Here is a 55,157-nt window from a genome sequence, read left to right as displayed (position 1 = left end):
CAGATCGTCGGGCCGCGCGGCGGCGGTCGCGGACGCCGGCCCGTCGTAATGCACGACATGTCCCATGTCGCCGAACTGGTCGGCGACGAGTTGCAGCGTGCTCGCGATGTCGACCAGCGTCACGGCCTCGATCCTGCGGTCGTCGCGCAAGAGCGACAGCACCGATTCCAGCATCGAGCGCATCTGGTCGAGGTCGATCAGCATGCGCCTGCGGTTGCCCTCGTCCTCGATGAACTCGGCACGCAGGCGCAGCCGCGTGATCGGCGTGCGCAGATCGTGGCTGATCGCGGCCAGCATCCGCGTGCGATCCGACATCAGCCGCGCGATCCGCTCGTGCATGCGGTTGAGCGCGCGCGCCACCGCGCGGATTTCCTCCGGGCCGCGCTCGGGCAGCGGCTCGGCCGCCCGATCGAGACTGAAATCCTCGGCGGCCTTGGCGAAGGACGACAGCGGCCGCGTCAGCGCACGCGCCGCCCACAGGCCAAGCACGGTGACGCAGATGAAGGCGGTCATCAGCGCCGTAAGCCAGGGCGCGCCCCAGAACAACGGCCGCGGGCCGCCTTCGACACGAGCCGCGATCATCGTGCCGTCGGGCAATTCGATGCCGACGCGGCGCGTATCCCCATCCGGGGCAAGCTGCATTGCCTTGAAGCGCGGGCCGAGATGGTGGCGCATCCCGTACAGGTGCGGACTGTCGCTCGCCTCGACGGTCGCGGTGCCGGGTGCCAGCATTTCGATGCCGAGCCTGGGGAAGGCGCGCGCCAGATCGGCGACGAGGCGCGGCCGCTCGCCGGGCTCGGCCGCGCCGAGCAGCAATGCGGCATCGGTCAGTCGACGGGCGCCGTCCGGCGGCGGGTCCGGCCGATTGATCAGGAAGGCGGCGGTGACGACGAGATGGAGCGCGACGGTCGACGCCAGCACCAGCGCGGCGATCTGCCCGCCGATCCCGTTGAGGCGAAAGAACCCGGGCGGCTTCATCGACGGCGCGCGCTCAGCTGCCCAGAGGCGTCGCGACCGCTTCCGTCCTCGGCGTGAACAGATAGCCGCCGGAGCGCACCGTCTTGATGAGGGTGGGATCGGCCGGATTGGGCTCGATCTTGCGGCGGATGCGGCTGACCAGCACGTCGATGGAGCGTTCGAACGAGCCGGCGTTGCGCCCTTGCGTGAGGTCGAGCAGGCTGTCGCGCGACAGCACGCGGCCGGGCCGCTCGCAGAACGTCCTGAGCAGATCGAACTCGGCGCTGGTCACCGCGACGCGCGCGCCGTCGGGATTGCGCAATTCGCGCAGGCGCAGATCGATGCGCCAGCCCTCGAAGGCGAGCGTGCTCGCGCCTTCGACCGTGCTCGCCGCCTGCGCTGCGGCCTGGCGGCGCAGCACCGCGTTGATGCGGGCGAGCAGCTCGCGCGGGTTGAACGGCTTCGGCAGATAGTCGTCCGCGCCCATCTCGAGGCCGACGATGCGATCGACGTCCTCGCCGCGCGCGGTCAGCATGATGATCGGCGTCTGCGATTCGGCGCACACCTTGCGACAGAGGCTGAGGCCGTCTTCGCCGGGCAGCATGACGTCGAGAATGATGAGGTCGACGCGGTGGTCGGCCATCGCGCGCGACATCTCGCGGCCGTCGCTCACGGCGGTGACGTTGCAGGAGTTGTTGCGCAGGTACTTCGCAATCAGCGTCCGGGTTTCGCGGTCGTCCTCGACGACAAGGATGTTGGGATTGGGAATGGCCATGCCATTTGTTTGTCCAAGATTCGGGCCAAATGGCGATGATTTTTGTTTCGTATTGTTTCTGACCGGCTACCTGCAACAAGCGGCAATCGACGGGTTGCGGAGCGGCAAGATTGCGTTAAGGCCGTTAACCATACCGTGGCGTGGTCCGCGACGAAACCCCGCACCAACCACGGAGCCATCATGACTTCGATCTCGGCGGCCTCCGCCGGCAGCTATCAATCGCCGCTCCAGCGGCTTCAGCAGGAACTGCAATCGCAAGTTTCCACCGGCACGATCTCGTCGTCGGACGAGTCCGCGCTCTCGACGGCGCTGACGGATATCGACACGGCGCTCCAGCAGAGCCGGTCGAGCGACCAGTCGAGCGGCACGCATCCCTCCAAGGAGGAGATGCAGTCGAAGATCGACGACCTCATCTCGAACGAAGTGTCGAACGGGACGCTGACCTCCGACCAGGCCGAGGAGCTGAAAAGCGTGTTTCAGTCCGCCTTCGCGAGCGGTCCCGGCGGCGCAGGCGGCCCGCCGCCCGGTCCGCCGCCGGACGACAGCTCTTCGGATTCGACGACGACGGACTCGACGAGCAGCAGCTCGACGGACCAGACGACGGCCGAGATCCTCCAGCAGTTCCTGCAGGCGCTGCAACAGTCGCAATCGTCGGCATCGTCCTACGGCGCCAACGGCAGTTCATCAAGCAGCTCGAATTTTTCCGCGCTCCTGATCGACTTCACGAGCTGACCTGATCGAAGTGAGGGTCGGCGCGGTCCTCGCCGCGGTCATGCGTCGCCCAGGGCGCACGATTGTCGGCGGGGAACCGTGCAACGCAAAATGTTCCTGAGTGACGCGGGAACAAGAGTTGTGGCTCCTCCGCTCGCGCATTGCGCGACGAAATTGCGGCGCGCACGGAACTGTGCGTGATCAGCGCTGTTTTCCCCACACGAGTTTTCTGTGAAGGAGAGGACAACATGCTGACGAAATCGATCGCCGCCGGCCTTGCCGGTACCGTGCTGCTTGCAACCGCCGCGTTCGCACAATCGCCGACCGCCACCTCCGACAAGGCGCCAACCGCGGCCGCCACCACGATATCCACGACCGCGACGGGCCAATGGCGTACGTCCAAGATGGACGGCCTGAAGGTCTACAACGAAGCCAACGAGAACATCGGCACGATCAATGATCTCCTGATGGACAAGAGCGGCTCCATCAAGATCGCCGTGATCGGCGTCGGCGGCTTCCTCGGCGTGGGCGAGCATCTGGTCGCCGTGCCCTATGAGAAGCTGAAGTTCGTCAACGAGGCCGTCGCCTATACCGGCACGGGCGCCAAGCCGGGCGCGACCACCACCACCGGCGCCGCGACCGGCACCGACAACAGACCCGCTGCGACCACGACGTCGTCCACGTCGAAATGGTATCCGGACCACGCCGTGTTCAACGCGAGCAAGGACGAGCTGAAGAACATGCCCGAGTTCAAGTACGCGGATTAATGCGGCTCGCGTAACTGCCTGATCGAAGCGCGCCCGGTTCTCACTGGGCGCGCTGTCGTATCGTTCTTCTCTTACCTCGCTTCGCTTCCCTTACCCCCCGCAAGCGGGGAGAGTGAGAAGCTGCTCAGTGCGTCACCAGCGGGCAACCGCCCTTGTCGAGCGGACGGAACGCCTCGTCGCCGGGCACGGGGGCGATCAGCTTGTAGAGGTCCCACTCGCCCTTTGACTCCTCGGGCTCCTTCACCTTGAACAGATACATGTCGTGGACCATTCGGCCGTCGATGCGGATCTTGCCGTTCTTCGCAAGGAAGTCGTTGGCCGGCGTCTTGCGCATCTGCTCCATCACCTTCGAGGCCTCGTCGGTCTTGATGGCGTCGATCGCCTTCAGATAGTGCATGGTCGCCGAGCCGCGCAGACCGGGCCTGCAGGTGTTCGCGGCCTTCGCCGCTGTTGGGCTGCGGCCAATGCCGATCAGCGCGCTCGCGCCGCTCAGGCCCGGCAGAGCAGGCCCCGGATGGCCTTCGAGGGGCCGGGGGCCATCGGCGACTTTTTGGCGGTAGCTTCCCCTACCGCTGGCGGTGCTGACTTTCGCGCCTGCACATTGAGAAAGCGCTCGAAGACAAAAGTTCTCCAGCCCAGAAAATATCGAAACTGCAAGGGCTTGGTCGAGGTCTCCGCCTCTCTCCGGCTCTCTCGTATTCTCGCTGTGGAATGAGCGGTCGCAGAAATGCCCAAGCAGGCCGCGAGATGCTGGCGAAGCTGTGGCTCCCAGAACCTGCTAGGGTGGCACCTGACCTACAGCAGCTGAACCGAGCAATGATCACGCCACCCTGCACAATGAGATGGGATACATCCGAACTTTCTGCCGAGCGGCGCTCCTACCTCGATGAAGGTCTCTCGTTTGAGCAGATCGCCGCGCGCTTGGTCGAAAGCGCAACAGTCATCAGCAGTTGTATAGAGCCCTACCGCACTGCGCCTCGCGGCGAGGAAGACGGGCGGCAGATCATCTTCGTCCTTCGCTCAGACCAGCAGACCTGCGATCTATTTTACAACGCGCCTGATGGCTTGCGCGGTCGTTACTGGCAGAGTCCCGACCATGGCTTCGCGGCGACAAGGCAGCTCATTAATGGCCTGCTGCCAAAGCTGACGAGCGAACGGCCGCCTGCACCGCCGGAAAGAGAAAAGTGCGCACCGATGGGCTTTGAGGACATCAGAGCATCCCTCGAAGGCCTGTCCGCAAAGGTCTGGCCGCGCGAAAGGGCCGATAGAGGAGGGCCTCTTTGGGTGGAAGACCATCTCAAGGTGCTGCGCTGGGAGCAGAACGAGCGGGATGGTGTAAAAGGGCGTCAGTGGCGACGATCTTTCACCAGCGGCGATCTTGAGATCAAAGGAGCCCTCATTGGGATCGACGGAACAGAATACATCCCGGACGGGAAGCGCGACCGTTCCTGTCAGATACACAAGTACGGCTTTACCTAGAAATGAGCCATCCAGGAGAACGTTAGGTTTTGGCCAGACGCCAAAATGCGCGGCTAAGGAGCTTGTTCGAGCACAACCGACGGGGTGTGTTTTGAAAGAAAGTATGCATCACAAAATAGCTTGATGAACGACACTTCCTTCAGCGTTACGACAATACCGGTAAGTTGATCGCTGTCGAAGGCACGGCAAAGTTCGGCATAGCGCTCCCTCTCATCCAGCTGTGGAAAGAGGCTGTCGAGCAACTTCAAAATGGCTGGCTCAAACGGCGTGCCCTGTTGCCAGTCCTTGTGCTCTGCCATCATAGCGCGGAGACTTTGGAAAAAATTGCCGAACGACTGCACCTCGCACTGCCAATGCACGTCATTCAAAGAAAGAAACGTCAGGCCGCCGATGTAGAAGTCGAGAGAATTCTGAGCGCCAGATTGCCTTATTTTGGTGAGAGCAGCAAAAGCCATGGCAGCACGGCCCAGATCGTCCTCAGTCAACGCACGGTTCTCGCCCCAGTCTATTTTCAGGCTGGGTTGCCTCTCGAGTCTTAGGTCCTGACCGTTTTCAAGATCGCGGATCGTTTCGTAGTAGCGGTTGATCTGCTCAGGCATTCGCCACCACCAGAAACCCATTGTGCTAATGTTCAAGGCGACAACGAAGCTGCGGGCTATTCCCCAGCCAAAATACCACAGCGCCTGTACCGGAACATTGTCGCCGAGAATGAAGTCAATGAAGATCTGATCTTTCTTACCGCTAACGGCTGAAAATTTTATCCAGCCGGACTTCTTGTTGAAGCTCGACAAGACTTTCGGCCTTATGGAATGCGATGCACAGATGATCCGCACACGCAGCTGCCATTTGTCCTTAGTTCTGTCTGCTGGGGCATTTCTGCTGCGCTCTAATTCCCTCTCTGCCGCGAGCCGACCGTCTGCATCGGCCTTATCAAACTGTTCTTTAAGCCACCGGCCCCATGCGCCAGTGTCCTTTAATTCTGCCAGCTTCTTCAGGGAGGCTTTAGAGAATATTTGCTTGCGCTTCTCAGGATCGTCGGTGGCGTCCAAGAACCAAGCTTGAAGATCAATTTCCTCTTGTGGGATATCCTCTCGCACCTTCTCGGTTTTGGTCAGTGCAATGCTCGCTTCGGCAAGCCGAACGAGGCGTTCAGCGGCCTCTTTTGCTATTGCCTTGCTCGGAAGGACCAGACTTTCTCCGTCGCTATCGACGTATAGGCCCATAAGACGGGTATCATGTATGCGTTGAGCAACGCCAGACATTTCATCGAGGCGAGCCGCAGTGATCTCCTCGGAGAAAAAACCCCCTCCAAAGAAGCACCAGAATAGTTTTTTGACGTGATCTTGCTCATGCTTTTTGGGCCATGAAGATGGGACAGTGGCCATCTTCGATACAGCTTGAACCCCCAACAAGGCTCGACGACCTATTTCTTCTAGGGCCAGTGCAGCAAGGTGATAGGCAATATTAGGATGGCCAGCCAGCATCACGGCTTGGGCAGAGCTCAGAAGATCGCGCGCATGCTCGACGCAAGCATCCATCGCTTTCACCAAGGCCTCATCGCGCTTTAGCTTCGTCATTCGCGCCGCTCCATAGGTCGCGCTAGTCCTACTCGCTTACAAACGCCCGCGACATGCTATCTGGCGGCAGTGCGCAGGGCCTAGTTCTGATCAGGCCAAGCCTATCAAAGCTTCACCTTAGCTACTTTGGTGACATTCGACATATTGACGAAACAGGCCGGACCACCATTTCCCGCGACGTATAGAATACCAGCTGGTGAAGCGTGCAGAAGTCGCACTGAAGACAGTGTCTCCCTTTCAAGGAAAACGTCGTACCTGCGGGTGTCGTTCGTGCAGATCGAATACGCTGTCTTGAAGCCGATCAAACAGCTCAGAAGCGGAAGATAACTAACTGCTATCAGGAAATTCCAGACGGGAAGCGTGCTGCGCGTGGTCACGCTGGCGTAGCAAAAGGCAAGAAGGCCGACCACATTGATGACCATCGAAACCAAGTCGTAGTCTGTTTATTTGCCGAACACCATCAGCAGGAACGACGGCACGTTCGTCACAAGAAACAAACCGCCGATTACAACGAGGTCGTGCTCGACCATCCATCGTGCCAGATCAAAACCCAGCTGGCCCAAGCCTTGGAAAAGGAAACTACATATGGCAAGGCCTGCGAGAGTAGGCAGTGCGTACCGTGCCGCCAAGCCAGCGCTCGTCCACAGATCGAGAGTCGCCCCAAGGCCTGCATATTCGAAACCGACTGGTAGGAAAAACCCGAATTGGTAGGACCACGCCGGCAGCACATCGTAGGCTGCGAGAACAGAAATTCCGAGACCGATATTTGCCGCTGACAGATACGTCGCTGCATCGCCCATGACGCGCCCTGTTTCTCCTCCCAGTATCAGCCTGCGTCCCTATGTCATTTACGATTGCGGGGCGATTGTCCAAGTACTTGCAATTCACATGAATGTGTGTCCTGCTAGGCAGCACAGGGCCGCTGCGGTGATGGCTGGCTGGATGGGAAGCGTTGTTGGCGGTCAGCCAATAAGCCGCCCCAGATCAACCGCGGCAGCTCATTATTTTTGAGATGAGATCAGGCGGCCAGCATCTGCTCCTGATCGGCGGCGGACGTGCTGATGACGCGACTGATCTCATTGGCATATTTGCCTCAGTCCTTCTCTCGCAAGGGGAGAAGGAGAAGCACAGCGCCGGTCACGCGCTGCCGCTGCCCCTGAGCCGTTCGTTGCGCCGGCGCAGGCCTTCCAGGGTGGCGAGGAGGATGACCGAGACCGTCGTCAGAATCACCGCCGCCGCCGTGATGGTCGGGCTGATGTTCTCGCGGATGCCGCTGAACATCTCGCGCGGCAGGGTGCGCTGCTCGGGGCCTGCCATGAACAGCACGATCACCACCTCATCGAAGCTGGTCGCGAATGCGAACAGCGCACCTGACGCCAGGCCCGGCAGGATCAGCGGCAGGATCACGCGGCGGAACGCTTGAAGCGGCGAAGCGCCGAGCGAGGCGGCGGCGCGCGCCAGATTGGTGTCGAAGCTTTGCAGCGTCGCGCCGACCGTGATCACCACGAACGGCGTCGCCAGCGCGGTGTGAGCCAGGATCAGGCCGAGATAACTGCCGGTCAGTCCGATTGGTGCGAAGAAGAAATACAGGCCGACCGCAGTGATGACCCCGGGCACGACGACCGGCGAGAGCACGAACGCCAGCACGAGCGGTTTGAACCGGCTCTTCCACTGCGCCAGTCCCAGCGCGGCCGTCGTGCCGAGGACCATGGACAGCGCCGTCGAGGCGACGCCGATGATCATGCTGTTCTTCAACGAATTCATCCAGCGCGGCGAAGTGATGAAGTCGTCGTACCAGCGCAAGGAAAGGCCCGGCAGCGGATAGGTGAGATACGAGCCCGAGCTGAAGGACAGCGGCATGATCGCAAGGATCGGCGCGATCAGGAAGACGAACACCAGCGTGGAGACAATGATGGTCGCGGTCCACGCGATGCGCTGGCTGGGAGTGCGGAGGGAGGGGCTATCGCTCAATTCTTCATTCCTCCCGTGACGTGCTGTCCCTGCACCAGCTTGCCGTAGACGAGGGCGAGCAGGACGGTGGCCAGCAGCAGCACCGCCCCCAAAGCCGAAGCAAGGCCCCAATTGGCGGTCTCGGTCGTGTAGAGCGCGATGAAGTAGCTGATCATCTGGTCGGCGGCGCCGCCGACCAGTGCCGGCGTGATGTAGTAGCCGAGCGCCAGGATGAAGACGAGCAGGCTTCCGGCGCCAATGCCGGGCAGCGTTTGAGGCAGGTAGATCCGCAGGAAGGCGGTGGCCGGCGGCGCACCGAGCGAGGCGGCGGCACGCATGTAGGCAGGCGAGATCGCCTTCATGCTGCTGTACAGCGGCAGGATCATGAACGGCAACAGAACGTGGGTCATTGCCACGCAGACGCCGAAGCGGTTGTAGATCAGGCGCAACGGCTCGTCGATGATGCCGAGCCACTGAAGGCTGTCGTTCACGACGCCCTTGCTCTGCAACAGGACGATCCAGGCGCAGGTGCGGACCAGAAGCGATGTCCAGAACGGCAGCAGGACGAAGATCATCAAGAGGTTCGACCGGGCCGGCGGCAGCGTCGCCAGGAGGTAAGCGACCGGAAAGCCGAGGATCAGGCAGAGTGCGGTGACGCTCAGGCTGATGATGAAGGTGCGGGCGAACAGGCTGCGATAGATGGCCTGGTCCGGCGGGGCCGCGACGATTGCGCCGTCCACGTTCCGCGTCAGGTCGAGCGCCGCCAGAAGGTAGAAGCCGGTCACTGGGCCGCCGGCGTCCTTGATCGTCGTCCAGGTGGCGCGTTCGCGCCAGGCCGGATTGATCTTGCCCAGCGTCTCCCTGGCCGTCCCTCGCTCCGGCACCACCTTCAGATTGCGGGCCGTGCTGGTCAGGATCGTCCGGAAGCCGTTCAGCGCGTAGTTCAGCCGCTTGGCTGCAATCGCAATTGTGCCGGAGGCGCGCGCCGCCAGGATGTCGCTTGCCAGCGCCGCGTAGGCCTGTTCGTCCGGCAGGTCCTTGCCGTCCCAGTCGGCGAGAGCCGCGATCGTTTGCGGCAGAACCTGACGCACCTCGCGGTCGTCGACCGCGCGCCACAGCATGCCGGCGATCGGGCCTGCGAAGGTGAACAGCAGGAAGACGAGAAGCGGTGCCACCAGCGCCAACGCCTTGACCTGGCGTGTCCGCTCAGCGCGCTTCAGCCGGCGCTTGAGCGGCACCTCGGTCGACGCATTGGCGCCGGTCAAGAGCGCATCCGTCATCGGTCGAGCCTTGCGGGGCGCGCTATTTCGCCGCCCATTTGTTGAAGCGCTCGGTGAGGCGGTCGATGTTCTCGAGCCAGAAGGCAACGTTGATCTCGACCGCGTTCTTGATGTTGTCGGGCGCAGTCGGCAGATCCTTCAGAACGGCGGGCGCCAGCAGCGCGGCTGCGCCCTTGTTCGAAGTGCCGTAAGCAATATTCTCCGACAGTTTTGACTGGTTCTCCGCCTTGCCGACGAAGTCCAGGAACTTGTAGGCCGCGTCCTTGTTGGGGCTCCCCTTCAGGATGACCCAGCTGTCGAGGGTGAAGAGCGCTCCGTCCCACACCATGCCGAAATTCTTCTTCTCGTTCTTGTTCGCGGTGTCGATGCGGCCATTGTAGACCGAGGTCATCGCCACCTCGCCGGAGGCGAGCAATTGCGGCGGCTGGGCGCCGGCCTTCCACCACACGATGTCGCCCTTGATGGTGTCCAGCTTCTTGAACGCGCGATCGACGCCTTCGTCGGTCGCCAGCACCTTGTAGACGTCCTTCGGCGCGACGCCGTCGGCCATGAGGGCGATCTCCAGCGTGGTCTTTGGGCCCTGACGCAGGGCGCGCTTGCCGGGAATCTTCTTGATATCGAAGAAGTCGGCCCAGCCGCCGGGGGCCTGCTTCAGCTTGTCCTTGTCGTAGCCGAGAACGAAATCGTAGAGGATGGCGCCGACGCCGCAGGGATTGACTGACGGCGGGATATAGGCGGCTTCGCCGCCGATTTTGGAATAATCCAGCTTCTCGAACAGGCCCTCCTCGCAGCCGACCGCCAGTTCGTCGCTCTCGACCTGGACGACGTCCCAGGTGGCGGCGCCGCCCTGCACCTTGGCGCGCAACACACCGACGCCGCCGTCCCAGGACTCGTCGTTCATGGGAATCCCGGACGCCTTCTTGAACGGCTCGAAATAGACCTTTTTCTGCGCATCCTGATATGCGCCGCCCCATGACACGACGGTGAGGTCACGCGCTTGCGCGACCGTCGCCAGCGCAGCGCTGGCGCTCAATGCCGCAGCCAAGCCCAGAGCCATCTTGCCAATCTTGCGCTTCAGCATGGTCTTTGTTCCTTCTTCATGTGAGTTGCATTGAGGTTGATCGATGCGGATCCGCTGGCGTGGGATCAGGCGGGATCGAGGGCCAGGCAATCCTCGGGGCGGAACGTGACGAAGACGCCTTCGCCAGGTCTTAGGCTGCCATGTCTCAGGCTGTCATGCGCTCCCGGCTGAAGCTTGACCATGAACTCCCCGTTGCCGGCGACATCGAGCACGGCGAGCGCGTGATCGCCGAGATAGATGGTGTTCTGCACCCTGGCCGGCAGCCGGTTCGGTCCTTCGCCGGAGGTGCCATCCAGGACGATGGCGACGCGCTCCGGCCGCACCGACAGGGAGGTCGATGCGCCCGCGCCTGATACATTGATCGCCCGTGCGGTCACGGCGCCGCCACCAGCTAGCACGACGCGGCAATAGCCCTTGTCGACCGTCTCGACGGTGCCAGGGAGCACATTGTTCTCGCCGATGAAGTGCGCGACGAAGCTGTTCACCGGATGCTCATACAGCGCATCGGGCCTGTCGATCTGCTGCACGATGCCGTCGTTGAACACGGCGATGCGGTCCGACATGGTGAGCGCTTCACTCTGATCGTGGGTGACGTAGACGATCGTGATGCCTGTGGTCTCGTGCAGTTGCTTGATCTCCAGCTGCATCTGCTCACGCAGGCGCTTGTCGAGGGCACCAAGGGGCTCGTCCATCAGCACGAGTTGCGGATTGAAAACCAGCGCGCGAGCCAGCGCCACGCGCTGCTGCTGACCGCCGGACAGCTGCCCGGGTCGCCGATGCGCCAGGGTCTCCATCTTGATCATGCGCAACGCTGCCCCCACGCGCTCCTGCGCTTCCGCCTTGTTCGTCTTGCGAACGGACAGCGGGAAGGCGATGTTCTCCGCGATCGTCAGGTGCGGAAACAGGGCGTAGTTCTGGAACACCATGCCGATGTCGCGCTTGTGCGGCGGCACGTTCTTGATCGGGCGATCCGCGAGATAGATCTCGCCATGGGTCGGCACCTCGAAGCCGGCCAGCATCATCAGCGTGGTCGTCTTGCCCGAGCCCGACGGGCCGAGCAGGGTGATGAACTCGCCCTTCCTGATGTCGAGATCGAGGTTCTTCACCACGAGGTGCTCGCCATCATAGGTCTTCTGAATGCCGGAAAAGCGTACCAGTGCCGGCGCAGGTGTGACCATGCCGGCTTCCATGTCGTCCTCGCGTTATCAGCTACGGTGCTGCCACGACCTCGCCCGAGGTTGCGAGGAACAGCTTAGCATCCTCCGACGAGAATGCCAGCGGCGGAAGTGACGAAGGTGCGTGCGAGCCTGGAGAGTGAAGGCTGGGCTACATCCCCGACAGCTTCGTCACGAACACGTTCAGCGAGCCGCCGGCTTCCGCGACCACGCGCAGGGTCTTGGAATCGAAGGCGATGTCGGCGAGAGTCAGGCTGTCGATCTTGGCCTCGACCTTGAGGCCGTCCTCGCTCTTCTGGTAGTCGGCGATTGCGGCCGCGATCTTCTCGCGGGCGTTCGCAGCGATCGGCTTCAGATCGAGCGTTGCCCTCTGCAGCAGCGCCTGCTGCATCTGCGGCACGACCGCGCGTGCGGCGGCGCCCAGCAGGCCGAAGGCGGCCTCGGATTCCACCGCGAGCTGGATGTCGGCGAGCCGCAGCGTCTGTTGCGCCTGGTCGAGCACCGGGCGGCCCCAGATGTGCACCGTCGCCTCGGCGCCGAGGCCGAACCAGCTCTTCTTCTCCTTGGCGCGCACCAGAAGCGAGATCAGCAGCCGGTCACCCGAAGGGATCACGTTGGCGCTCTTGACGGTGACGTCGACCGGGCCGGAGCCGTCCTCGGGATAGGTACGGCCGACCATCTGCGCTGCGATCAGCTTGTTGATCTCGGTGAAAGGCACGTCGATCGGCACGCCGATGTTCACACCGGTGCCGGTCGGCGGCACGATCGAGATCTTGTCGGGGAACGGACACTCCGGCTTGGTCGGGGTCGAGGTGACGCGTGTCTCGGCTTCGAGGCCGAGCAGCAGCGTCACCGCCTGCGCATCGACGCGCGGCTGCGCCGCGATCGCGCGCACCGGCTTCATCTCGAGCCAGAGCGGCGGCAGCGCGGTCGCGGAGCCTGAGCCTTGCAGCGGAATCGAGCGGCACGCCTTGGCCCATTGCACCCTGGCGTTCTCCCGCAGCGAAGGATCGTTGCGGATGCGTTCTGCGACCGCGTTGATCTGCTCGCCGACCGTCTTGTCGATCAGCGGCTTCACCTGCGCCGGCACGTTGACCTTGGCGCCGGCGACCGAGAGATTGGTGTCGCCGAGATTGACCTGGGCGCCGAGATTGGGCTCCAGATACCAATTGGCCGCGAGCTTCGGCCGCGAGGTGACGACCACGTTGCCCTTGATCTCGGCGCTGGCGTTCAGGTTCTTGATGTTGACCGCGCCGATCCGTTTGGCCGCGTCGCCGCCGAGCACGCTGCCCAGTGCGTCGCCGAGCGCGCCTGTGGCTTTCGACGACAGCGAGCCCGTCACGTTCAGCCTGCCGGTGAGCGGCGTCGAGATCGTCAGCACGTCCTTGTCGCCGACAGCCGCCATCGGGCCGCGCGCGGCGGTCCAGCCGATATCGGCGTTCTCCAGGATCTGCGAGATCGGGTTATCGGCCTTGCCGGCGAAATTGCGCGGCGCGGCCTTCTCGGCCTGCTCGCGGATCGCAGATATCGCGATGGCGACCGGCGCGACGACGATGGAACTCTTCGAGGCCGGCGGCAGCGGCGGCAGTTGCGCGACCGGCGGCGCCGAATTCGTCGCGCGCGGTGACACGAAGTCCATCGCCTTCAGGCTGATGAAGAACGACGCCACGAGCACTGCGAGGCCGATCAGGATGGTCTTCAGATTCAACGTCAGTCGCATCAATCCCCCAAGCAGCCCCGGCGGGGATTTTACAGGGCGGGTGAGGAGGGCGCTAGAGCGCACCGGTGGGTGGAATTGGGGCGAACAGGTTAACGGTTGTGAACGCGCCGTTACCAAGCGTTCAAGCATTGCGGGGCTAAAGCGCGATGCGATTAGGATGAATCGTCATCGCGCTTTAGGCTGTTGTTTAAGCATGATCTTTTCGGAAAACCGCTGCGCACTTTTCCGGATCATGCTTTATCCGCGCCGAGGACGGCGGACCGCTCTCACACTGCCGCGATTGCCGCCGCCGCAGAAGAAGCGGTCGCCGCCGTCGGATTCCAACCCCGACACCACCGTCCCGGCGGGCAGGTCGAGCTGCTCCAGCACCTTGCCCGTATCAGGGTCGATTCGTCGCACATCGCTCTCCTCGCCTTCCCAGGTGCCATGCCAGAGCTCGCCGTCGACCCAGGTCACCCCGGTCACGAAGCGCCTGCTCTCGATGGTGCGGAGGATCTTTCCCGTTTCGGGATCGACCTGATGGATCTTGCGCTCGCGATATTGTCCGACCCAGAGCGAGCCCTCGGCCCAGGCAAGGCCGGAATCGCCGCCGCCGCCGGGTGCCGGAATGGTGCTGAGCACCTTGCCCGAGGCGGCATCAATTTTCTGGATGCGATCCTCGGCGATCTGGAACAGGTGCCGGCCGTCGAACGCCGTTCCCGCATGCGCGGCGACGTCGATGGAGCGCGCGATCTTTCCGCTGGCCGGATCGACAGCGTTCAACTTGTCGCCGGATGCGAACCAGACATGCCTGCCGTCATAGGTGACGCCATGCACGGCCTCGACGCCTGGAAAGGGTCCATACTCGGTGACGATCTCGGCCGCTGAACGTTTCATGTGCTCGATCCCTGTGCTGCGCGCACCCTACGTCTTCAGGAGCGGCGTGGGGAGTAACAAGCCTGTCGGGAAACCCGGAATAGGCGGCGTCATCCAGCGGCGTGCCCGTCCGTATCCGAAGCACTGCACCTTATGCGACCGCGCCAGCTCCTCGAGCGCCCGCTGCACGGTGCGCGGACTGATCCCAAGCGCAAGTGCGAGCGCCGAGCTCGACCATGGCTCGCCGTCGGCGAGAAAGGCGAGGACGGCGGCGTGCTTCTCTTCGAGGGGCCGCGCCAGCACGAGGACGTCGCGCGTCTTCCGCGGCGCCAGCACAAAGCCCGGCTTCGTCGCGCTGATGTCGGCCAGAGGCTTGAGCTGGGTGCGGAGCCGTCCGATCTCGACACGCAATCGCGCGCGGTGCGACTCATCGGCGTGCCTTGCCTGGAAGGCGCCCGATATCAAACTCTCTCGCGAGACATCGGCGGGCCATGCCTGCGCCAGCAGGCGAGCGAGCGCGAACAGCACGGGCCGCGTTCCGAGCGACACGACGACGCCTTGCCTGCGCACGACATGATGGAAGGTGTCCACGACGAGCGCTGTCGAGGTTGCCAGTCTTTCGACCTCTCCGAGCAGCAACGGGTGTTCGCTGCCGCGCGCGATCAGGCGCGCTGCCGGCGTGTCGAGTATGAGGCTCGCGCTGTCGACCTCGGCCACGAGCGCCGGGATCTTGGCCAGCCGCGCTGCGTGAGCCGCGCGGCTGAGTGCCGCGCGCGCCTCTTTCGTTCTGAGCCGCCTGATCGCGATGCCGGCGAGCACGAGCTCGCGGACGACTTGAGATGCGGGCGGGAGCGGCGTGGGACGGACCTCGGCCAGCGTGCGCTCGGCCTCATCGAGGCGCCCGACCAGAAGGAAACGCCGCGCCTCGATATGGCCTGCATGGGCGGCATTGGCGAGATCGCCATGGTTTTCGAGCGTCGCGCGTGCCGCCGCGAGGGTCTTCACCGGCCAGCTCAGATCGCGCGAGACCAGTGCGATCTCGGCTTCGGCCACCACGCATCTTGCCCGTGCCACCGCCTCGCGTGGACCGAAGACGCGCGCGGCGCTTCGCAGCAGCGTCTTGGCCTTGGCGAGATCGCCGAGCTGCGCCATCGCGATGCCGCGCAGTGCGAGCGAGGGCGCATCGTTGCGCAACGCAACGCGGTTCAGCGCGCCGAGCGGATCGCCGGCCTCGAGCGCGCGCGCCGCGGCGGTGATCAGCGACTCCATGTCAATCCCGCCACACTTGTTACTCCCACCGCGCAGCTGTCCGGTGCCAGAAATCGCTGACGGCCGACAATGTGCGGCGAGAGGCGATCGGTTCCGCGACCGTCAGAGCGGGGCGCGGAATGGCCGCCCGAGCAAGAGGTTTGGAGAGCCATCATGACATCAGCTGAAGACGCAGTGACTAACGGACAGGCCGCCATGCAAACACCGCCGGTGGTGTCGCCGCAGGATTGGGAGGCAGCCCGTCAGCAACTGCTCGTGAAGGAAAAGGCGCATACCCGTGCCCGCGATGCCCTGGCCGCCGAGCGGCGTCGCATGCCGTGGATGGCGGTGGACGAAACCTATGCGTTCGAGGGGCCCGGCGGCAAGCTCAGCCTGCGCGACCTGTTCCAGGACCGGCGGCAGCTGATCGTCTACCGGGCATTCTTTGAGCCCGGCGTGTTCGGCTGGCCCGATCATGCCTGTCGCGGTTGCTCCATGGTGGCCGACCAGGTCGCTCATGTCGCGCATCTGAACGCCCGCGACACCACGCTCGTCTTCGCCTCGCGCGCGCCGCAGGCCGACATCGTCAGGCTGAAGAAGCGGATGGGCTGGACCATGCCATGGGTCACCATCACCGACGGCTTCGATGCCGATTTCGGCGTCGGCGAATGGCACGGAACGAACGTGTTCTACCGCGACGGGACGCGCATCTTCCGCACCTATTTCGTCAAGAGCCGGGGCGACGAGCAGATGGGCGGCACCTGGAACTATCTCGACATCACGCCGCTCGGCCGCCAGGAGGTGTGGGAGGATTCGCCGGAGGGCTATCCACAGACGCCGACCTACAAATGGTGGAACTGGCACGACAGCTACACCGAAGGCGCCGCGCCCGACAAGAAATGGGTCGAGATCTCGGACGCCGGCGAGAAGGCCCTTCGCGAGGAGGCCGCGGGGGAACGAAGATGACCGCCAGCTGTCCCGCCGCCGCTGCCGGCCGCGACGGCATCGTGGCCGCGCGTCACCTCGCCAGCTGGCTCGGTCTGGCAGCCACGCCGACCTTCGCGATCATGGCGCTGCTGACCGCCGTGCTCGGCGGCGGTCCGGCGGACGTGCTCTGCTCCGCAGGACAGGGCCCCGTGCTGGGCGGAATGGTGCCGATGTATCTGTTGATGAGCGCGTTTCACGCATCGGCGTGGCTGCGGTTGATTGCGGAGCGAAGGCGCGCCGCGCGTCGGTAGGTGCGGATGACTCCGGCACAAACAAAAAAGCCCCGGCCTCGCCGGGGCCGCATCGTCACGAGCCTTGTTCGCCGAAGTGCAAGGCCATCAGGATCTCATCGTAGTATCGGCCGTCCTGCTTCAGCGCGTTCACCTCGCGACCGTATACGACGAAGCCGGCGGCCGTGTAGAGGCGCAAGGCGGCCTCGTTCTCGCTGACGACTGCGAGTTGCAGCTGTTCGACGCGGGTCGCAGCGTGTGCCGCGACCGCGTCGGCGAGCCTCCGGCCCGTACCGGATTTGCGCGCCTGCGGCCGCACATACATGCCCCAGAGCACCGCCTTGTGCTCAGTCTTCACGCCGTCCACGCGGCGAAAGCCGGCAACGCCCACGAGCTCCTGGGCGCAGAAGGCGCCGAAGACATCCGATGTCATGAGGCGCTCCTCAAACCAGGCGAGGGGTTTTCCCTGCTCGCGCGCGAATGTGCTGGAGTAGGCCTCGGGATGAGCGGCGAGCGCCTCCAGCCTGATCTCGCGGTAGAGCATGGCGTCGGCAGGTGTCAGCAGTTTGATCATGGCTAAGACAGATGTGCCAGCGGCAGGGGCGCGTCGGCCTTGAGGGTCTGGATCGCGATGCTGCTGCGGACCTCTTGCACAATCGGCAGGTTCAGCAGCTTGTCGACCAGGAAGCGCTGATAGTCCTCGAGCTCGGGCACGACGATTTCGAGCAGGTAATCGGCCTCTCCGGCGACGAGGTGGCAGGCAACGACCTCGGGCATGGCGACGACAGTCCTCTCGAAGCTCAACGCCTGGTCGTTGGCGTGGCCGCTGATCTTGACGCCGAGAAAGGCCGAGAAGCCGAGCCCGAGACGGCCACGCCGCAAGGAGGCGCGATAGCCGTCGATATATCCCTCCTGCTCCAGTCGTCGCACGCGCCGCAGGCAAGGCGATGGCGACAAGCCGACCCGGTCCGCTAGCTCGATATTGCTCAGTCGTGCATTGGTCTGGAGTTCGGTGACGATGCGCCGGTCGATCGCATCCAGCTCGCATTTTGGCATGAACCGCATCCCGTTGGATCAAGAAGGGCACGATGTTGCGCCCGAGCCGTCGAGACTAGCCCAGTTCGCAAGGACATGCCTCGGCTTTCCATGGGATGGAGTGCTCCGATCCTGCCGCTGATGGAGTGAACCATGACCGAAAGCCCGACTCTCGCGCCCCTGCTGGAGGCTGTCGAGCGTTACTTCACGCTGATGTACGACAATGACGTTTCGCAGTTCGACCGCGTTTTTGCGCAGACTGCGCAGCTCCACGGCATTCGCGATGCTGAATTGCGGATATTGCCGGTTCGCGACTACAGAACCCTGCTGTCGTCGACGCCTTCGCCCAAATTCAAGGATGCACCGCGGCTTCAGGAGGTATTGCTGATCGACGTGGTGTCGCCGGCGCAAGCGCTCGTGAAGGTTCGGGTTCGGATCGATGTGCTCCAGTACGTCGACTACCTGGCGTACCACCGCATCAATGATACTTGGTTGATCACGGCGAAATCGTTCCACATCGAGCGACGGTATGAGCCGCCGGTCTCCTAGCGCTGCAGCGGTTCCTATTGGCTGCCGGTCGATTGCAGATACGCAAACACCTTGCCCGCTTCCTCGGCCGAGACGCCGCCATAGGGCTGCATCTTGTGGCCGGACACGACCTCGTCCGGCTTGACCATGAAGCGGGTGAGCTTGTCCTGGTCCCAGACGAAGCCCGCTTCCTTCATCGACGAGGAGTAGTTGTAGTCCGGCAGCGCGCCGGCCTTGCGTCCGACGATCTTGTTGAGGTTGGGACCGAGCCGATTGTCGCCCTCCTTCATGGAGTGGCAGGTGCGGCAGGAGTTGTTGAAGGCCTGCTGGCCTGTATCGTCACTGGCGGGTTGCTGCGCGAGCGAGAAGGGCGCGAAGAAGAGCAGCATCAGTGCCCCGGCGCCGATCATCGCGTGCACCCATGCTCTTGACGAACGTTGCAGGCGTGGTTGCATTTGCGCCTCCATCGGAGATCGCGCCGCAGCAAGCGCGTCGGGATGTCGAGGGCAAACAAAGACGGCCCCGGCGGGTTCCGGGGCCGCTTGCGTCACAATGTCCGGCCGCTCAGCGCGTCGCAGCGCCGAGCTCGGCCCTGCGTTCGGTCATCGGCAGCACGATCACCTTGGTGCCGACGTTGACGCGGGAATAGAGGTCGGTGACGTCCTCGTTGGTCATGCGGATGCAGCCGGAGGAGACGTGCCTGCCGATGGTCTCTGGCGCGTTGGTGCCGTGGATGCGGTAGATGGTGCTGCCGAGATACATGGCGCGGGCGCCAAGCGGGTTGCCGGGGCCGCCGGCCATGTGGCGCGGCAAATAGGGCTGGCGGGCGATCATCTGGGGCGGTGGGGTCCAGTCCGGCCATTCGGCCTTCCGGCTCACCGTCTGGATGCCGGACCAGGTGAAGCCGTCGCGCCCGACGCCGATGCCGTAGCGCAGCGCCTGGCCGTTACCGAGCACGTAATAGAGATAGGTGTTTGGCGTATCGATGATGATCGTGCCCGGCGCCTCGCGCGTCGCATAGGAGACGGTCTGGCGGCGGAAGCGGGCCGGCATCTCGACCGTGTCCTGATCTTCCGAAGGCGCGGCCTGGTAAGGCGTTGCCTGATAGGGCTGGATCGGCTGCGGCGCGGCCATCGGCGGCAGCGGCTGGAAGAGAGGGAAAAGCTGCGCGGGCGCGGCGTTGGCTGCGCCTGCGAATGCGATTGCGGAGATCGCGGCTGCACTGAGCGCAACGGCGCGCGAAAACGTCTTGAACGCGTCCAGATTGAACATTGATCGCCCCTGTTGGCTCGGTGTTTCTGCTCACCGCGGCACCGTCTCGGTGCTCCGTTGCCCAAAGTCCTAACGGGAAAACGTTTCGGGACATTTGCGCGGAAAGCCGAAAACGGTTTCGTCGCGGAAAGGATTGTTTCATGACGGTTTCGTGGCTCCGCGAGCCCGTTAACGAACAAAACAGCAGGCCGACACTTCTGTGACGTCACACGCCTGAAATATCCTTCGTTGATGGTCGATGCCTGAGAATCATCAAACTCTCGGGATTTCCCCATGCGGGTATTAATCGCGACTGACGCCTGGCATCCGCAGGTCAACGGCGTGGTCCGGACGTTGACCTCGCTGGCGAATGCGGCCAAGGCCCTCGACGTTGAGATCGACTTCCTCACCCCGGACGGCTTTCCGTCCTGGCCGCTGCCGACCTATCCCGGCCTGCGCGTCGCGTTGCCGAGCGCCAAGGAGATCGCGCGGCGGATCGAGAGGGCGGCGCCGGACGCGCTGCACATCGCGACCGAGGGTCCGATCGGCTGGGCGGCGCGGGCCTATTGCCGCCGCAACCGACTCGCCTTCACCACCTCCTACACGACGCGTTTTCCGGAATATGTCGCGGTGCGGACCGGCATCCCGGCCGCCGTCGGCTATGCCGTGCTGCGCCACTTCCACGATGCCGCCGCCATGACGATGGTGGCGACGCCCTCGCTGCGGCAGGAGCTGTCCGAGCGCGGCTTCAAGCGGCTCGGCTTCTGGACGCGCGGCGTCGACACCGAGCTGTTCCATCCCGATTCTCCGGCCAGGCTCGACCTGCCGCGGCCGATCTTCATGACCATGGGCCGCGTCGCGGTGGAGAAGAATCTCGAAGCCTTCCTCTCGCTCGACCTGCCCGGCACCAAGGTCGTCGTCGGCGACGGGCCGCAGAAGGCGGCGCTCGAAAAGAAGTATCCCGACGCGGTCTTCCTCGGCGAGAAGAAGGGCGCGGATCTGACCGCGCATCTCGCCGCTGCCGACGTCTTCGTGTTTCCGAGCCTGACCGACACCTTCGGCGTGGTGCAGCTCGAGGCGCTCGCCTGCGGCACGCCGGTTGCGGCGTTTCCGGTGACGGGACCGAAGGACGTCATCGCCGATCACCCGATCGGCGCCATCGACCACGATCTACGCACCGCGTGCCTGCGCGCGCTCACCATGTCGCGCGAGACCTGCCGCAATTTCGCGCTGGAGCGCTCCTGGGAGAACAGCGCGCGCCAGTTCGTCGGCAATCTCACCTCTCTTCAACCCAGCCGCGTCTTGCGTGCCTCGCCTCGCATGGCGCGGCGGCCGGTGCGCAGCTGATCGTCAATTCGAACCACAGCGAGAACCCCATCGATGGCTAAGATCATGAACCTTGACGGCACGCAGCAGCTCGACCTCACCCGTGGCACGGTCGAGCAGGCCTATGACCGTTGGGCGCCCGTCTACGACCTCGTGTTCGGCGGCGTGTTCGCCAAGGGGCGGCAGGCCGCGATCGCGGCCACCAACAAGATCGGCGGCCGCGTGCTCGAGGTCGGTGTCGGCACCGGCATCTCGCTGCCGCTCTATGCCCCCAACCTCCGCATCTTCGGCACCGACATTTCGGAAGCGATGCTGGACAAGGCGCGCCGCCGGGTGAAGGAGCAGAAGCTGAAGAACGTCGAGGGCCTCGCGGTGATGGACGCCGAGAAGCTCGAATTCCCCGACAATTCCTTCGACGTCGTGATGGCGCAATATGTCGTCACCGCGGTGCCGAACCCGGAGAAGGCGCTCGACGAATTTGCCCGCGTGCTGCGTCCGGGCGGCGAGCTGATCATCCTGACCCGCGTCAGCGCCGATGCGGGCATGCGTCGCTTCATCGAGCAGAAGCTTCAGCCGGTGGTGCGTCCGCTCGGCTTCCGCACCGCCGAGTTCGCCTGGTCGCGTTACGCCAAATGGCTCGCCGGTGCGAACGGCATCGAGCTCGCCGAGCGCCGTCTGATTCCGCCGCTCGGTCACTTCTCGCTGGTGCGCTTCCGCAAGGTCGGCGTCGCCAAGGCCGCGTAACTGCCACTCCTCATGGTGAGGAGGCGCATAGCGCCGTCTCGAATCATGAAGGCCTCGGTGCTGCAGCCGGGCCTTCATCCTTCGAGACGCGCGTTCCGCGCTCCTCAGGATGAGGAGAGAGTGTGAACCGTGCGTCATCGCGCCGCTGCACATCGTCACATGACAAAATGATGATGTCACACGGCCTACATCGAATCCCTGTAATCCCGGACCCGAAAGCATTTGGGGGAGAGCATGATCAAGAATTATCTCGAGCAGCTGCGGATCCAGCGCTGGGACGACCATCGCTACTATCACCACAGCCGCATCAATCAGAGCCTGCACTTCGTCAGCGCGCTGAGCTTCCTCTTCGCCTATGTCTGGCTGTTCATCGACCCCGTGGTCTCGGCGCTGGTCGGCTGGCTGGTCTCGATGACCTCGCGCCAGGCCGGTCACTTCTTCTTCGAGCCGCACACCTACGACCACATCAACCAGGCGACGCACGAATACAAGGAAGAGATCAAGGTCGGCTACAACCTTCAGCGCAAGGTGGTGCTGATGACGATCTGGGCGCTGTCGCCGCTGGTCTTGCTTGTCGATCCCACGTTGTTTGGGCTGTTCACGCCCTGGACGAGCGCGACCGACTTCATGCGTCAGGTCGCCAAGATCTGGCTCGTGGTCGGCGGCGGCGGCCTGTTGTTCCGCACCGTGCACCTGTTCTTCATTCGCGACGTCGAGACCGGCCTCGTCTGGATGACCAAGATCCTGACCGATCCGTTCCACGACCTGATGCTCTATCGCAACGCGCCGCTGGCGCTGATGCGCGGCGAGCTGATGGACCCCGGTCTGCACCTCAACCCCGAGCACACGCTGGGCTTCATCGATGAGCCCGTGCTCGAAGAGCAGCACGCCTGAGCGCGCTGGTATCACACGACACTCCGATGTCTGATGGTTACGTCATGCCCGGCCTCGTGCCGGGCATCCACGTCTTGGGGGCTGCTTCTTCGCCTCTCCCCGCGTGCGGTCGGACAATCGCATATGGTGCAAACAATGCAGCGGCATCGGGAGTGGGCTCCCTCTCCCGCTTGCGGGGGAGGGCTGGGGTGGGGGTGTCTCCGCGTCGGGATTGTCGGGGATTATTGAGGATGTCCCTGTGTGGCGAGAACCCTCACCCGCCGCGCGCGGGACGATGCTTTCGCATCGCCCGGGACGCGTCGGCCTCTCCCGCAAGCGGGAGAGGCGGAGCAAGCGTGCGCGGTGCGGCCTCAGCGCCCGAGACGCTTGGCCAGCATCTCTTTCAAAATCTGCCGCTTGATGTTCTTGTTGGTGAGCACGCCGTCGTGCCACCAGAAGCCGTCGGCCTTCATCTTTTCGGCGGCGCGGACGAAGCGTTCGGCGACTTCGGTGAAGTCGGCGTCGGTGTAGTTGAGGCTGAAGATCAGCCGGCCGGTGCCGACCCAGCTCAGCGCCAGGCCCTCGGCGCGCAGGTAATATTGCAGCATCCAGTTGTAGCGGGACGGCGTGGTGTATCTCACCGTCCAGATCGAGGAGAAGTTGGCGAACCGCACCGGCAGGTCGGTGTCGGTCATCATCTGGTTGAGCTTTTCGACGCGGCCGTTCCAGGTCTCCTCCAGCCCGTCATAGACGGCGCGGAAGTTGGGGCTGGCGAGCCGGCTCAAGAACTCGTCCATCGCCGTCATGACGTAGGGATGCGAGTTGAAGGTGCCGCGGGCGAAGCAGATGTCGGCGGGACGATCGTCGCGGAAGCGGCGCATCAGTTCCTTCTTGCCGCAGACCACGCCGACCGGCAGGCCGCCGGCGAGGCTCTTGCCGTAGGTGACCATGTCGGCGCGCACGCCGAAATATTCCTGGGCACCGCCGGCGGCGAGGCGGAAGCCGACGAAGACCTCGTCGAAGATCAAGACGATGCCGCGTTCGGTGCAGACCTCGCGCAGCTTCTTCAGCCACTCCGTGTAAGCAGCCCGATCGAAATTGCCGCCGCGGGAAGAGTCGACCAGCGAGGAATTGCCGGGCGCGTTGGCGTTCGGGTGCAGGCCCTGCAGCGGATTGACCAGCACGCAGGCGATATCCTTGCGCGTCTTCAGCACGTGCAGGGTCTTCTCGGACATCTCGGCGAGGGTGTAGGTCTCGTGCGCGGCGATCGGGTTGCCGACGCCGGGCTGCACGTCGCCCCACCAGCCGTGGTAGGCGCCGGCGAAGCGGACCAGATGGGTGCGCTTGGTGTGGTAGCGCGCCAGCCGTACCGCCTGCATCACGGCTTCAGTGCCGGACATGTGGAACGAGACTTCGTCGAGGCCCGAGATCTGGCACAGCCGGGTCACGTTCTCGAGGATAACGGGGTGGTAGGGGCCGAGCACCGGTCCGAGCGCGTGCGCCCGCTTCTCGGCGCCCTCGATGCACTCCTTGTAGAAGTCGTTGCCGAAGATGTTGACGCCGTACGAGCCGGTGAGATCGTAAGACGTGTTGCCGTCGACATCGGTGACGGTGACGCCGCGCGAGGACTCCACGAAGGTCGAGGTGCCCAGGTGCTCGCGGACGAGACGCGAGAACTGGAACGGCACGCGGTAGCTCTCGGTGAAGTTCAGGTCGGAGATCTTTTCCGCCGCCTCCTTGGTCATCGCGCGTCCCATGGGGTAGCGCTCGGCGTAGAGGCGGGCGAGGCGGAAGAAGCCGTCTTTGCGTTGCGCGGCGATGTTCGCCGGCGCACCGTCGCAGGAGAAATAGTCGTTCTCTCCGTACTCGTAGAACGGCAGCAGCCGCGCTACCCGGCGCGACATCTTGGAATGCCCGGCGAGCGACCGGTGCTTGGCGCGGGAGAGTTCGATGCGCGCCTTGAGCTTCGGGAAGGCGGCGGCAGCGGATGCTGCGGCGGCCACGGACATCGAGAGAATCGGGAGTGTCGTTTCCATGACAACAAGCGCTAACCCTGCGAGCTGACAGATTCATGACAGTCAAAGCCCTCATCGCCACTTTCACCCAGCAGGAAGACCTCAACTTCCTGCTGACCAACCGCATCCCCCGCGCCGCCCTGACGCGCTTCATGGGCTGGTTCTCCAAGGTCGAGAATCCGCTCGTCCGCGACTTCTCGATCGCGCTGTGGAAGTTGTTCTCGGACCTCGATCTGTCGGAGGCGCGCAAGACGCATTTCAAGAGCCTGCACGACTGTTTCACCCGGGAGCTGAAGCCGGGCCTGCGGCCGTTCGATCCGGATCCGGCGGTGGTGGCGAGTCCCTCCGATGGAATCGTCGGCGCCCACGGCAAGATCGCCGACACCGAGCTGTTCCAGGTCAAGGGTGCGCCCTATTCGCTGCTCGACCTGCTCGGTGATTCCGCGCTGGTCGACCAGCACCGCAACGGCTCCTTCGTCACGCTGCGGCTGACGTCGAGCATGTATCACCGCTTCCACGCGCCCTATGACGCCCATATCGAACGCGTCACGCTGATCCATGGCGACGTCTGGAACGTCAACCCGATCGCGCTCAAGCGCGTCGAGCGTCTCTTCTGCAAGAACGAGCGCGCGGTGATCCGCACCCGCCTCTCCACCGGCGAAGCGGTGACACTGGTGCCCGTTGCGGCGATCCTGGTCGCGAGCATCCGGTTGCACTTCCTCGACATGGTGCTGAACGCGCAGACGAAGGGGCCGGTCAATTTCCCTTGCGACGTCAACGTTGCCAAGGGCGAGGAGCTCGGCTGGTTCGAGCACGGCTCGACCATCATCATCCTGGCTCCCGGCGATTTCAACTTCTGCGACGGCATCGCCGAGGGCTCGCGCGTTCGTGCGGGTCGAGCGCTCTTGAGGAGAAAGTAGCCTTCAATCTGCCGTCCCCGCTGGCTATATCGTCTGTCGGGGACGACGATTTTTGGATGTGTGAGCGATGGCGCGGGCGCCGGTCTTGGCCGCGGGGGGTATTGTGCTGCGGCGTGGTTCGGCGCCGTTGATCGCGGTCGTGCGTCAGCGCAAGCGCAACGAATGGGTCCTCCCCAAGGGCAAGCTCGACGACGGCGAGACGCCGAAGGAAGCCGCGCGCCGCGAGGTGCTGGAGGAGACCGGCCACGATGTCGCCGTGCACGAATTTCTGGGCACCCTCGTTTATCAGTCCGGCGGGCGCTTCAAGGTCGTGCATTTCTGGCGGATGGAAGCTGACGGCGGACCGGTCCGCAAGCTGATGAATGACATCAAGGCGGTCGACTGGCTGACGCTGGACGATGCGATTGCCCGCCTGTCGCGCGAATATGAGCGCGCGTTCCTCAACCAGGTCGGCCCGATCGCGCTTGCTGCGGCGGGGCTTCCATCGTCGCCGCCGCCCGAGCCGGCGCAAGCGGCCGATGACATCGATACCGCCTTGCAGACGCTGACGCCGGCCGAGGCGGCCTCTGTCGATGAGCTGCGCCACGGCCTTTTGCAGAAGGTGAAGGCGTGGCTGCGCGGCGAGGCGTGAGCGCTCGCTGCGCTGTCAAATCGGTCTGCAAGTCGATGCGGTCGCGGTTACGCCAGCTCGTTCCAAGTCGTCACTGCGAGCGCAGCCAAGCAATCCAGAATCTTTCCGCGGAGGGACTCTGGATTGCCGCGCTGCGCTCGCAATGACGAGGAGAAAGAGCTGATTGCGTTCAAACCCGAGCCTCACGCTGAGGCGACGCTGTCACCGCCGCTCTCTCCTGTCCCTCGGGGCCGGCGCCAGCCTGCGCGGCACTACGGAGCGTTGTGCGCCGGGGAGGCGCTCCTGGAAGCCACCTTGTCGCTGCATGCCGCCTGGCTGTTGGGCCGCAGGTGGTTGAGTTGGCTGGCCAGGCTGCAATCCCGTGCGCGGCGCTTGCGGTTGTGTCTGCTGTCCGCCACCAGGCTGCATGCCTTGTCCGATGCCTGGAGCAACGGGCGGCCGACCCGTGCCTTGTTGCCGGCCTTCGCGTTGAGGCACACGTCCCTGCTCGCCTTGTCGCTGCTGCCCCTGGCCGGCGCGCGGCGTGTCTGGCTGCACGGCGCCGCCTTGTCCCTGCCGCCGTGGCGGCTGGGCGCCTTGGCGGCCTGGTGTGCTCTTCTGCTGACCCGGGCGGGTATCCTGACCGGGCCGGCCGTTCCGGCGCTGTGGTTGTTGTCCGGGTGCCGTCGTCGGCCGCAATTGCTGCTGCTGTGGCTGGACCGGCCGCGGAATGCGGCTGAGCGCGCCCGGATTGGCGCGACGGAAGTCGCGCTGCTCGGTGACGATCTGCCGGCCTGTGGTTTGCGCCAGATGCACCTGGCTGACGAAGCCGCGGTCTCGCGCGATCTGCTGCGCGGGAATCGTGATCGGTACCGCGGCAAAGCGCATGATGCCGCCGGCGCCGCGTGCGCCGGGCCGGATCGCAAGGCCGCTGGACGCCTGCGTCAGCGCGCCGAGCCGCGTGCCGCTGGTGCGGTCGTCGACGTCGATGTGGCCGACCCGGCCATCGGCGTCGGGATAGAGCTTGATGTTGACGTTGCCGGCCCTGTTCGCCGCCGCGCCTTCCGGCACCTCGACGACGCCGGTGGTGCCGCGGATGCCGAGCGTCGCGGTCGGCGTCGTGATCTTCATGTCGCCGGTCTTCGCCACCGCTGCCGCAACGAAGGCAACCGTGCCCTTGCCGACGTCGAAGATCGCCGAATTCTGCCTGCCGCCGTCCTCGTAGACGTAATTGTCGATGGTGATCCTGGCGCTGGCCGAGAGATTGAACGTGGTGGCGTCGTGGAAGGTGATGCCGAGCGAAGAGTTCGACGAGGTCTGCACCACGTCGTTGAGATAGATGTCGTCGCGCACGCGCAGCGGATAGGAGTTCTTGTCGCGGATCACGGTCGCGATTCCCGTCATCGTCGCGACGTTGCCGATCGGCTCGACGGCGGCGGGCTGCGCGTCTGCAGACGGTGTCGGTGAGGCCGGCGTCGGGGAGGGGGCGGGTATCGGCTGCGCCTGTGCAAGCTCCACGGTATCGGACGCACAAGCCACGCTGCTGCCTGCCGGCGGCAAGGCCAGCAGGGCAAGCGCGAATGCGAAGCGGCGCCAAGCCACCAATGAAGTCACGAGGAGGTCCCGGTGAAGAACGCGAGGCGAGAGCCGCGGATTTCAGCCGGGCGCAGCTGAATGGCGGATGAACATGTGTCGGGCGGGAAGCGCGAACGTTCGGACGCTGCGCCGTGCCAGTGGATGGGACTGAGGCATCTCCACAACGTCGTGCCCGGGACAGGCCCGGCCATGACGAACATTTGCATGTGCTTGGCGGCGCGACGCGCTCCGCGCGTCAGCTCACGCGCTTCCAGGTCTGGCCGCCGCAGAACATGCCGCCGAAGGCGCAGCCCTGCACGCGCATCGCGTTCGGACCCTTCATGGCGATCGTGGAGTCGTATTTGCGGCCGGAGTCGGGATCGTGGATGCGACCGCTCCACTTCGAGCCGTCGGGCCTCATGTTGATCAGGATGCGCGCATTGGTCTTCTCGGCGTAACCGCAGAGATTGGTGCCGCACTGCTCGACGCGGACATTGCCCTTGTTGCCTTCGGTTGCCCACAGGCCGATCGGCGAGTTCGGCGCCGCCGCGGGCGCGGCGGCAACAGGAGCCGGGGCCGGCGCGGGAGCAGCAACGACGGGAGCGGGTGCGGCAACGGGAGCAGGTGCAGCAGCGGGCGCAGGCTGCGTGTTGTCGACGCCGACGGACGGAGCAGCGGCAACGGTCGCTGCCGGGGGGGCGGGCGTGGTCACGGCCGGCGCCGTGGGCGCAGCCGCCTGTACCGGAGCCGGCGCAGGCCGCGCCGTCGTGGGCGCGGGAGCCGGCGTGGTGTCGGCGTCATCGTCCTTGGAACCGCCGAGGCCCTTGAGGTTGATGTCGTTCAGCTTGATCGGCTTGTCCGACAGGCCCGGCGCGACGATGGTCACGCAATTGAGCGAGGCGCAGTTGCGTGGTGTCTCGATGCGGATGCGTTGGCCTTCGATCTGGAACGAGATCGAATTGCCGGCATGTGCGGCGGCAGTCGAAGCGAGGAAGAGCGCGGTGGCGGCGATGGAGAGCTTGTTCATGACAACCTCCGAAGTTGCGTGGTCCCGTTTGGACTGATGTCGCTTGTGGATGAAACGTGTTTCGACCCTACGCCGGGGTGGGCAGGCGTTCTGTGATGAACGTCACGACCGGCGCGCGCGTCAGGGTGAGGCAGCGCACATTCGGTCTGTGTGCTCGACCGTTTCTTCTGTTCCGGTGACGACGGGCGAGCTGCGAGTTCGGGTTGATATCCGTAGAGTTCTCGCACCAGGCGAAATGCGCATTGCTGTGCCCTCGCCCCTTGCGGGAGGGCAGCTCCGCGAGCGGGCACGGGATCACCGGGGTGAGGGGTTGTCTCCCACGAGCACAAGCGCGACCCGATAGAACCCCCGGCGCTTCGCGCCACCTTCTCCCACAGGGGCAGAAGGAAGAAAGGCGATTCGTAATGGTCGCTAGATCATGCCGAGCACGATGGCGCCGACGAAGGCCATGGCGAGGTAGGCGGTGATAACGTTCAGTCTGCCGGCGAACGTCATGAGGTCGCTCCCGATGGTCGCGCACCCTGCCGCGACCATCATGGTTAACAGAGAGTCTCCTCACGAAAAAGTCAATCTTGCTGTCGCTCATCGCCGGCAGCGTTCGCGCGGGCGCGGGCCGCTATGGTTAAGCAAGGCTGAAATCAACGTGTTGAAGAGTCTTTAAGTAAATTCACCGAACGTGCGTGCATGACGCGCGGAGTTCGTTTGTATCTCGTCGGCTCCATCGTCCTTGTTTCGCTAGCGGGTTGCGGTCGCGGCTTCTTCCAGGCCGAACGCGAACCGTGGCGGGCCGAGGCGGAAGCCGCATGCCTGAAATCGGGCGCGGTGAAAGAGGGTCCGGATCTCGTCCGCATCGACCCGATCTCCGGGCCGGGCATGTGCGGTGCCGAGTTTCCGCTCAAGGTTGCCGCCATCGGAGAGCCCTCGGGCACCTATGGCTTTGCCGACGAGGCGCCGCGTCCGCCGGCCAGCATCGGCGGCCAGCCGCGTTGGCCGGTGACGCAACCGCGCTCGAATTATCCGCAGAGCCGGAATGATCCGGCATCGACCTATCCGCAAGGCTCGAACTATCCGCAGGGCGCGGTGCGCCAGCCCGCCGGCTACGGCACCTCAACCGGGCCGATATCGCTGAACGCGCCGGGCGTGGCGGCGCAGGAGGACGAGATCGACCTGCCGCCCGACGGCACCGATGCCGCGGGTGCGGCGCGCTACATGAATGCACCGAGCTATCCGGCACGGCCAGCGCCTTACTCGCAGGCGCCTGCGCAGCAGCCGCTGCCGCGTCTTGGTCCTGCGCAGGGCAATCCCGTCACAACCGTCGGTCCCGTCGCGATCAAGCCGACGGCGACGCTCGCCTGCCCGATCGTATCCGAGCTCGACCGCTGGCTCGCCGACACCGTGCAGCCTTCGGCGATGCGCTGGTTCGGCGTCCGCGTCGCCGAGATCAAGCAGATCTCCGCCTATTCCTGCCGCGGCATGAACGGCAACTCGCGTGCTCACATCTCCGAGCACGCCTTCGGCAACGCGCTCGACATCTCCGCCTTCGTGCTGGCCGACGGCCGTCGCGTCACCGTGAAGGACGGCTGGCGCGGCATGCCGGAGGAACAGGGCTTCCTGCGCGACGTGCAATCGGGAGCGTGTGCGCATTTCACCACCGTGCTCGCGCCGGGCTCGAACGTCTTTCACTACGATCACATTCACGTCGACCTGATGCGCCGCGCCAGCCGCCGCCTGATTTGCCAGCCTGCAGCCGTATCCGGCGAGGAGGTCGCCGCGCGCGCGCAGTCGCGCAGCCCTTATGCGAACGCGCGCGATCCCTCCGTCACGGGCTCGCTGGGTGCGCGCAAGAGCATGGCGCGCAAGCGCGAAGAAGACGAGTACGTCGACGAGTAGCCTTCTTTTGTAGTCCGGATGGGCGCAGCGATATCCGGGCGGTCCTCCCGCATATCGCTGCGCTCGTGCAGGCTACGATCTGCCAGAAAATCACTGCGAGGCCGGCTTCGACGGAGCCGGCCCCATGCACCGCTGCACCTCACTCGGGACGTTGTAGGTGCGCATGATATGGCGGCTGTCGCGCAAGCCGGACGCCTCACGTTGGACGACGAACATCCAAAGCGCGTGGCCGGCTTCCATCACCAGCTTGCGCCTGGCCGGTTGCATCGAGGCCGGAACCTCCGAGGCTGCGTGGGCAGCGTCGAATTCGCGCAGACGCGTGAGGCTCTGTTCGAGTGCGCGGCCCATCCGTCCAAGCGCCGAGGCCTGTTCCTGGACGATCTCGTAGTGGAGGATATCGACCGGCGGGCGAAGATCACGAGACATGGCCGCCATATATAGAGCCGGCCGACCCGTATGCGCAACGCGCTGCTACTTCGTCCTGTACGCCGCCAGGAACATCCGCGTTGCGCTGTCGACCACCGCGGTCATGCGTTCCTCCGACGGCGCGGGTGCGGCCTGGAAGACGAAGGGCAGGAACAGCGAGGCCTTGCACAGCTCCATGAACTGCGAGGCGGCAAGATCGCAATCCTCGATCTTGAGCTCGCCCGAGGCGACACGGGCCTTGAGATAACCGGAGAGGCGGTTGATGGACTTGTCCAGCACGCGTCCATAATAGCGGCGGCCGACGTCGGGCATGCGTTCGGCGATCGCCATCACGGTGCGGATCGCAGATCCGCCACCGGGCCGGCAGACCAGGTGAATATAGGCGAGGCCGAACTCCTTCAGCGTGGTCTCGGCATCGCGGGCGGGATCGAAATTGAATACGACCTGACCGTGCTGGAGCGCTTCCTGCTCGAGGATGGCTTCGAACAGCGCGCATTTGTCGGCGAAGTAGACGTAGAGCGTACCCTTCGAGACCTGCGCGGCGCGTGCGATCTCGCCCATGCTGGCGCCGTCGAAACCCAGGTCCATGAACACCTTGCGGGCGCCGTCCAGGATCTGGCGGCGCTTGGAGCTGTCCTCTTCATGGACAACCTGCGGATGTTCCTTGGCAATTACAACCATTGGTTTAGGGTCTCGGAAGGTTTTTGGACCGGATCAGGGCGATGAAACCCGAATAAAGCCTTCGAGGTCGTACGGTCCCGTCCGCGAACATTGTTTATATTGACCGAACCGTTCGGTCAATGGTACTTGGAATGAGCGAGAAGGAACCGGCTGCGCAGCCGCCGCTCCTTGCTCGCACTTATTTTGGGAGGGCCTTTATGGCCGTATCGAGAGACCAGACTGCTCGCGTCCTTCGCCAGGAAGCGGTGGAGGAGCAGTCGGGCGATGATGCTGCGTCCGAGACAGCCGCACCCCATGCCGAGCAGTTGCGCGCTCATGTGCCCGAGGAAACCAAACGTCCGGCTCCGGTGGCGCCAGACAAGCCCGTGACCGACAAGCCGTCCGCACCCGCGCCAGGCGCGCCCGCCGCAGGTGCGCGCAACTCCGGCAAGCGCAAATTCGTCCTGATGGGCGTTGGCCTCGTCCTCGCGCTCGCTGTTGCGAGCTATGCCGGCTATTACACGCTGGTCGGCCGTTTCTATATCTCGACCGACGACGCCTATGTGCGCGCCAACAACACCATGCTCGGCGCGCGCGTTGCCGGCCACATCTCCTCGATTCTCGCCGGCGACAACACGCCGGTCCGTGCCGGCGATATCGTCTTCCGTATCGACGACGGCGACTACAAGATCGCGGTCGAAGCCGCCGCGACCAAGATCGCGACCCAGCAGGCCACCATCGATCGCATCGGCCGCCAGGTTGCCGCGCTCGACAGCCAGGTCGCGCAGGCCAAGGCGCAGCTCGTCTCCGCGGAAGCGGGCCTCAAGCGCGCCGACCTCGATTATGAGCGCCAGCAGGCGCTGAGCAGCAAGGGCTTTGCCTCGCGCGCCACCTTCGAGAGCTCGGAAGCCGGACGCGATCAGGGCGCCGCCGCGGTCAAGGCCGCGCAGGCCGCCTACGACGTTGCCGTCAGCAATGTCGATGTCGCCAAGGCGCAGCAGGCCGAAGCACAGGCCCAGCTCGCCGAGCTCAAGACCACGCTCGCCAAGGCCGAGCGCGACCTCGGCTTCACCGCGGTGCGTGCGCCGGTCAACGGCACGTTCTCCAATCGCCTGGTCAACACCGGCGACTTCGTCGCGGTCGGCCAGCGCCTCGGCAACATCGTGCCGCTCGACGACGTCTACATCGACGCCAACTTCAAGGAAACGCAGCTCAAGCGCATCCGCCCCGGCCAGCCGGTGACGATCAAGGTCGACGCCTACGGCATGCGCAAGTTCTCCGGCGTCGTCGACAGCATCGCGGCGGGCGCGGGCTCGGTGTTCACCCTGCTGCCGCCGGACAACGCCACCGGCAATTTCACCAAGATCGTGCAACGCGTGCCGGTCCGCATCCGCGTGCCGAAGTCGGTGGCCAAGCAGAACCTGCTCCGCGCCGGCATGTCGGTCTATGCGACCGTCGACACCAACAAGGGCGCTGCCGACGCCGACAGCGAGGTCGATCTCGACGATCCCGCGGTCCATCCGCAGTAGGATTGATCGCTCATGAGTCGCGACACCCCAGTTCCGACTGCAGCTGCGCTCCCTCTCCCGCTTGCGGGAGAGGGTTGGGGAGAGGGTGTCTCCTCTAGGGAGACTCCCCAAGAGGAGAAAGCCCTCACCCGCCGCGCTCTTCGAGCGCGTCGACCTCTCCCGCAAGCGGGAGAGGTAAGAAGAGCCCGCCGCTCCAGCCCGGGCTGATACCATGGCCGACGCCACCACCGCTTCACCCGCCATGATGGCGGCCGCCGCTGAAGAGCGCATCGCGCCGAAGCGGCTGTTCGCGTTCATCATCATGGTGTTCGGGATGTTCATGTCGATCCTGGACATCCAGATCGTCTCGGCTTCCCTCAGCGAGATCCAGGCCGGGCTGTCGGCAAGCTCCAGCGAAGTCTCCTGGGTCCAGACCGCCTATCTGATCGCCGAGGTGATCGCGATCCCGCTGTCGGGTTTTCTGTCGCGCGCCTTCGGCACGCGGCTGCTGTTTGCGATCTCGGCGGCCGGCTTCACCGCCGCGAGTCTGCTCTGCGGCTTCGCCACAACGATCGAGGAGATGATCCTCTGGCGCGCGCTTCAGGGCTTTCTCGGCGCCGGCATGATTCCGACGGTGTTCGCCTCGGCTTACACCGTCTTCCCGCGGACGAAATTCCACATCGTCGGTCCCATCATCGGCCTCGTCGCGACGCTGGCGCCGACCATCGGGCCGACGGTCGGCGGCTACATCACCGACCTGATGTCGTGGAACTGGCTGTTCTTCATCAACGTCGTGCCCGGCATCGGCATCACCATCGGCGTCCTGGCGCTGGTCGATTTCGACGAGCCGCATTTCGAACTGCTCGACCGCTTCGACTGGTGGGGCCTGCTGTTCATGGCCAGCTTCCTCGGGACGCTGGAATATGTGCTGGAGGAAGGCCCGCAATATGAATGGATGCAGGATACCTCGGTCGCGATCTGCGCCTGGATCTGCGCGATCTCGGCGATCGCCTTCTTCTGGCGCGTGTTCACGGTGGACGAGCCGATCGTCAATTTGCGTACCTTCTCCGATCGCAATTTCGCCGTCGGCTGCACGCTGCAGTTCTGCATCGGCATCGGCCTCTACGGCCTGACCTATATCTATCCGCTCTATCTCGCCCAGGTGCGGGGCTATAGCGCGCTGATGATCGGCGAGACCATGTTCGTCTCCGGCATCACGATGTTCCTGGTCGCGCCGCTGGTCGGCCGGCTGATGGCCACGCTCGACATGCGCTACATGATCGCGTTCGGCCTCATCGTGTTCGCGATCGGCTCCTACCAGATGACCTGGATCACCCGCGAATACGATTTCTACGAGCTGCTGGTGCCGCAGATCCTGCGGGGCGTCGGCATGATGTTCGCGATGGTGCCGACCAACAACGTCGCGCTCGGCACGCTGCCACCCGATCGGGTGAAGAATGCGAGCGGCCTGTTCAACCTGATGCGCAACCTCGGCGGTGCGGTGGGTCTTGCCGTCATCAACACCGTGCTCAACGACCGCACCGACCTGCACATCACGCGCCTCCAGGAACGCGTGACCTGGGGCAATGCGGCCGCGACCGAAACCCTGACCATGTTCATGCAGAAGTTCCAGGGGCTCGGCGATTCCACGTTGATGGCGATGAAGCAGCTCTCGCAGCTCGTGCATCGCCAGGCCGTGGTGATGAGTTTCGGCGACACGTTCCTCTTGCTGACGCTGTTCTATCTCGGCCTCAGCCTGCTCGTCGCGCTGCTGAAGAGGCCGGCCTCGCCGTTCGGCGCTGCGGGCGACGCGCATTAACCCGCTCCACACTCGCTGTCGTCGTCCGGCTTGACCGGGCGATCCAGTATTTGGCGGAGACTGGTGCGGCGGCGAGGCGCACCAATTTGCAACACTCATCCGTGATCTCGCGTGAGCCCCGTTGCAAATTGCAAACGGCACATCTATAAAGCGCACCTCATTCATTCGAACCGGGAGGGATTTGCATGATTTCGTCGCATTCGCAGATCGTACGCCCGCGCTCGATGATTTCCCGGCTCGGAATGTACGCGGCCTGTTAGAGGCCACTTCCGCCAGCTTCGATTGGGCCAAGGTTTCGACCAAGCGTCCCGATCGCTCCACTTCCCAAGTCAAAGTCAGTTTTGAGTGACGCCGTCCCGGTCCTTGCGGCCGGCCTGCGTCCATCGATGGAGCCGGCCCGCGCCAGGAGCGGCCGGATGATGCCATGACCTCTCTGTCAAAGAAGCCCGCCGCGATTCGCGTGGTGCTGCCCTTCGTGTTCCGGCACTGGCTGAAGCAGCCGGGGCGCGGCCTCATCGTGGCCGGCGGGCTTCTGGGTGCGACCATTGCCGACCTGTTCATGCCGTTGTTCTCGGGGCATCTGGTCGATGCGCTGACCCGCGGTCCGTCCGATCCCGATGCGCGCCACGCGGCGCTGGTCGCGTTCGGCGCCATCGTGGCGCTGGGCGCGGCGTCGATGGTGCTGCGTCTCGTCGGTCTCCAGGCGATCGTGCCGTTCACGCTGAAGATCATGTCCGACATCGCGCAGGACGCGTTCACGCGCGTGCAGCGTTTCTCGACCGACTGGCACGCGAACTCTTTTGCCGGCTCGACGGTCCGCAAGATCAGCCGCGGCATGTGGGCGGTCGACCTGCTCAACGACACCATCCTGATGGCTCTGGCACCGTCGCTGCTGGTGCTGGTCGGCTCGATGATCCTGCTCGGCCTGCACTGGACCTCGCTCGGCCTGGTGATCGCGCTCGGAGCGATCTTCTACGTCACGATCACGGTGGTGCTCTCGACGCGCTACGTCGCACCGGCGGCGCGCGTCTCCAATGCCTGGGACACCAAGGTCGGAGGCACGCTGGCGGACGCGCTGACCTGCAATGCCGTGGTGAAATCGTTTGGCGCGGAGCTGCGCGAGGACACACGGCTTGCCCGTGTCATCAAGCGCTGGCGCGTGCGCGTGCGGCGGACCTGGTATCGTTACAACTACACGGCCATGTCGCAGCTTTCCTTGCTGCTGTGCCTGCGCGCGTCCGTGATCGGCGGATCGGTGCTGCTATGGATGTCAGGTCAGGCCTCGCCCGGCGACGTCACCTATGTGCTGACGAGCTACTACGTCATTCACGCCTATCTGCGCGACGTCGGCATGCACATCAACAACCTCCAGCGCTCGGTCAACGACATGGACGAGTTGGTGGCGATCCATGACGAGCCGATCGGCATTGCGGATGCTTCCGACGCGCGACCGATCGCGATCGAGGGCGGCGAGATCGTGTTCGACGACGTCACGTTCCATTATGGCGGCCATCGCGCGCCGCTGTACGACGGCTTGTCTGTCAAGATCCGCGCCGGTGAACGCGTCGGTCTGGTCGGCCGCTCCGGCTCCGGCAAGACCACCTTCGTCAAGCTGGTGCAGCGACTCTACGACGTCACCGGCGGCCGCGTGCTGATCGACGGGCAGGACATCGCGCTCGCCACGCAGCAATCGCTGCGCAGCCAGATCGCGATCGTGCAGCAGGAGCCGATCCTGTTTCACCGCTCGCTCGCCGAGAACATCGCCTATGGCCGGCCCGGCGCCAGCTTTGAAGCGATCGAGCAGGCGGCGCGGCTGGCGAATGCGCACGACTTCATCCTGCGCCTGCCGAAGGGCTACGGCACGCTGGTTGGCGAGCGCGGCGTCAAGCTGTCGGGCGGCGAACGGCAGCGCGTGGCGCTGGCGCGCGCGTTCCTGGCGGACGCGCCGGTGTTGATCCTGGACGAGGCGACCTCGAGCCTGGATTCGGAATCGGAGGCGCTGATCCAGGAGGCGATGGAGCGGCTGATGAAGGGCCGCACCTCGATCGTGATCGCGCATCGCCTGTCGACGGTGACGAGCCTCGATCGCATCCTGGTGTTCGACCGCGGCGAGATCGTCGAGCAAGGCACGCATGCGATCCTCGCGGCCAAGCGAGGAGGCATCTATCGCGGCCTGTTCGAGCGCCAGGTGGTGGAGCTCGGAAAGATCGCGGCAGCGGAGTGAGGCGGGGAGCGGCGGGGCGAAGGTCCCGCCGTCACGCTGCCGGAGCATGGAATGAGATGACATCTGGCACTTGTCGGTCGCGGCAACGACGCTCCAAGGCGCAATGACGATTCATCCCAATCTCATCGCGCTTTAGTGCGTGCCGACACTATTCCAGACGAGGCCAAGGCCCGACAGGAACAACAGGCCGAGCACGACATCGCCAAAATGCTTGTCGCTCAGGGCGTGATAGACGCGGGCGCCAGCCCATGCGCCGATCAGCGTGCCCGGAAACGCGACCAGTGCGAGCCAGACCACTTTCAGTTCGACCAGGCCTGACGCCGTCTGCAGCACAAGGGCGGTGGCGAGCACCGTGAAATTGAAGAGCTGGAAGATGCCGCGACGCTCGTGCTTGTTCCAGCCTCGGATGTTGGCCCAGAGGATCGGCAGCGGCCCCGAGAGTCCGGCGAGGCCGCCAAGAATGCCGCCGGCAAAGCCGATCGCTCCATCGGCGATCCTGCCGCCGAACTTGAAGGCGAGGGGCCTCTTGTTGAGGTACAGCGCGCTCGAAAAGCACAGGAGCAGCACACCGACGCTCAGCTTGAACACCTTCGGATCGGCCGAGGCAACCATCATGGTTCCCAGCGGTACTCCGATCAGGCCCCCGATCAGGAACGGCCAGACCAGCGAGAAGTCGAAGCTTTTCCACATCGAGGGCAGCGTCGAGGTCTGTGCGATCACCGAGCAGATCAGCACCAGCGGTACCGCGAGCGAGGGCGGCAGGACGTAGAGCCAGATGCCGAGCGCCATCAGCGCCGTGCCGAACCCGGCCAGTCCCGAGACGAAGCCGCCGGCCAGCGCGCCGAACAGCAGCAGGACGTAGGTGAGCGTTTCCAACAGATTAACCTTGTCGCAAGGGGCGATCCCGGATTGTCGATCGCCAGCGCTCGCATAACATGCTTGCCGCCGTGCAGGTCAATCCATGCTGCACGCAAGCGTGATCTGCCGTGTCGGGCTTTCGCGGAAGACACGCCTACATGATGGCCGTACTTCAATCCCGGGGCCGCCCGACGCGATCAGCGCCCGGATCGGTCAGTCCTGAATGCGATGATGGAGAATGACCATGACCCGCACCAAGATTGCCGTTGCAGCCGTACTGTTGGCGGTGGCGTTGACGCCGACAATGGCCCAGGCGCAGTTTTCCGAGCCTGCGGCCTATCAGGCCGCTCATCCCGACCGCGATGTGCTGAACGGCGGCCAGCTCACGCCTGCGGGGCGTGCGGCTCTCGGGCAGCAGGGAGCGCCGGGCGATGCATATGCATCGCAGGCCTATCCGCGACCCGTGGCACCGGTCGTGCGCTCCGGCCCTCGCCGCCATCGTCGATGATCTAAGGCATGATCCGGAAAAGTGCGCAGCGGTTTTCCGAAAAGATCATGCTCAAACAACAACCTAAAGCGCGATGACGATACATCCTAATCGCACCGCGCTTTAGACGATCTGCCTGGTGTCGGCAGGCTTCTGCAGCGCGCCGATCAGGATGCGCAGCGCCTCCGTCAATTCCGATCTGTTCCGTGCCGCCCCCAGCGAGACGCGGGCCGCATGCGGCGGTGTCCCGTCGACCGTGAAGGCCTCGCCGGCGACGACCGCAAGTCCGTTCCGCAGGAGATGTGCCGCGACATCGGGCCGGTCTTCCGGCAGCCTCAGCCAGAGATGATGGGCGGCAGGCTTGGCCAGGAACTGAAAACCCTTCAGGGTGCGCTGAGCGAGCTGCTGGCGTCCGACCGCCTCGCTGCGGATGGCGCTGATGATGCGATCGGCAATGCCGCTTTCGATCCAGTGCGTCACCAGCGCGACCATCAGTGGCGCCGGCATCTGCACGGTCGCCTGCAAGGACGTGCGCATGTCCCGCTGCGCGCCGCTGTCGGGCGTCACCAGGTAGGCGACGCGCAGCGCCGGCGCGATGCATTTTGACAGTGTGGTCGCGAGATAGGTCCGCTCCGGAATGAAGCCCGCGATCGGCGATGCCGAGCGGTCGAGCAGGCCGTAGGCGTCGTCCTCGATCAAGGTCGTGTCGGCATCGCGAATGATCTTTGCGATGGCGCTGCGCCGCTCGGCGGACAGCGTCGCGGTGGTCGGATTGTGCAGCGTCGGAATGAGATAGACGGCCTTTGCCCGGTGCACACGGCACGCCTTTGCCAGCGCATCGGGCAGGATGCCGCCGTCATCCATGGGGACGCCGACGAGCTTGACGCCGAGCCGTGCCGCGGCGGCCTTGATGCCGGGGAAGGTGAGGGCTTCCGTCAGGACGACGTCGCCGGGCCGCGCAAGATGGGCGAGCAGATTGAAGAGGATGGTTTGCGCGCCGGGGAAGATCAGAAGCCTGTCTGCCTGCGCATGCGGAACGCGTGAGCGCATCCAGCGCGCCGCGACCTCGCGCTCGTGCGTGCTGCCGCCGGGCGGCTGATAGTTGAGATACGCCGTCAGGCCCGATTGCGCGCGGATGGCTTCCATGCCGGCGATGATGCGCTCGTCGAGCTGCGCCTCCAGCGGATGCGGCGGCACGTTCATCGAGAGATCGATCGCGACGGGATGTGGCAGGTCGACCGCGCGGCGCGCGCTGGTCTCCGACACGAACGAGCCCTGTCCGACGCGGGCTTCCATGATGCCGCGGCGCCGCGCCTCGGTATAGGCGCGCGTCACCGTGGTCAGGTCGATGCCGAGCGCTTTTGCGAGAGCGCGTTGTGTCGGCAATTGCTGGCCGCGCGCCAGACGGCCCGCGGCGATATCGGCCTCCATGGCCTCGACGATGCGCTGGTAGCGCGGCCCGCTCAGCTCCGAGATTGTAGGGATCCAGTCCATGCAATTTAGGCCCATAACCTTTGAATGTATGGATGCAAGATATTATTGTATGGATCATCGAAAAGGAAGAGGTGTGGTCATGGCGACGGTCTCTCTTGCAACGGCGATGTGGCGCGGCTTTCGCGGCAGGTGCCCGAACTGCGGCGAAGGGCATCTGTTCGGCCGCTTCCTGAAGGTCGCCCACAGCTGCGACCATTGCGGCGAGGAGCTGTTTCACCAGCGCGCAGACGACTTTCCCGCCTATCTCGTGATGGTCGTGGTCGGCCATCTCGTGGTCCCCGCGATCCTCGCGGTCGAGACCGCCTATGCGCCGCCGGTCTGGCTGCAACTCGCGGTGTGGCTGCCGGTGACGCTGTTCGCCTCGCTCGCACTGCTTCAGCCGACCAAGGGCGCCATCGTCGGGCTGCAATGGCAGCTGGGCATGCACGGCTTCGAAGCGAGCAAGCTGCGGCGCGAGGCCGGCGGGCTTGCGCCCGTGCTGGTGAAGGCGGATACGCGCGTGGCCTGAGCGGCGTTTACATCGCGCACCCGGCCGCTACACTCCGTCGTACCAACAAGAACGATGGAAACGCCGATGGCCGTACGCGCGAAGACCTTCCTGCTCTGTCATGGTGCGTGGTCCGGCGGATGGGCCTGGAGGAAGATGCATCCGCTGATGGTGCAGGCCGGTCATCGCCTGGTGGCGCCGACCTACACCGGGCTCGGCGAGCGCGCGCATCTCGCAAGCCCCGCGATCGATCTGGAAACGCACATCCAGGACATTCTCAACGTCATCGCCTTCGAGGATCTCAGCGACGTCGTGCTGCTTGGCCATAGCTATGGCGGCATGGTCGCGACCGGCGTCGCCGACCGCGCGCGCGAGCACGTGACGCAGCTGATCTATCTCGACGCCTTTGTGCCGCGCGATGGCCAGTCGCTGTTCGATCTCAATGAGGCCGGCCGCGAGCCGATGCGAAGGGCAGCAAGCTCGGGCGACGGCTATCGCATCCCGCCGAATCCGCCGCCGTCGGACACGCCGCAGGCCGATCTCGACTGGCTCAATGCGCGCCGCGTCCCAATGCCGATCAAGTGCTTCGAGACCAGGCTGAGGCTCGAACACGGCGAGCCGGCGATGCCGCGCAGCTACATCTATTGCACGCGCATCCCGCCGGGCGACGTGTTCGGGCAGTTCGCGAAGCGGACGAAGAGCGAGGATGGCTGGCGCTATGTCGAGCTCGACGCCAGCCATGCGCCGAATGTGACGGCGCCGGAGGCCTTAATGGACGTGTTGGGGAAGATCGTCGCCTGACTCTCGCTCGTCATTCCGGGGGCGCGACGAAGTCGCGAACCCGGAATCCATTCATCCACCGACACGGCCGCCTGATGGATTCCGGGCTCTCGCTTCGCGAGCCCCGGAATGACACCATCTGAATGGTTGCGCGCTCGGCCGAAATGGTGAGGGGTCCGATGCGTTGGCACCGAACCCCTCGTCACTTTCTGGTAAGACGCGCTTTCTTCGCGAACCGGAAAACCACTTCGCTCGAAAACGCTTTAGAATATCAGCCGGCCTGTAAGCCGGGTTCTGTAGGGCACCGTCCGCCTGCGCGAACGATACGTGACGGCCATTCCTCTGGGACCGTGTTTGCACACGGCCTCGAGCAACCTACCCGGACGGCGGGCCTGACATCGCCCCGCGGCGTTATCGCTTGCGCGAACAGCCCGCTTAAGCCGTCCCTATTCGGTTTTGCTCCCGGTGGGGTTTGCCATGCCGGCTCCGTTGCCGGAACCGCGGTGCGCTCTTACCGCACCTTTTCACCCTTACCTGCCTACGCAGCTTGCGCTGCTACGGCACGGCAGGCCCGAGGGCTTGCAGCGCCGAAGCCCAAAGGGCGAAGGCGGGCGGTTCGTTCTCTGTGGCACTTTCCCTGGGGTCACCCCCGCCGGACGTTATCCGGCACCGCATGTCAAGGGAGCCCGGACTTTCCTCCCCGGCGGCCTTTCGGCACCTGCCGGAGCGGCCGTCCGGCCGACTGACGAACTACGCATGGGGCATTTGTGACGGTTTCGTCAAGCTGATATCGCGACGCACGCTTCGCCCGCAAATAATCTATCCTGAAGATGTCGTTTGGTGCGTGTCACGTTCGACTGGATGTCGGCAACACGGCCGAGCAACAGGAGTGAAGCAATGCAATATCTGCTGATGATCTATCAGAACGAGGTCGAGTACGCGAAGAACGACGCGGCGACGAGCCAGAAGATGCTGGCCGAATACCAGGCCTTCACGCAATCCATCATCCAGAGCGGCAATTTCAAGGCCGGCGACCGCTTGCAGCCGACCACGACCGCGACGACTGTGCGTGTGCGCGAGGGCAAGACGCTGGCGACCGATGGTCCGTTCGCGGAAACGCGCGAGCAGCTCGGCGGCTACTATCTCATCGAAGCCAAGGATCTGAATGCGGCCATCGAGATCGCGGCGCGGATTCCCAGCGCACGCATCGGCTCGATCGAGGTGCGGCCGATCTGGGTGTATGAGAAGTGACAACTCTCACCTTCGTCATTCCGGGATGCGCCGCAAGGCGCAGGCCCGGAATCCATATCCCCGAATCGTGGTTATGGATTTCCGGGCTCGCGGCTTTGCCGCGCCCGGAATGACGAGAGGGGAGTGATCGCGTGACATGACCCGCAGCGAGATCGACCAAATCTTCCGCGCCGAGGCGGGGCGGGCGCTGGCCACGCTGATCCGTCTCGTCGGTGATTTCGATCTCGCCGAGGACGCGCTCCAGGATGCTTTTGCCGTCGCCCTGGAACGCTGGGCGGCGTATGAGGTGCCCGACAATCCGCGCGCCTGGCTGGTCAATGTCGCCAAGCACAAGGCGATCGATCGGGTGCGCCGCCAGGCCGTCTTCCGCGGCAAGCAGCAGGCCCTCGTGCACGAGCTCGAGCTGAACGCGCAAGCCGCCGACGAGCCGCCGGCCATGCTCGACGACGACATGCTGCGGCTCATCTTCACCTGCTGCCATCCCGCGTTCACGCCCGAGGTCCAGGTCGCGCTGACGCTCCGCACCGTGTGCGGGCTGTCGACAGCGCAGGTCGCGCGCGCGTTTCTCGTGGGCGAGGAGGCGATGGCACAGCGGCTCGTCCGCGCCAAGCAGAAGATCAGGCTTGCCGGCATCCCCTACGAGGTGCCCGAGCGCGACGCGCTGGCGCCGCGGCTCGATGGCGTGCTCGCCGTGATCTATCTCGTCTTCACCGAAGGCTATGTCGCGACCGAGGGCGCGGACCTGATGCGGCCCGATCTTGCGGCCGAGGCCATCCGGCTCGGCCGCTTGCTCGACCGGCTGATGCCCGATCGCGCCGGCATCAAGGGGCTGCTGGCGCTGATGCTGCTGCACGATGCGCGCCGCGCCGGACGCGAGACGTCGGCCGGCGACATCGTGCTGCTCGAAGAGCAGGACCGCTCGCTGTGGGACCGCGCGCAGATCGAGGAGGGCCTGCGGCTGGTGGAGGACGCGCTGCGCGTGCCCGCCCGGCCGCAGCCCTATGCGGTGCAGGCCGCGATCGCCGCGCTGCATGCGCGCGCGCCCAGCTTCGAGCAGACCGACTGGCCGCAGATCGCCGGGCTCTACGAGGTGCTGCTGCGTATCAACCCCTCGCCGGTGATCGAGCTCAACCACGCCGCGGCGGTGTCGATGGTGGATGGGCCGGCACGTGCGCTCGATCTCGTCGATGCGATCACCGCGCGCGGCGGGCTTCGCGGCTATGAGCTCTTGCCCGCAGTGCGCGCGGATTTGTTGCGGAGGCTCGGCAGGACGGAGGAGGCGCGCGATGCCTATCATGCGGCGACGCAGGCGACGCAGCTCGAGCCGTTGCGGAGGCTCTATGCGCGAAGGATGAAGGAGATGGAAAACTAGTACCGTCATTCCGGGGCGATGCGAAGCATCGAACCTGGAATCTCGAGTTTCCGGGTTCGCACTTCGTGCGCCCCGGAATGACGGCTATGCCGTCACGTCGACGCCACCGTCGTCCCTTCCGCCGGCAAGCTCGCCAACAGTGCCTGCAATGTCGACAGCGTCGAATGATCCGCGACGCCATCGAGCCGCGCCGGACGGAAATGGCGCTGGAAGGCGGTGACGACTTCCATCGTCGCGGCGTCGTATTTACCGGTCAGCGGCACGCCGTAGCCGTATCTGGCGAGCGCCTGCTGCATGCTCAGCACGGCGTCGCTGATGGTGCCGAGCATCAAAGTCTCGCCGCGCACGATCGGAGCGGGCGTGACCCAGTGGCCGACGCCGGAATTGGCCAGCGAATGCCATGGAAACTTCTCGCCGGGATCCTTCTTGCGGGCGGGCGCGACGTCGGAATGGCCGAGCACCCGGTGGGCCGGCACCTTGCGCCGGAGCATGATGCCGCGGCACAACGCGATCACGGCGGCGATCTGGCGCAGCGGAAACTCGGGATAGCCCCAGTCGTGGCCGCGATTGATGATCTCGATGCCGATCGAGCAGGAGTTGATGTCGTCCTCGCCGCCCCAGGACGAGACGCCTGCGTGCCAGGCGCGCTTGTGCTCGGGCACGCATTGCACGATGCGGCCGTCCTCCAGCACGACATAATGCGCCGAGACTTCGGTGCCGGCCGTGCACAGCCGTGCCAGCGCGCCCTCGACATCGGGCATGCCGGTGTAGTGCAGCACGATCATGTCCGGCTGCCGTCCCTTGCTGCGCTCGCCATGATTGGGCGAGGGGATGATGTCCGAGACGATCGATGAGTCGGGCTCGAACGTCCGCAGGCTCGCCACGGCCTTGGGAACCGGGAGAACGCGTTGACGCTTCGAATCGAATCCAGACGGTGTGGACGAACCGGAGGGCATGAGCAGCTCAAACGAACGGAGAGTGGGGCAAGCCCTTCTCTTTACTATTCCTTTACCCTCCACCGCGCGCAATCGCGCGGCGCGGTTAACGGATGCATTTTGCCGATGTGTGTGGATGAAGCATCACCCCCTCGTCACCTTTACGACTTGTAACGAGTCGAGCAACGCTTTCTTAACGCTAAGGGCCGTTACTGAGAGATGAAGAGCCGACCCGCGTCCGGAGGCGGCCAAAGCGTATTTTGGCTCGAAATCCCATGGCTGCCCGACAAATTCCACTGGGAACACTGGGTTTGTGGCCGGGGACGACCGGGCTCGGTAACCATGCTGGACAAGGGCTTCGTCGTGGAACCGCCGCGACGCGCAATGATTCGAGGCGTTATGGGCTTGTTCGTCCCCGATCTCGCTTGCATGCCAGGCTGGGCGGTCGGCAGGCATCGCGCATGAGCTCGGTTCCGCATATCCCCGTTCTTGGCCGTGAAGCCATCGTGCATCTCGCCCCGCGCGAGGGCGGCGTCTACGTCGACGCCACTTTTGGTGCGGGCGGTTATAGCCGCGTGATCCTGGAGGTGCCGGGAACCCGACTCATCGCCATTGATCGGGACCGCACCGCGATTACTGCCGGTGCCGAACTGGTCGAACGCTCTGCGGGCCGGCTGATGCTGGTCGAGGACCGCTTCTCCAATCTTGCCGAGGTCTGCGCGTCGCAAGGCGTCGAGGCGATCGACGGCGTCGTGATGGATGTCGGCGTGTCCTCGATGCAGCTCGACCAGGCCGGCCGCGGCTTCTCCTTCCGCCTCGACGGTCCGCTCGACATGCGGATGGGGCAGACGGGCCCGACCGCGGCCGACGTGGTCGCGCGTGCGTCGGAAGGCGATCTCGCCGACATCATCTATCTCCTCGGCGAGGAGCGGCATTCGCGCCGCATCGCGCGCGCCATTGTCGCAGACCGGCAGGAGACCCCGTTCACCACCACCCGCGCGCTTGCCGATCTCGTCGGAAGGGTGGTTCGCTCAAAGCCGGGGGACATTCATCCGGCAACGCGGACGTTCCAGGCGCTGCGCATCTTCGTCAACGAGGAGCTCGATGAGCTCCAGCGCGCGCTCGCTGCCGCCGAGCGCGTACTCAAGCCCGGTGGTCGCCTCGTCGTCGTGTCGTTCCATTCGCTGGAAGACCGCATCGTCAAGAATTTTCTCGCCGAGCGCTCCAGGACCGGCGGCGGTTCGCGGCATCTGCCGGAGGTGGCGCAAGTGACGCCGAGCTTCCGGGTTCTGACGCGGCGGCCGGTCGTCGCCGGCGAAGACGAAGTTGCGCATAACCCGCGCGCGCGCTCCGCCAAGCTGCGCGCCGCCGAGCGTACCTCGGCGCCGGCGCATGGGACCGACGAGGCATCGCCCTGGCCGAAACTCTCCGACGTGATGAGGGGCGGCTAGCGCATGCGCATCATCCACCTCCTCGTCATCGGTGCGCTGATCTTCGCGGCGGCCCATGTCTACCGGATCAAGATGGACTCCACGGCGCGCACCGAGAAGGTGCTGCGGCTGCGTGCGGAGATCCGCGAGGAGCGCGACGCGATCGCGGCGCTGCGGGCCGAGTGGGCCAAGCTCGATGCCCCGCTGCGGCTGCAAGGCCTGTCCGACCGGCATCTGCACCTCAAGCCGGTCAACGGCACGCAATATGACTCGCTGAAGAATCTGCCGGAGCGCCCGCCGCGGATGTTCGGGCCGGGCGAGCCCGATCCGATCGGGGCCATGCTAAACGCCATCGAAGCCGCGAGCGATGCCGATACGGTGACTGGCTCCGTGCCTCAGCCCGAGGACAAGCAATGAGCCCGGCAACGCCTGCAAAACCAATCGAACCCTGGCGGCAGCGGCTGATCCGCAGCCTGCTCTACGGGCGCAATGTCGATCGCGCAGCAAAGGCGCGTGCGCGCGTGGGCCTTGCGATACTCGCCTTCGCTTCGGTCTATGCCCTGATCGGCGGGCGGCTCGTGATGTTCGCGATCGGCGCCGACGCCCACGGGGCGCGCCGCGCCGCGGCGCAGGAGGTGGTTGCGACAGCGCGGCCCGACATCGTCGACCGCAACGGCGCGATCCTTGCGACCGACGTCAAGGCGGCGAGCCTGTTCGGCGAGCCGCGCCGCATCATCGACAAGGACGAGGCGATCGAGCTCCTAACCGCGACCATTCCCGACCTCGACGAGGCCGAGGTGCGCGAGCGCTTGAAGTCGCGCAAGGGCTTCGCCTGGCTCAAGCGCGAGGTCACGCCGGCACAGCAGCAGGCCATCCACAAGCTCGGCATTCCCGGCATCGGCTTCCTGCGCGAGAACAAGCGCGTCTATCCGACCGGCAACGAAGTCGCTCACATCATCGGTCTCGTCAACATCGACAATCAGGGCATCGCCGGCCTGGAGAAGTGGCTCGACAACCAGGGGCTCGCCGATCTCCACCGCGCCGGCTTTGCAACCGATCGGCTGCAGAAGCCGATCGAGCTCTCGGTCGATCTGCGCGTCGAGCACGCGCTGCGCGACGAGCTCTTGAAGGCCAAGGACAAGTTCCACGCCAAGGCCGCTTCCGGGATCATCTCCAACGTCAAGACCGGCGAGATCGTGGCGATGGTCTCCCTGCCGGATTTCGATCCGAACAATCCGAAGGAAGCGCACGACCCCGATCGCATCAACCGCCTGACCACCGGCGTCTACGAGATGGGCTCGACCTTCAAGGCGTTCACGCTGGCGATGGCGCTCGATTCCGGCAAGATCAACTTGAACTCGATGTGGGACGCGCGCGGAAACCTGCACTACGGCAAGTTCACCATCCACGACAGTCACCCGCTCGGGCGTTTCATCAACACCAAGGAAGTGTTCACCTTCTCGTCCAACATCGGCGCCGCGCGCATTGCGCTCAACCAGGGCGTCGAGGCGCACAAGGCGTTCCTCGCCAAGATGGGCCAGATGACGCGGCTGCGCACCGAGCTGCCGGAGAGCGCGGCGCCGCTGATCCCGCGGCGCTGGAGCGAGTTGAACACGGTCACCGCTGCGTTCGGCCAGGGCCTTTCGGTGGCACCGCTGCAGGCCGTGATGGGCATCAACGCGCTGGTGAACGGCGGCTATCTGATTCCGCCGACATTCATGAAGCGCAGCGAATCCGAAGCCATGGCGATGGCCAAGCGCGTCATCAAGACGGAGACCAGCGACAAGATGCGGTACCTGATGCGGCTCAATGCCGAGATCGGCACCGCGAAGACCGCCGACGTCAAGGGCTATTACGTCGGCGGCAAGACCGGCACGTCCGAGAAGGTCATCAACGGGCGCTACGCCAAGAAGCGCGTGCTCAACTCGTTCACCGCCATCCTGCCCTGCGACGATCCCAAATATCACGTCCTGATCATGCTGGACGAGCCGCAGGCGCTGCCCGAAACGCATGGTTTCATCACCTCGGGCTGGAACGCGGTGCCGACCGGCGGCAAGGTGATCGAGCGGATCGCGCCGCTTCTGGGCGTCGAGCCGCGGTTTGACCTGCCGCCGTCCGAGCGCCTTATTCTTGCAGCATCCAGGACAACCCAGTAATCAACCGGATGGGCCTTCGCCGCTGCTGAGTCGGGATTTTCCAAGGGATTCGGCTTTCCGGCAGGGCATGTCGACTGGAAGAGCATGAAGCTGCGCGACCTCCTAGGCCAGGACGTTCTGGGCAATGATGCCGCGATCGAGCCCGCTGTTGCGGCGCTCGACGTGAGCGGCATCGCGCTCGACAGCCGCATGGTCAAGCCGGGCGATCTCTTCTTCGCGATCGCGGGCAGCAAGACCGACGGCGCCCGCTTCATCGATGCGGCAATTGCCGGGGGCGCGATCGCGGTCGTTGGCGAGCATGTGCCTGCGGCGACCAAGGTGCCGTTGATCACTGTGGCCAATGCGCGCCGCACACTGGCGCTCGCCGCCGCAAGAATGTTCCCTGCGCAGCCGGCCACGATCGCCGCCGTGACCGGAACCAGCGGCAAGACCTCGGTCGCGGCCTTCACTCGTCAGATCTGGGAGCGGCTGGGGCATGCCTCCGCCAGCATCGGCACCATTGGTCTGGTCTCGCCCAAACGCACCGTCTATGGCTCGCTGACGACGCCCGATCCGATCGCGCTGCACCGGCAGATCGACGAGATCGCGCGCGAGGGCGTCACGCATCTCGCCTTCGAGGCCTCCTCGCACGGGCTCGACCAGTATCGCCTCGACGGCGTGCGCGTCTCCGCCGGCGGCTTCACCAACCTCTCGCGCGACCACATGGATTATCATCCGAGCGTTGCGCATTATCTCGCGGCAAAGCTCCGCCTGTTCCGCGAGCTGGTGCCGCCCGGTGGCGCCGCGGTGATCTCGGCCGACCATGATTGCTCGGCCGAGGCGATCGAGGCCGCCAGGGCGCGCGGTCTGCGCGTCATGGCGGTCGGCCGCAACGGCGACGGAGCAGGCGAGGGCATCCGCCTCATGGAGGCCGTGGTCGAAGGTTTCTCGCAAAAGCTCACGCTCGAACATCGCGGCAGGCGCTTCGCCGTCCGGCTGCCGCTGGTCGGCGAATTCCAGATCGAGAACGCGCTGGTGTCGGCCGGCCTTGCCATCGGCACCGGCAGCGATGCGGCAGATGTGTTCGCAACTCTCGAACATCTCGAAGGCGCCAAGGGCCGGCTCGAGCGTGTCGGCGAGCGCAACGGCGCGCCGATCTTCGTCGATTATGCGCACAAGCCCGATGCGCTCGCGAAGGCGCTGCAGGCGCTGCGGCCTTATGCGAAGCGTAGGCTGGTCGTCGTGTTCGGCGCCGGCGGCGACCGCGATGCCGGCAAGCGCCCGATCATGGGCGAAATCGCGGCCGAGAACGCCGACGCCGTCATCATCACCGACGACAATCCGCGCAGCGAGAAGCCGGAAGCCATCCGCGCCGCGATCCTCGCCACCGCGAAGGGCGCCCGCGAGATCGGCGACCGCAGTGCTGCGATCCGCGCCGCGATCGAGGAATTGGAAGAAGGCGATGCGCTGCTCATCGCCGGCAAGGGCCATGAGACCGGGCAGATCGTCGGCGGAGAGGTTCTGCCCTTCAGTGATCACGAGGCGGTTGCCGCCGCACTAGCGTCGAGGGTTGCATGAGCGCGCCAATATGGACGGTTGCCGAGGTCGCGCGTGCGCTGGGTGTCACCGGATCATTCCCGGACACGGGAATCGACTTCGTCACGCAGGACAGCCGCCTGGTGAAGCCGGGCAGCCTGTTCGTCGCGCTCAGCGGCACGCCGAGCGGCGGCTTCGTCTCGGCCTTCGCCAGCGCGCGCGACGGCTGGGAGTTCGCTGACAAGGCGGAGGCTTCCGGCGCGGTGGCGATGATCGTGCCGCACGAGATCGCCGGCATCCGCATTCCGCAGATCGTCGTCAAGGACACGCTGATCGACGGTCTCTGGGGCCTTGCACGTGCCGCACGCGCGCGCTTTGCCGGACCGGTCATCGGGCTCACGGGAAGCGCGGGCAAGACCAGCACCAAGGAATTTCTCGCCGCCTATCCGAACGCCTATGCGAGCCCGTCGAGCTTCAACAATTTCTGGGGCGTGCCGCTGACACTGTGCAATGCCAGGCGAGATGCCAGCCTCTGGGTCGTCGAGATGGGCATGAACCAGCAAGGCGAGATCGCGCGGCTCAGCGAATTGACCCGGCCGACGGTCGCGCTCGTCGTCAACGTGCAGCCCGTGCATCTGGAAAAGCTCGGCTCGCTGGAAGCCATCCGTCGCGAGAAGGTGTCGATCGCGCTCGGCCTGCCCGAGAATGGTGTGCTGGTGCTGCCGGCGGGGATCAAGGCGCCCGAGTGGAAGGGCAAGGTCGTGCGCTTCGGCGGCGAGCATGCCGAGGTGCACGAGGTTGCGCATGCGCCCCATGGCGAGAGCTGGCAGATCGTGGCCGCGACCGGCAAGAAGGAGATCGCGTTCAGCCTCACCCCTGGCGCGCCGCACCGGGTGCACAATGCGCTGGCCGCGCTCGCCGCCGTTCACGCTGCGCATCTCGACGTCGCGACGCTCGCGATCAAGCTCGACCGCGTCGGCATCATGACCGGCCGCGGCGTCGAGCAGGCGGTCGGCGGTGTCACCGTGATCGACGACAGCTTCAACGGCAATCCGGCCAGCGTGGCGGCTGCGCTGCAAAGCCTCCAGGCCCGCCACGTGAGCGACGGCCGCCGCATCGCGGTTCTCGGCGACATGCTCGAGCTGGGCGAGGACGCACCGAACTATCATACCGGCCTTGCCAAATATCTCGAAGGCATCGACGGCGTCTACTGCGTCGGTCCTCTGATGCGCCATCTCTATGACGTGCTGCCATCAGGCAAGGGCCTCGGCTGGCATGACGATCCCGCCACGTTGAAGCCGAGCGAGGTTGCGGGCCTGCTGAAGGCAGGGGATGTCGTGGTTGTCAAGGGCAGCAAAAAGATGTTCTGGGTCAACAAGTTTGTGCCGGGGCTGGTGGCCGCCTTGCAGGCGAAGGCGTAAACTGCTTGGAAGTCGCTGTTCCCGAATCCCACCCTTTGTGGCGCGAAGCCGTCCGTTTTCCCAGAGGTCGCGCGACCCATGACGAAAACCAGCGAGTGCCCGTGAGGCACGTTGAGGCCAAGATAAAGGCCAGGAACAAGGCCAAGGCTGCGTGTGCAAAGGCGCCATAGGACCGTCTGAATGTTTTACTGGTTGATCGAGCTTTCCAACACATTTCCGGGCTTCGGTGCCGTTCGCACCTTCTTCAACGTCTTCCGCTACATCACCTTCCGCACCGGCGGCGCAGTCGTGACCGGCGCGCTGTTCGTGTTCCTGTTCGGGCCCTGGATCATCGACCATCTGCGCATCCGTCAGGGCAAGGGCCAGCCGATCCGTCTCGACGGTCCGCAATCGCATCTCGCCAAGAAGGGCACGCCCACCATGGGCGGGCTGATGATCCTGTCCGGCCTCACCGTCGGCACGGTGCTGTGGGCCAATCCGCTCAACCCCTATGTCTGGATCGTGCTCGCGGTGACGCTCGGCTTCGGCTTCGTCGGGTTCTATGACGATTACCTCAAGGTGACCAAGCAGACCACGACCGGGTTCGGCAGCAAGCTTCGCCTGCTGATCGAGGCGGTCATCGCGCTGGTTGCCTGCTACGCGCTGGTGCGGCTGAACCGCGATCCCGCCTCGACCGCGCTGACGATTCCCTTCCTGAAGGACACCGTGCTGCATTTCGGCTGGTTCTTCGTCGTCTTCGGCGCCTTCGTCATCGTCGGCTCCGGCAACGCGGTGAATCTCACCGACGGTCTCGACGGCCTCGCCATCGTGCCGGTGATGATCGCGACCGCGAGCTTCGCGATGATCGCCTATCTCGCCGGCAACGCGGTGTTCGCCGAATATCTCCAGATCAAATATGTCGCCGGTACCGGCGAGCTCGCGGTGCTCTGCGGCGCACTGCTGGGCGCCGGCCTAGGTTTCCTCTGGTTCAACGCCCCGCCGGCCTCGATCTTCATGGGCGACACCGGCTCGCTCGCGCTCGGCGGCATGCTCGGCGCCATCGCGGTCGCGGTGAAGCACGAGATCGTGCTCGCGGTGATCGGCGGACTGTTCGTGCTGGAGGCGGTCTCGGTCATCGTGCAGGTGGTGTCGTTCAAGCTCACCGGAAAACGCATCTTCCGGATGGCGCCGATCCACCACCATTTCGAGCAGCTCGGCTGGACCGAGCCGCAGATCGTGATCCGCTTCTGGATCATCTCGGTGATGCTGGCGCTCGCCGGCCTCTCCACGCTGAAGCTGCGGTGATGGTCACGCGATGATCCCTGTCACATCCTTCGCCGGCAAGACGGTCGCGGTGTTCGGCCTCGGCGGCTCGGGGCTCGCTTCCTGCCATGCCTTGAAGGCGGGCGGCGCCGAAGTGGTCGCCGCCGACGACAATGCCGAGAACGTCGCCAAGGCGGTGCAGGCCGGCTTCATCACCGCGGATCTGCGCAACGCCTCCTGGGCGAATTTCGCCGCGCTCGTGCTCGCGCCCGGCGTGCCGCTGACCCATCCGGTGCCGCATTGGAGCGTGCTGAAAGCGCGCGAGGCCGGCGTCGAGGTGATCGGCGACATCGAGCTGTTCTGCCGCGAGCGGCGCCGCCACGCGCCGGACGCACCGTTCGTCGCCATCACCGGCACCAACGGCAAGTCGACCACGACGGCACTGATCGCGCATCTGACCAAGGTCGCCGGCTACGACACCCAGATGGGTGGCAATATCGGCACCGCGATCCTGTCGCTGGAGCCGCCGCGCATGGGCCGCGTCCACGTCATCGAGATGTCGTCCTACCAGATCGACCTCACGCCCTCGCTCGATCCTTCCGTCGGCATCCTGCTCAATGTCAGCGAGGACCATATCGACCGTCATGGTACGATCGAGCACTACGCCGCGGTGAAGGAGCGCCTTGTTGCCGGTGTGCAGGCGGGCGGCACCTCGATCGTCGGTGTTGATGACGGCTATTGCCGCGATGTCGCCGACCGGCTCGACCGTGCCGGCAAGAACGTGGTGCGCATCTCCGTCAAGAACCCGCTGGCGAGCGGTATCTATGTTGAGCATGGGATTATCGTGAGCGCCTCGGGCGGCGCCCGCAGCGAAATCGCCGCGCTCGGCGGCATCGGCTCGCTGCGCGGCCTGCACAATGCGCAGAACGCGGCCTGCGCTGCCGCTGCCGCACTGGCGATGGGCATCGGCCAGGACGTTTTGCAGAACGGCCTGCGCAGCTTTCCTGGCCTTGCGCACCGCATGGAGCAGGTCGGCCGCCGCGGCAATGTTCTGTTCGTCAACGACTCCAAGGGCACCAACGCGGACGCCACCGCCCATGCGCTGTCGTCGTTTTCGGAGATCTTCTGGATCGCCGGCGGCAAGCCCAAGGCGGGCGGCATCACCAGTCTCACGGGCTTCTTCCCGCGTATCCGCAAGGCCTATCTGATCGGCGAAGCCGCGCAGGAGTTTTCGGGCACGCTGGGCACGCAGGTCGCGCACGAGATCAGCCAGACCCTCGATGTCGCGGTCGAGCACGCCGCGCGCGATGCGGAGGCCTCGGGTCTCACGGACGCCGTCGTGCTGCTGTCCCCCGCCTGCGCCTCCTTCGACCAGTACCGCAATTTCGAGATCCGCGGCACCAGGTTCCGCGAGCTGGTGCAGGCGCTGCCGGGCGTGAAGCCGGTGGTGTGAGCGCTCGTGTCCCGGACGCGCCTAGCGCGGGCCGGGACCCAGAAGCCGCAATGGGCCCCGGATCTGCAGCGCACCGCAAGAGCGCTGCGCTACGTCCGGGGCACGGAACTCTCCACAACTTCATCCACTTCCTTAACCCCCCGGTAACCAACCTCGGCGACCAATGGACCGACCTCTGTCCGAAAGCGGCCGCCCATGCTCTCCCGTGAAGAACGCACCCCCTTTTCCGAGTGGTGGTGGACCGTCGACAAGCCGCTGATGGGCGCCATCCTGGCGCTGATGCTCACGGGCGTGATCCTGTCGCTGGCGGCGAGCCCGCCGGTTGCGACGCGCATCGGACTCGATCCCTTCCATTTCTTCAGCCGCCACGTGCTGTTCCTGTTGCCGTCCTGCATCGTGCTCGTCGGCGTGTCATTCCTGTCGCCGCGCGCCATCCGCCGCAGCGCGCTCATCATCTTCGCGATCAGCATCATCCTGATCGTGCTCACGCTCGCGATCGGTCCTGAGGTGAAGGGCTCGCGGCGCTGGATCACGCTGCTCGGCGTCAACATCCAGGCCTCCGAAATCGCCAAGCCGTCCTTCGTCGTCATCGCCGCCTGGCTGTTCGCGGAATCGACCAGGCGGCCGGAGATGCCGGCGACCTCGATGGCGGTGGTGCTGCTCTTGATGCTGGTCGCGCTGCTGGTGATGGAGCCCGATTTTGGCCAGACCATGCTGGTCCTGATGGTGTGGGGCTCGCTGTTCTTCATCGCGGGCATGCGCATGATCTGGGTGTTCGGCCTCGCAGGTCTCGGCGCGGCGGGCCTGTTCAGCGCTTACTTGTTCGTCCCGCACGTCGCCGGCCGCATCAGGCGCTTCATGAATCCGGCATCCGGCGACACCTTCCAGGTCGATACCGCGATGGAGGCCTTCTACAACGGCGGCTGGTTCGGGCTCGGACCGGGCGAGGGCATCGCCAAGCGCAGCCTGCCGGACAGCCACACCGACTTCGTGTTCGCAGTCGCTGCCGAGGAGTTCGGCATCATCCTGTGCCTCGCCATGCTGGCGCTGTTC

At 65.0% G+C, this 55,157-nt stretch carries 53 protein-coding genes, 1 other RNA gene and 1 pseudogene (2 of these 55 running past the window's edge); 28 read left to right on the top strand and 27 right to left on the bottom strand.

Annotated features, from left to right (window positions below; genetic code table 11):
* Both ACSHT2_RS13710 and ACSHT2_RS13705 read right to left on the bottom strand, forming a co-directional pair.
* On the bottom strand, positions 1 to 978 hold the 5' portion of the coding sequence (locus ACSHT2_RS13710; RefSeq protein ID WP_440642029.1) for an ATP-binding protein. The gene continues 336 nt to the left of window position 1, outside the view; only the first 978 of its 1,314 coding nucleotides appear in the window; the start codon lies at positions 976 to 978; its stop codon lies off the left edge, out of view.
* Positions 979 to 991: 13 nt separating this feature from the next.
* Positions 992 to 1,732 carry a response regulator gene (locus ACSHT2_RS13705; protein ID WP_440642028.1) on the bottom strand — a complete coding sequence of 247 codons (741 nt, stop codon included), beginning with the start codon at positions 1,730 to 1,732 and terminating at the stop codon, positions 992 to 994.
* 180 nt (positions 1,733 to 1,912) lie between these two features.
* Between ACSHT2_RS13705 and ACSHT2_RS13700 the strand changes: the two genes are divergently transcribed.
* Positions 1,913 to 2,464 (top strand): hypothetical protein, encoded by a 552-nt coding sequence (locus ACSHT2_RS13700; protein ID WP_440642027.1) that lies wholly within the window; start codon positions 1,913 to 1,915, stop codon positions 2,462 to 2,464.
* 227 nt (positions 2,465 to 2,691) lie between these two features.
* Positions 2,692 to 3,210, top strand: coding sequence for a PRC-barrel domain-containing protein (locus ACSHT2_RS13695; protein WP_440642026.1), 519 nt, complete (start codon positions 2,692 to 2,694; stop codon positions 3,208 to 3,210).
* 124 nt (positions 3,211 to 3,334) lie between these two features.
* Here the strand turns inward: ACSHT2_RS13695 and ACSHT2_RS13690 are convergent.
* Positions 3,335 to 3,628, bottom strand: a pseudogene (locus ACSHT2_RS13690) (ABC transporter substrate-binding protein); the annotation flags it as partial.
* Positions 3,629 to 4,026: 398 nt separating this feature from the next.
* Here ACSHT2_RS13690 and ACSHT2_RS13685 point away from each other — a divergent pair.
* On the top strand, positions 4,027 to 4,689 hold the full coding sequence (locus ACSHT2_RS13685; protein ID WP_440642025.1) for a hypothetical protein: 663 nt from the start codon (positions 4,027 to 4,029) through the stop codon (positions 4,687 to 4,689).
* A 53-nt stretch (positions 4,690 to 4,742) separates the two neighbouring features.
* Here ACSHT2_RS13685 and ACSHT2_RS13680 read toward each other — a convergent pair whose 3' ends face one another.
* From ACSHT2_RS13680 to ACSHT2_RS13635, 10 genes are all read right to left on the bottom strand, one after another.
* On the bottom strand, positions 4,743 to 6,266 hold the full coding sequence (locus ACSHT2_RS13680) for an AbiV family abortive infection protein (RefSeq protein WP_440642024.1): 1,524 nt from the start codon (positions 6,264 to 6,266) through the stop codon (positions 4,743 to 4,745).
* 104 nt (positions 6,267 to 6,370) lie between these two features.
* On the bottom strand, positions 6,371 to 6,688 hold the full coding sequence (locus ACSHT2_RS13675) for a hypothetical protein (RefSeq protein ID WP_440642023.1): 318 nt from the start codon (positions 6,686 to 6,688) through the stop codon (positions 6,371 to 6,373).
* A 21-nt stretch (positions 6,689 to 6,709) separates the two neighbouring features.
* A complete protein-coding gene (locus tag ACSHT2_RS13670; protein WP_440642022.1) occupies positions 6,710 to 7,066 on the bottom strand; it encodes a hypothetical protein in 357 nt (118 codons plus the stop codon).
* 337 nt (positions 7,067 to 7,403) lie between these two features.
* Positions 7,404 to 8,237: an ABC transporter permease gene (locus tag ACSHT2_RS13665; protein WP_440642021.1), complete on the bottom strand. Its 834-nt coding sequence runs from the start codon at positions 8,235 to 8,237 to the stop codon at positions 7,404 to 7,406.
* Positions 8,234 to 9,496: an ABC transporter permease gene (locus tag ACSHT2_RS13660; protein ID WP_440642020.1), complete on the bottom strand. Its 1,263-nt coding sequence runs from the start codon at positions 9,494 to 9,496 to the stop codon at positions 8,234 to 8,236. The genes ACSHT2_RS13665 and ACSHT2_RS13660 overlap by 4 nt, the downstream gene beginning before the upstream one ends.
* 22 nt (positions 9,497 to 9,518) lie before the next feature.
* Positions 9,519 to 10,577 carry an ABC transporter substrate-binding protein gene (locus tag ACSHT2_RS13655; RefSeq protein WP_440642019.1) on the bottom strand — a complete coding sequence of 353 codons (1,059 nt, stop codon included), beginning with the start codon at positions 10,575 to 10,577 and terminating at the stop codon, positions 9,519 to 9,521.
* A 65-nt stretch (positions 10,578 to 10,642) separates the two neighbouring features.
* Complete coding sequence (locus ACSHT2_RS13650) at positions 10,643 to 11,767, bottom strand: ABC transporter ATP-binding protein (protein ID WP_440642018.1); 1,125 nt, start codon at positions 11,765 to 11,767, stop codon at positions 10,643 to 10,645.
* 136 nt (positions 11,768 to 11,903) lie between these two features.
* A complete protein-coding gene (locus ACSHT2_RS13645; protein ID WP_440642017.1) occupies positions 11,904 to 13,472 on the bottom strand; it encodes a DUF4403 family protein in 1,569 nt (522 codons plus the stop codon).
* 237 nt (positions 13,473 to 13,709) lie between these two features.
* Positions 13,710 to 14,348: a Vgb family protein gene (locus tag ACSHT2_RS13640; protein ID WP_440642016.1), complete on the bottom strand. Its 639-nt coding sequence runs from the start codon at positions 14,346 to 14,348 to the stop codon at positions 13,710 to 13,712.
* 27 nt (positions 14,349 to 14,375) lie between these two features.
* Positions 14,376 to 15,596 (bottom strand): helix-turn-helix domain-containing protein, encoded by a 1,221-nt coding sequence (locus ACSHT2_RS13635; protein ID WP_440642015.1) that lies wholly within the window; start codon positions 15,594 to 15,596, stop codon positions 14,376 to 14,378.
* Positions 15,597 to 15,746: 150 nt separating this feature from the next.
* On the opposite strand from ACSHT2_RS13635, the gene ACSHT2_RS13630 reads away from it, so the two are divergent.
* Positions 15,747 to 16,541, top strand: coding sequence for a DUF899 domain-containing protein (locus tag ACSHT2_RS13630; RefSeq protein ID WP_440642833.1), 795 nt, complete (start codon positions 15,747 to 15,749; stop codon positions 16,539 to 16,541).
* The gene (locus ACSHT2_RS13625; protein WP_440642014.1) at positions 16,538 to 16,813 is read left to right on the top strand and encodes a hypothetical protein; all 276 of its coding nucleotides are present in this window, start codon (positions 16,538 to 16,540) and stop codon (positions 16,811 to 16,813) included. The genes ACSHT2_RS13630 and ACSHT2_RS13625 overlap by 4 nt, the downstream gene beginning before the upstream one ends.
* A 55-nt stretch (positions 16,814 to 16,868) precedes the next feature.
* On the opposite strand, the gene ACSHT2_RS13620 is transcribed toward ACSHT2_RS13625, so the two are convergent.
* Entirely contained in the window at positions 16,869 to 17,366 is a 498-nt protein-coding gene (locus ACSHT2_RS13620; RefSeq protein WP_440642013.1) for an N-acetyltransferase family protein, read from the bottom strand.
* A 2-nt stretch (positions 17,367 to 17,368) separates the two neighbouring features.
* Complete coding sequence (locus tag ACSHT2_RS13615; RefSeq protein ID WP_440642012.1) at positions 17,369 to 17,848, bottom strand: Lrp/AsnC family transcriptional regulator; 480 nt, start codon at positions 17,846 to 17,848, stop codon at positions 17,369 to 17,371.
* 132 nt (positions 17,849 to 17,980) lie between these two features.
* On the opposite strand from ACSHT2_RS13615, the gene ACSHT2_RS13610 reads away from it, so the two are divergent.
* Positions 17,981 to 18,376: a nuclear transport factor 2 family protein gene (locus ACSHT2_RS13610; protein WP_440642011.1), complete on the top strand. Its 396-nt coding sequence runs from the start codon at positions 17,981 to 17,983 to the stop codon at positions 18,374 to 18,376.
* A gap of 14 nt (positions 18,377 to 18,390) precedes the next feature.
* On the opposite strand, the gene ACSHT2_RS13605 is transcribed toward ACSHT2_RS13610, so the two are convergent.
* Together ACSHT2_RS13605 and ACSHT2_RS13600 are read right to left on the bottom strand one after the other, a co-directional pair.
* Positions 18,391 to 18,810, bottom strand: a complete 420-nt coding sequence (locus ACSHT2_RS13605) for a c-type cytochrome (RefSeq protein ID WP_440642010.1) — start codon at positions 18,808 to 18,810, stop codon at positions 18,391 to 18,393.
* A gap of 109 nt (positions 18,811 to 18,919) precedes the next feature.
* Positions 18,920 to 19,627: a L,D-transpeptidase gene (locus ACSHT2_RS13600; RefSeq protein WP_319328206.1), complete on the bottom strand. Its 708-nt coding sequence runs from the start codon at positions 19,625 to 19,627 to the stop codon at positions 18,920 to 18,922.
* 273 nt (positions 19,628 to 19,900) lie between these two features.
* Here ACSHT2_RS13600 and ACSHT2_RS13595 point away from each other — a divergent pair, with 273 nt between their 5' ends.
* From ACSHT2_RS13595 to ACSHT2_RS13585, 3 genes are all read left to right on the top strand, one after another.
* Entirely contained in the window at positions 19,901 to 20,953 is a 1,053-nt protein-coding gene (locus ACSHT2_RS13595) for a glycosyltransferase family 4 protein (protein WP_440642009.1), read from the top strand.
* Between the two features lie 33 nt (positions 20,954 to 20,986).
* Positions 20,987 to 21,676 carry a methyltransferase domain-containing protein gene (locus ACSHT2_RS13590; RefSeq protein ID WP_440642008.1) on the top strand — a complete coding sequence of 230 codons (690 nt, stop codon included), beginning with the start codon at positions 20,987 to 20,989 and terminating at the stop codon, positions 21,674 to 21,676.
* A 234-nt stretch (positions 21,677 to 21,910) separates the two neighbouring features.
* On the top strand, positions 21,911 to 22,570 hold the full coding sequence (locus tag ACSHT2_RS13585; RefSeq protein ID WP_440642007.1) for a hypothetical protein: 660 nt from the start codon (positions 21,911 to 21,913) through the stop codon (positions 22,568 to 22,570).
* A gap of 350 nt (positions 22,571 to 22,920) precedes the next feature.
* On the opposite strand, the gene ACSHT2_RS13580 is transcribed toward ACSHT2_RS13585, so the two are convergent.
* Positions 22,921 to 24,585 (bottom strand): aminotransferase class III-fold pyridoxal phosphate-dependent enzyme, encoded by a 1,665-nt coding sequence (locus ACSHT2_RS13580; RefSeq protein WP_440642006.1) that lies wholly within the window; start codon positions 24,583 to 24,585, stop codon positions 22,921 to 22,923.
* A gap of 35 nt (positions 24,586 to 24,620) precedes the next feature.
* Between ACSHT2_RS13580 and asd the strand changes: the two genes are divergently transcribed.
* Positions 24,621 to 25,484: an archaetidylserine decarboxylase gene (gene asd / locus ACSHT2_RS13575; RefSeq protein WP_440642005.1), complete on the top strand. Its 864-nt coding sequence runs from the start codon at positions 24,621 to 24,623 to the stop codon at positions 25,482 to 25,484.
* Positions 25,485 to 25,551: 67 nt separating this feature from the next.
* On the top strand, positions 25,552 to 26,115 hold the full coding sequence (locus tag ACSHT2_RS13570) for an NUDIX hydrolase (RefSeq protein WP_035676931.1): 564 nt from the start codon (positions 25,552 to 25,554) through the stop codon (positions 26,113 to 26,115).
* Positions 26,116 to 26,316: 201 nt separating this feature from the next.
* Here the strand turns inward: ACSHT2_RS13570 and ACSHT2_RS13565 are convergent, their stop codons facing one another.
* The 3 genes from ACSHT2_RS13565 to ACSHT2_RS13555 all read right to left on the bottom strand — a co-directional run bounded on the left by ACSHT2_RS13565 (position 26,317) and on the right by ACSHT2_RS13555 (position 29,233).
* Positions 26,317 to 27,699 (bottom strand): FecR domain-containing protein, encoded by a 1,383-nt coding sequence (locus tag ACSHT2_RS13565; protein ID WP_440642832.1) that lies wholly within the window; start codon positions 27,697 to 27,699, stop codon positions 26,317 to 26,319.
* A 226-nt stretch (positions 27,700 to 27,925) separates the two neighbouring features.
* A complete protein-coding gene (locus tag ACSHT2_RS13560) occupies positions 27,926 to 28,696 on the bottom strand; it encodes a DUF2147 domain-containing protein (protein ID WP_440642004.1) in 771 nt (256 codons plus the stop codon).
* A gap of 411 nt (positions 28,697 to 29,107) precedes the next feature.
* The gene (locus ACSHT2_RS13555; protein WP_440642003.1) at positions 29,108 to 29,233 is read right to left on the bottom strand and encodes a hypothetical protein; all 126 of its coding nucleotides are present in this window, start codon (positions 29,231 to 29,233) and stop codon (positions 29,108 to 29,110) included.
* A gap of 147 nt (positions 29,234 to 29,380) precedes the next feature.
* On the opposite strand from ACSHT2_RS13555, the gene ACSHT2_RS13550 reads away from it, so the two are divergent.
* The gene (locus ACSHT2_RS13550; RefSeq protein ID WP_440642002.1) at positions 29,381 to 30,586 is read left to right on the top strand and encodes an extensin family protein; all 1,206 of its coding nucleotides are present in this window, start codon (positions 29,381 to 29,383) and stop codon (positions 30,584 to 30,586) included.
* 90 nt (positions 30,587 to 30,676) lie between these two features.
* Here the strand turns inward: ACSHT2_RS13550 and ACSHT2_RS13545 are convergent, their stop codons facing one another.
* Together ACSHT2_RS13545 and ACSHT2_RS13540 are read right to left on the bottom strand one after the other, a co-directional pair.
* Positions 30,677 to 31,012 carry a DUF6665 family protein gene (locus tag ACSHT2_RS13545; RefSeq protein WP_440642001.1) on the bottom strand — a complete coding sequence of 112 codons (336 nt, stop codon included), beginning with the start codon at positions 31,010 to 31,012 and terminating at the stop codon, positions 30,677 to 30,679.
* Positions 31,013 to 31,057: 45 nt separating this feature from the next.
* Positions 31,058 to 31,693, bottom strand: a complete 636-nt coding sequence (locus ACSHT2_RS13540; protein ID WP_440642000.1) for a TetR/AcrR family transcriptional regulator — start codon at positions 31,691 to 31,693, stop codon at positions 31,058 to 31,060.
* Positions 31,694 to 31,890: 197 nt separating this feature from the next.
* On the opposite strand from ACSHT2_RS13540, the gene ACSHT2_RS13535 reads away from it, so the two are divergent.
* The 3 genes from ACSHT2_RS13535 to ACSHT2_RS13525 all read left to right on the top strand — a co-directional run bounded on the left by ACSHT2_RS13535 (position 31,891) and on the right by ACSHT2_RS13525 (position 37,223).
* A complete protein-coding gene (locus ACSHT2_RS13535) occupies positions 31,891 to 33,201 on the top strand; it encodes an HlyD family efflux transporter periplasmic adaptor subunit (protein ID WP_440641999.1) in 1,311 nt (436 codons plus the stop codon).
* Positions 33,202 to 33,412: 211 nt separating this feature from the next.
* Positions 33,413 to 34,999 (top strand): DHA2 family efflux MFS transporter permease subunit, encoded by a 1,587-nt coding sequence (locus ACSHT2_RS13530; protein ID WP_440641998.1) that lies wholly within the window; start codon positions 33,413 to 33,415, stop codon positions 34,997 to 34,999.
* 424 nt (positions 35,000 to 35,423) lie between these two features.
* Positions 35,424 to 37,223 carry an ABC transporter ATP-binding protein gene (locus ACSHT2_RS13525; RefSeq protein ID WP_440641997.1) on the top strand — a complete coding sequence of 600 codons (1,800 nt, stop codon included), beginning with the start codon at positions 35,424 to 35,426 and terminating at the stop codon, positions 37,221 to 37,223.
* Between the two features lie 132 nt (positions 37,224 to 37,355).
* Here ACSHT2_RS13525 and ACSHT2_RS13520 read toward each other — a convergent pair whose 3' ends face one another.
* Positions 37,356 to 38,099, bottom strand: a complete 744-nt coding sequence (locus tag ACSHT2_RS13520; RefSeq protein WP_440641996.1) for a sulfite exporter TauE/SafE family protein — start codon at positions 38,097 to 38,099, stop codon at positions 37,356 to 37,358.
* A 226-nt stretch (positions 38,100 to 38,325) separates the two neighbouring features.
* Between ACSHT2_RS13520 and ACSHT2_RS13515 the strand changes: the two genes are divergently transcribed.
* Complete coding sequence (locus tag ACSHT2_RS13515; RefSeq protein WP_440641995.1) at positions 38,326 to 38,589, top strand: hypothetical protein; 264 nt, start codon at positions 38,326 to 38,328, stop codon at positions 38,587 to 38,589.
* Between the two features lie 102 nt (positions 38,590 to 38,691).
* Here ACSHT2_RS13515 and ACSHT2_RS13510 read toward each other — a convergent pair whose 3' ends face one another.
* Positions 38,692 to 40,062, bottom strand: a complete 1,371-nt coding sequence (locus ACSHT2_RS13510) for a PLP-dependent aminotransferase family protein (RefSeq protein ID WP_440641994.1) — start codon at positions 40,060 to 40,062, stop codon at positions 38,692 to 38,694.
* Positions 40,063 to 40,141: 79 nt separating this feature from the next.
* On the opposite strand from ACSHT2_RS13510, the gene ACSHT2_RS13505 reads away from it, so the two are divergent.
* Both ACSHT2_RS13505 and ACSHT2_RS13500 read left to right on the top strand, forming a co-directional pair.
* Entirely contained in the window at positions 40,142 to 40,570 is a 429-nt protein-coding gene (locus tag ACSHT2_RS13505; protein WP_440641993.1) for a DUF983 domain-containing protein, read from the top strand.
* Between the two features lie 66 nt (positions 40,571 to 40,636).
* Positions 40,637 to 41,350 (top strand): alpha/beta fold hydrolase, encoded by a 714-nt coding sequence (locus ACSHT2_RS13500; protein ID WP_440641992.1) that lies wholly within the window; start codon positions 40,637 to 40,639, stop codon positions 41,348 to 41,350.
* Between the two features lie 246 nt (positions 41,351 to 41,596).
* On the opposite strand, the gene rnpB is transcribed toward ACSHT2_RS13500, so the two are convergent.
* Positions 41,597 to 42,075, bottom strand: an RNA gene (gene rnpB / locus ACSHT2_RS13495) — RNase P RNA component class A.
* Between the two features lie 151 nt (positions 42,076 to 42,226).
* On the opposite strand from rnpB, the gene ACSHT2_RS13490 reads away from it, so the two are divergent.
* Positions 42,227 to 42,580: a YciI family protein gene (locus ACSHT2_RS13490; RefSeq protein WP_319328241.1), complete on the top strand. Its 354-nt coding sequence runs from the start codon at positions 42,227 to 42,229 to the stop codon at positions 42,578 to 42,580.
* A 136-nt stretch (positions 42,581 to 42,716) separates the two neighbouring features.
* Positions 42,717 to 43,952 (top strand): RNA polymerase sigma factor, encoded by a 1,236-nt coding sequence (locus ACSHT2_RS13485; protein WP_440641991.1) that lies wholly within the window; start codon positions 42,717 to 42,719, stop codon positions 43,950 to 43,952.
* Positions 43,953 to 44,044: 92 nt separating this feature from the next.
* On the opposite strand, the gene ACSHT2_RS13480 is transcribed toward ACSHT2_RS13485, so the two are convergent.
* On the bottom strand, positions 44,045 to 44,908 hold the full coding sequence (locus ACSHT2_RS13480) for an N-acetylmuramoyl-L-alanine amidase (protein WP_440641990.1): 864 nt from the start codon (positions 44,906 to 44,908) through the stop codon (positions 44,045 to 44,047).
* A gap of 440 nt (positions 44,909 to 45,348) precedes the next feature.
* On the opposite strand from ACSHT2_RS13480, the gene rsmH reads away from it, so the two are divergent.
* From rsmH to ftsW, 8 genes are all read left to right on the top strand, one after another.
* A complete protein-coding gene (rsmH, locus tag ACSHT2_RS13475) occupies positions 45,349 to 46,338 on the top strand; it encodes a 16S rRNA (cytosine(1402)-N(4))-methyltransferase RsmH (protein ID WP_440641989.1) in 990 nt (329 codons plus the stop codon).
* A 3-nt stretch (positions 46,339 to 46,341) separates the two neighbouring features.
* On the top strand, positions 46,342 to 46,734 hold the full coding sequence (ftsL, locus tag ACSHT2_RS13470) for a cell division protein FtsL (RefSeq protein ID WP_440641988.1): 393 nt from the start codon (positions 46,342 to 46,344) through the stop codon (positions 46,732 to 46,734).
* Entirely contained in the window at positions 46,731 to 48,473 is a 1,743-nt protein-coding gene (locus tag ACSHT2_RS13465; RefSeq protein ID WP_440641987.1) for a peptidoglycan D,D-transpeptidase FtsI family protein, read from the top strand. Before ftsL ends, ACSHT2_RS13465 begins: the two co-directional genes overlap by 4 nt.
* An 84-nt stretch (positions 48,474 to 48,557) precedes the next feature.
* The gene (locus tag ACSHT2_RS13460; RefSeq protein ID WP_440641986.1) at positions 48,558 to 50,030 is read left to right on the top strand and encodes a UDP-N-acetylmuramoyl-L-alanyl-D-glutamate--2,6-diaminopimelate ligase; all 1,473 of its coding nucleotides are present in this window, start codon (positions 48,558 to 48,560) and stop codon (positions 50,028 to 50,030) included.
* Positions 50,027 to 51,409 carry a UDP-N-acetylmuramoyl-tripeptide--D-alanyl-D-alanine ligase gene (locus tag ACSHT2_RS13455; RefSeq protein WP_440641985.1) on the top strand — a complete coding sequence of 461 codons (1,383 nt, stop codon included), beginning with the start codon at positions 50,027 to 50,029 and terminating at the stop codon, positions 51,407 to 51,409. Before ACSHT2_RS13460 ends, ACSHT2_RS13455 begins: the two co-directional genes overlap by 4 nt.
* A 180-nt stretch (positions 51,410 to 51,589) precedes the next feature.
* On the top strand, positions 51,590 to 52,693 hold the full coding sequence (mraY, locus tag ACSHT2_RS13450; RefSeq protein ID WP_440641984.1) for a phospho-N-acetylmuramoyl-pentapeptide-transferase: 1,104 nt from the start codon (positions 51,590 to 51,592) through the stop codon (positions 52,691 to 52,693).
* Positions 52,694 to 52,703: 10 nt separating this feature from the next.
* On the top strand, positions 52,704 to 54,104 hold the full coding sequence (gene murD, locus ACSHT2_RS13445; RefSeq protein ID WP_440641983.1) for a UDP-N-acetylmuramoyl-L-alanine--D-glutamate ligase: 1,401 nt from the start codon (positions 52,704 to 52,706) through the stop codon (positions 54,102 to 54,104).
* A 195-nt stretch (positions 54,105 to 54,299) separates the two neighbouring features.
* A protein-coding gene (gene ftsW / locus ACSHT2_RS13440; protein ID WP_440641982.1) for a putative lipid II flippase FtsW crosses the window boundary here: on the top strand, positions 54,300 to 55,157 show its 5' portion. The gene runs 294 nt beyond the window's last position; the window shows 858 of its 1,152 coding nt (coding positions 1-858); the start codon lies at positions 54,300 to 54,302; its stop codon lies off the right edge, out of view.

The sequence above is a fragment of the Bradyrhizobium sp. PUT101 genome (genome assembly GCF_052043945.1).
In the GTDB taxonomy this organism is placed as follows: Bacteria; Pseudomonadota; Alphaproteobacteria; order Rhizobiales; family Xanthobacteraceae; genus Bradyrhizobium.
The sequence above is the reverse complement of the archived record's forward strand: the minus strand, read 5'-3'. Positions and strand labels throughout refer to the sequence as shown.

Coding starts and splice junctions, on each gene's coding strand:
- ACSHT2_RS13705 (WP_440642028.1), bottom strand. CDS start 1,732: ATGGCCATTCCCAATCCCAACATCCTTGTCGTCGAGGACGACCGCGAA.
- ACSHT2_RS13700 (WP_440642027.1), top strand. CDS start 1,913: ATGACTTCGATCTCGGCGGCCTCCGCCGGCAGCTATCAATCGCCGCTC.
- ACSHT2_RS13695 (WP_440642026.1), top strand. CDS start 2,692: ATGCTGACGAAATCGATCGCCGCCGGCCTTGCCGGTACCGTGCTGCTT.
- ACSHT2_RS13685 (WP_440642025.1), top strand. CDS start 4,027: ATGATCACGCCACCCTGCACAATGAGATGGGATACATCCGAACTTTCT.
- ACSHT2_RS13680 (WP_440642024.1), bottom strand. CDS start 6,266: ATGACGAAGCTAAAGCGCGATGAGGCCTTGGTGAAAGCGATGGATGCT.
- ACSHT2_RS13675 (WP_440642023.1), bottom strand. CDS start 6,688: ATGGTCATCAATGTGGTCGGCCTTCTTGCCTTTTGCTACGCCAGCGTG.
- ACSHT2_RS13670 (WP_440642022.1), bottom strand. CDS start 7,066: ATGGGCGATGCAGCGACGTATCTGTCAGCGGCAAATATCGGTCTCGGA.
- ACSHT2_RS13660 (WP_440642020.1), bottom strand. CDS start 9,496: ATGACGGATGCGCTCTTGACCGGCGCCAATGCGTCGACCGAGGTGCCG.
- ACSHT2_RS13655 (WP_440642019.1), bottom strand. CDS start 10,577: ATGCTGAAGCGCAAGATTGGCAAGATGGCTCTGGGCTTGGCTGCGGCA.
- ACSHT2_RS13650 (WP_440642018.1), bottom strand. CDS start 11,767: ATGGAAGCCGGCATGGTCACACCTGCGCCGGCACTGGTACGCTTTTCC.
- ACSHT2_RS13645 (WP_440642017.1), bottom strand. CDS start 13,472: ATGCGACTGACGTTGAATCTGAAGACCATCCTGATCGGCCTCGCAGTG.
- ACSHT2_RS13640 (WP_440642016.1), bottom strand. CDS start 14,348: ATGAAACGTTCAGCGGCCGAGATCGTCACCGAGTATGGACCCTTTCCA.
- ACSHT2_RS13635 (WP_440642015.1), bottom strand. CDS start 15,596: ATGGAGTCGCTGATCACCGCCGCGGCGCGCGCGCTCGAGGCCGGCGAT.
- ACSHT2_RS13625 (WP_440642014.1), top strand. CDS start 16,538: ATGACCGCCAGCTGTCCCGCCGCCGCTGCCGGCCGCGACGGCATCGTG.
- ACSHT2_RS13620 (WP_440642013.1), bottom strand. CDS start 17,366: ATGATCAAACTGCTGACACCTGCCGACGCCATGCTCTACCGCGAGATC.
- ACSHT2_RS13615 (WP_440642012.1), bottom strand. CDS start 17,848: ATGCCAAAATGCGAGCTGGATGCGATCGACCGGCGCATCGTCACCGAA.
- ACSHT2_RS13610 (WP_440642011.1), top strand. CDS start 17,981: ATGACCGAAAGCCCGACTCTCGCGCCCCTGCTGGAGGCTGTCGAGCGT.
- ACSHT2_RS13605 (WP_440642010.1), bottom strand. CDS start 18,810: ATGCAACCACGCCTGCAACGTTCGTCAAGAGCATGGGTGCACGCGATG.
- ACSHT2_RS13600 (WP_319328206.1), bottom strand. CDS start 19,627: ATGTTCAATCTGGACGCGTTCAAGACGTTTTCGCGCGCCGTTGCGCTC.
- ACSHT2_RS13595 (WP_440642009.1), top strand. CDS start 19,901: ATGCGGGTATTAATCGCGACTGACGCCTGGCATCCGCAGGTCAACGGC.
- ACSHT2_RS13590 (WP_440642008.1), top strand. CDS start 20,987: ATGGCTAAGATCATGAACCTTGACGGCACGCAGCAGCTCGACCTCACC.
- ACSHT2_RS13585 (WP_440642007.1), top strand. CDS start 21,911: ATGATCAAGAATTATCTCGAGCAGCTGCGGATCCAGCGCTGGGACGAC.
- ACSHT2_RS13580 (WP_440642006.1), bottom strand. CDS start 24,585: ATGGAAACGACACTCCCGATTCTCTCGATGTCCGTGGCCGCCGCAGCA.
- asd (WP_440642005.1), top strand. CDS start 24,621: ATGACAGTCAAAGCCCTCATCGCCACTTTCACCCAGCAGGAAGACCTC.
- ACSHT2_RS13570 (WP_035676931.1), top strand. CDS start 25,552: ATGGCGCGGGCGCCGGTCTTGGCCGCGGGGGGTATTGTGCTGCGGCGT.
- ACSHT2_RS13560 (WP_440642004.1), bottom strand. CDS start 28,696: ATGAACAAGCTCTCCATCGCCGCCACCGCGCTCTTCCTCGCTTCGACT.
- ACSHT2_RS13555 (WP_440642003.1), bottom strand. CDS start 29,233: ATGATGGTCGCGGCAGGGTGCGCGACCATCGGGAGCGACCTCATGACG.
- ACSHT2_RS13550 (WP_440642002.1), top strand. CDS start 29,381: ATGACGCGCGGAGTTCGTTTGTATCTCGTCGGCTCCATCGTCCTTGTT.
- ACSHT2_RS13545 (WP_440642001.1), bottom strand. CDS start 31,012: ATGTCTCGTGATCTTCGCCCGCCGGTCGATATCCTCCACTACGAGATC.
- ACSHT2_RS13540 (WP_440642000.1), bottom strand. CDS start 31,693: ATGGTTGTAATTGCCAAGGAACATCCGCAGGTTGTCCATGAAGAGGAC.
- ACSHT2_RS13535 (WP_440641999.1), top strand. CDS start 31,891: ATGGCCGTATCGAGAGACCAGACTGCTCGCGTCCTTCGCCAGGAAGCG.
- ACSHT2_RS13530 (WP_440641998.1), top strand. CDS start 33,413: ATGGCCGACGCCACCACCGCTTCACCCGCCATGATGGCGGCCGCCGCT.
- ACSHT2_RS13525 (WP_440641997.1), top strand. CDS start 35,424: ATGACCTCTCTGTCAAAGAAGCCCGCCGCGATTCGCGTGGTGCTGCCC.
- ACSHT2_RS13515 (WP_440641995.1), top strand. CDS start 38,326: ATGACCCGCACCAAGATTGCCGTTGCAGCCGTACTGTTGGCGGTGGCG.
- ACSHT2_RS13510 (WP_440641994.1), bottom strand. CDS start 40,062: ATGGACTGGATCCCTACAATCTCGGAGCTGAGCGGGCCGCGCTACCAG.
- ACSHT2_RS13505 (WP_440641993.1), top strand. CDS start 40,142: ATGGCGACGGTCTCTCTTGCAACGGCGATGTGGCGCGGCTTTCGCGGC.
- ACSHT2_RS13500 (WP_440641992.1), top strand. CDS start 40,637: ATGGCCGTACGCGCGAAGACCTTCCTGCTCTGTCATGGTGCGTGGTCC.
- ACSHT2_RS13490 (WP_319328241.1), top strand. CDS start 42,227: ATGCAATATCTGCTGATGATCTATCAGAACGAGGTCGAGTACGCGAAG.
- ACSHT2_RS13485 (WP_440641991.1), top strand. CDS start 42,717: ATGACCCGCAGCGAGATCGACCAAATCTTCCGCGCCGAGGCGGGGCGG.
- ACSHT2_RS13480 (WP_440641990.1), bottom strand. CDS start 44,908: ATGCCCTCCGGTTCGTCCACACCGTCTGGATTCGATTCGAAGCGTCAA.
- rsmH (WP_440641989.1), top strand. CDS start 45,349: ATGAGCTCGGTTCCGCATATCCCCGTTCTTGGCCGTGAAGCCATCGTG.
- ftsL (WP_440641988.1), top strand. CDS start 46,342: ATGCGCATCATCCACCTCCTCGTCATCGGTGCGCTGATCTTCGCGGCG.
- ACSHT2_RS13465 (WP_440641987.1), top strand. CDS start 46,731: ATGAGCCCGGCAACGCCTGCAAAACCAATCGAACCCTGGCGGCAGCGG.
- ACSHT2_RS13460 (WP_440641986.1), top strand. CDS start 48,558: ATGAAGCTGCGCGACCTCCTAGGCCAGGACGTTCTGGGCAATGATGCC.
- ACSHT2_RS13455 (WP_440641985.1), top strand. CDS start 50,027: ATGAGCGCGCCAATATGGACGGTTGCCGAGGTCGCGCGTGCGCTGGGT.
- mraY (WP_440641984.1), top strand. CDS start 51,590: ATGTTTTACTGGTTGATCGAGCTTTCCAACACATTTCCGGGCTTCGGT.
- murD (WP_440641983.1), top strand. CDS start 52,704: ATGATCCCTGTCACATCCTTCGCCGGCAAGACGGTCGCGGTGTTCGGC.